At 39.5% G+C, this 57,671-nt stretch carries 53 protein-coding genes, 1 tRNA gene and 1 pseudogene (1 of these 55 running past the window's edge); 31 read left to right on the top strand and 24 right to left on the bottom strand.

Annotated features, from left to right (window positions below; translation table 11 throughout):
* Positions 1-531: pseudogene (locus PR725_RS01420) on the bottom strand (signal recognition particle-docking protein FtsY); the annotation flags it as partial.
* 276 nt (positions 532-807) lie between these two features.
* On the opposite strand from PR725_RS01420, the gene rsmD reads away from it, so the two are divergent.
* Both rsmD and PR725_RS01430 read left to right on the top strand, forming a co-directional pair.
* Positions 808-1,389 carry a 16S rRNA (guanine(966)-N(2))-methyltransferase gene (gene rsmD / locus PR725_RS01425; protein WP_164529175.1) on the top strand — a complete coding sequence of 194 codons (582 nt, stop codon included), beginning with the start codon at positions 808-810 and terminating at the stop codon, positions 1,387-1,389.
* A gap of 10 nt (positions 1,390-1,399) precedes the next feature.
* Positions 1,400-1,696 carry a DUF1145 family protein gene (locus PR725_RS01430; RefSeq protein WP_004908141.1) on the top strand — a complete coding sequence of 99 codons (297 nt, stop codon included), beginning with the start codon at positions 1,400-1,402 and terminating at the stop codon, positions 1,694-1,696.
* 5 nt (positions 1,697-1,701) lie between these two features.
* Here PR725_RS01430 and PR725_RS01435 read toward each other — a convergent pair whose 3' ends face one another.
* A complete protein-coding gene (locus PR725_RS01435; RefSeq protein ID WP_109911656.1) occupies positions 1,702-2,055 on the bottom strand; it encodes a DUF2500 domain-containing protein in 354 nt (117 codons plus the stop codon).
* Positions 2,056-2,176: 121 nt separating this feature from the next.
* Here PR725_RS01435 and PR725_RS01440 point away from each other — a divergent pair, with 121 nt between their 5' ends.
* The 3 genes from PR725_RS01440 to PR725_RS01450 all read left to right on the top strand — a co-directional run bounded on the left by PR725_RS01440 (position 2,177) and on the right by PR725_RS01450 (position 6,489).
* On the top strand, positions 2,177-2,806 hold the full coding sequence (locus PR725_RS01440) for a lysoplasmalogenase (RefSeq protein WP_004908138.1): 630 nt from the start codon (positions 2,177-2,179) through the stop codon (positions 2,804-2,806).
* A 158-nt stretch (positions 2,807-2,964) separates the two neighbouring features.
* On the top strand, positions 2,965-5,364 hold the full coding sequence (locus tag PR725_RS01445; protein ID WP_196723500.1) for a zinc/cadmium/mercury/lead-transporting ATPase: 2,400 nt from the start codon (positions 2,965-2,967) through the stop codon (positions 5,362-5,364).
* A gap of 198 nt (positions 5,365-5,562) precedes the next feature.
* Positions 5,563-6,489 (top strand): Rpn family recombination-promoting nuclease/putative transposase, encoded by a 927-nt coding sequence (locus tag PR725_RS01450; protein WP_210845092.1) that lies wholly within the window; start codon positions 5,563-5,565, stop codon positions 6,487-6,489.
* 51 nt (positions 6,490-6,540) lie between these two features.
* Here PR725_RS01450 and tusA read toward each other — a convergent pair whose 3' ends face one another.
* Positions 6,541-6,789, bottom strand: coding sequence for a sulfurtransferase TusA (gene tusA / locus PR725_RS01455; protein ID WP_004908132.1), 249 nt, complete (start codon positions 6,787-6,789; stop codon positions 6,541-6,543).
* A gap of 168 nt (positions 6,790-6,957) precedes the next feature.
* Between tusA and PR725_RS01460 the strand changes: the two genes are divergently transcribed.
* On the top strand, positions 6,958-7,626 hold the full coding sequence (locus tag PR725_RS01460; RefSeq protein WP_004908130.1) for a 7-cyano-7-deazaguanine/7-aminomethyl-7-deazaguanine transporter: 669 nt from the start codon (positions 6,958-6,960) through the stop codon (positions 7,624-7,626).
* A gap of 91 nt (positions 7,627-7,717) precedes the next feature.
* Here PR725_RS01460 and glpC read toward each other — a convergent pair whose 3' ends face one another.
* The 3 genes from glpC to glpA are packed head-to-tail and all read right to left on the bottom strand — an operon-like array spanning position 7,718 to position 11,848.
* On the bottom strand, positions 7,718-8,911 hold the full coding sequence (gene glpC / locus PR725_RS01465; protein WP_109911654.1) for an anaerobic glycerol-3-phosphate dehydrogenase subunit GlpC: 1,194 nt from the start codon (positions 8,909-8,911) through the stop codon (positions 7,718-7,720).
* Positions 8,908-10,203, bottom strand: a complete 1,296-nt coding sequence (gene glpB / locus PR725_RS01470; RefSeq protein ID WP_272567265.1) for a glycerol-3-phosphate dehydrogenase subunit GlpB — start codon at positions 10,201-10,203, stop codon at positions 8,908-8,910. The genes glpC and glpB overlap by 4 nt, the downstream gene beginning before the upstream one ends.
* Positions 10,193-11,848: an anaerobic glycerol-3-phosphate dehydrogenase subunit A gene (gene glpA, locus PR725_RS01475; RefSeq protein WP_004908124.1), complete on the bottom strand. Its 1,656-nt coding sequence runs from the start codon at positions 11,846-11,848 to the stop codon at positions 10,193-10,195. Before glpA ends, glpB begins: the two co-directional genes overlap by 11 nt.
* A gap of 435 nt (positions 11,849-12,283) precedes the next feature.
* Here glpA and glpT point away from each other — a divergent pair, with 435 nt between their 5' ends.
* Both glpT and glpQ read left to right on the top strand, forming a co-directional pair.
* The gene (gene glpT, locus PR725_RS01480; RefSeq protein WP_109911651.1) at positions 12,284-13,633 is read left to right on the top strand and encodes a glycerol-3-phosphate transporter; all 1,350 of its coding nucleotides are present in this window, start codon (positions 12,284-12,286) and stop codon (positions 13,631-13,633) included.
* Between the two features lie 103 nt (positions 13,634-13,736).
* Positions 13,737-14,810, top strand: coding sequence for a glycerophosphodiester phosphodiesterase (glpQ, locus tag PR725_RS01485; protein ID WP_272567270.1), 1,074 nt, complete (start codon positions 13,737-13,739; stop codon positions 14,808-14,810).
* A 70-nt stretch (positions 14,811-14,880) separates the two neighbouring features.
* Here glpQ and epmA read toward each other — a convergent pair whose 3' ends face one another.
* A complete protein-coding gene (gene epmA / locus PR725_RS01490) occupies positions 14,881-15,858 on the bottom strand; it encodes an elongation factor P--(R)-beta-lysine ligase (RefSeq protein WP_004908119.1) in 978 nt (325 codons plus the stop codon).
* A gap of 803 nt (positions 15,859-16,661) precedes the next feature.
* On the opposite strand from epmA, the gene frdA reads away from it, so the two are divergent.
* From frdA to frdD, 4 genes are read left to right on the top strand one after another with little or no spacing between them, the layout of a single operon-like run.
* Complete coding sequence (frdA, locus tag PR725_RS01495; RefSeq protein ID WP_004258614.1) at positions 16,662-18,458, top strand: fumarate reductase (quinol) flavoprotein subunit; 1,797 nt, start codon at positions 16,662-16,664, stop codon at positions 18,456-18,458.
* Positions 18,451-19,185 (top strand): succinate dehydrogenase/fumarate reductase iron-sulfur subunit, encoded by a 735-nt coding sequence (locus tag PR725_RS01500; RefSeq protein WP_004258616.1) that lies wholly within the window; start codon positions 18,451-18,453, stop codon positions 19,183-19,185. The genes frdA and PR725_RS01500 overlap by 8 nt, the downstream gene beginning before the upstream one ends.
* Positions 19,186-19,199: 14 nt before the next feature.
* Positions 19,200-19,595 carry a fumarate reductase subunit FrdC gene (gene frdC / locus PR725_RS01505; protein WP_109911650.1) on the top strand — a complete coding sequence of 132 codons (396 nt, stop codon included), beginning with the start codon at positions 19,200-19,202 and terminating at the stop codon, positions 19,593-19,595.
* A gap of 15 nt (positions 19,596-19,610) precedes the next feature.
* A complete protein-coding gene (gene frdD, locus PR725_RS01510) occupies positions 19,611-19,964 on the top strand; it encodes a fumarate reductase subunit FrdD (RefSeq protein WP_004258620.1) in 354 nt (117 codons plus the stop codon).
* A 63-nt stretch (positions 19,965-20,027) separates the two neighbouring features.
* On the opposite strand, the gene tetR is transcribed toward frdD, so the two are convergent.
* On the bottom strand, positions 20,028-20,627 hold the full coding sequence (gene tetR, locus PR725_RS01515; protein WP_117162571.1) for a tetracycline resistance transcriptional repressor TetR: 600 nt from the start codon (positions 20,625-20,627) through the stop codon (positions 20,028-20,030).
* Positions 20,628-20,708: 81 nt separating this feature from the next.
* Here tetR and tet point away from each other — a divergent pair, with 81 nt between their 5' ends.
* Together tet and PR725_RS01525 are read left to right on the top strand one after the other, a co-directional pair.
* Positions 20,709-21,905, top strand: coding sequence for a Tet(A)/Tet(B)/Tet(C) family tetracycline efflux MFS transporter (tet, locus tag PR725_RS01520; RefSeq protein WP_272567278.1), 1,197 nt, complete (start codon positions 20,709-20,711; stop codon positions 21,903-21,905).
* 77 nt (positions 21,906-21,982) lie between these two features.
* The gene (locus tag PR725_RS01525; RefSeq protein WP_272567281.1) at positions 21,983-22,564 is read left to right on the top strand and encodes a TetR/AcrR family transcriptional regulator; all 582 of its coding nucleotides are present in this window, start codon (positions 21,983-21,985) and stop codon (positions 22,562-22,564) included.
* Between the two features lie 139 nt (positions 22,565-22,703).
* Here the strand turns inward: PR725_RS01525 and PR725_RS01530 are convergent, their stop codons facing one another.
* The 5 genes from PR725_RS01530 to PR725_RS01550 form a co-directional block, all read right to left on the bottom strand.
* Positions 22,704-23,888 carry an MFS transporter gene (locus tag PR725_RS01530; RefSeq protein ID WP_117162574.1) on the bottom strand — a complete coding sequence of 395 codons (1,185 nt, stop codon included), beginning with the start codon at positions 23,886-23,888 and terminating at the stop codon, positions 22,704-22,706.
* Between the two features lie 51 nt (positions 23,889-23,939).
* The gene (locus tag PR725_RS01535) at positions 23,940-24,722 is read right to left on the bottom strand and encodes a helix-turn-helix transcriptional regulator (RefSeq protein WP_117162575.1); all 783 of its coding nucleotides are present in this window, start codon (positions 24,720-24,722) and stop codon (positions 23,940-23,942) included.
* A gap of 162 nt (positions 24,723-24,884) precedes the next feature.
* The gene (locus PR725_RS01540) at positions 24,885-25,649 is read right to left on the bottom strand and encodes a helix-turn-helix transcriptional regulator (RefSeq protein WP_123382253.1); all 765 of its coding nucleotides are present in this window, start codon (positions 25,647-25,649) and stop codon (positions 24,885-24,887) included.
* A 15-nt stretch (positions 25,650-25,664) separates the two neighbouring features.
* Positions 25,665-26,858: an MFS transporter gene (locus PR725_RS01545; protein WP_123382252.1), complete on the bottom strand. Its 1,194-nt coding sequence runs from the start codon at positions 26,856-26,858 to the stop codon at positions 25,665-25,667.
* A 39-nt stretch (positions 26,859-26,897) separates the two neighbouring features.
* A complete protein-coding gene (locus PR725_RS01550; protein WP_109911642.1) occupies positions 26,898-27,659 on the bottom strand; it encodes a hypothetical protein in 762 nt (253 codons plus the stop codon).
* 205 nt (positions 27,660-27,864) lie between these two features.
* Between PR725_RS01550 and PR725_RS01555 the strand changes: the two genes are divergently transcribed.
* Complete coding sequence (locus PR725_RS01555; protein ID WP_004908101.1) at positions 27,865-28,074, top strand: helix-turn-helix domain-containing protein; 210 nt, start codon at positions 27,865-27,867, stop codon at positions 28,072-28,074.
* 111 nt (positions 28,075-28,185) lie between these two features.
* Here PR725_RS01555 and sugE read toward each other — a convergent pair whose 3' ends face one another.
* Entirely contained in the window at positions 28,186-28,500 is a 315-nt protein-coding gene (sugE, locus tag PR725_RS01560) for a quaternary ammonium compound efflux SMR transporter SugE (RefSeq protein ID WP_110731655.1), read from the bottom strand.
* Between the two features lie 269 nt (positions 28,501-28,769).
* Between sugE and PR725_RS01565 the strand changes: the two genes are divergently transcribed.
* The 3 genes from PR725_RS01565 to PR725_RS01575 all read left to right on the top strand — a co-directional run bounded on the left by PR725_RS01565 (position 28,770) and on the right by PR725_RS01575 (position 32,557).
* Positions 28,770-29,678: an EamA family transporter gene (locus tag PR725_RS01565; protein WP_272567287.1), complete on the top strand. Its 909-nt coding sequence runs from the start codon at positions 28,770-28,772 to the stop codon at positions 29,676-29,678.
* A 339-nt stretch (positions 29,679-30,017) separates the two neighbouring features.
* A complete protein-coding gene (gene cstA, locus PR725_RS01570; RefSeq protein WP_004908095.1) occupies positions 30,018-32,111 on the top strand; it encodes a pyruvate/proton symporter CstA in 2,094 nt (697 codons plus the stop codon).
* 248 nt (positions 32,112-32,359) lie between these two features.
* On the top strand, positions 32,360-32,557 hold the full coding sequence (locus tag PR725_RS01575) for a YbdD/YjiX family protein (RefSeq protein WP_004908094.1): 198 nt from the start codon (positions 32,360-32,362) through the stop codon (positions 32,555-32,557).
* A 78-nt stretch (positions 32,558-32,635) separates the two neighbouring features.
* Here PR725_RS01575 and efp read toward each other — a convergent pair whose 3' ends face one another.
* Positions 32,636-33,202, bottom strand: a complete 567-nt coding sequence (efp, locus tag PR725_RS01580; RefSeq protein WP_004258667.1) for an elongation factor P — start codon at positions 33,200-33,202, stop codon at positions 32,636-32,638.
* Positions 33,203-33,245: 43 nt separating this feature from the next.
* Between efp and epmB the strand changes: the two genes are divergently transcribed.
* Positions 33,246-34,274 carry an EF-P beta-lysylation protein EpmB gene (epmB, locus tag PR725_RS01585; RefSeq protein WP_004908091.1) on the top strand — a complete coding sequence of 343 codons (1,029 nt, stop codon included), beginning with the start codon at positions 33,246-33,248 and terminating at the stop codon, positions 34,272-34,274.
* Positions 34,275-34,318: 44 nt separating this feature from the next.
* On the opposite strand, the gene PR725_RS01590 is transcribed toward epmB, so the two are convergent.
* The 4 genes from PR725_RS01590 to PR725_RS01605 form a co-directional block, all read right to left on the bottom strand.
* Positions 34,319-34,663 carry a DUF4156 domain-containing protein gene (locus PR725_RS01590; protein ID WP_004908089.1) on the bottom strand — a complete coding sequence of 115 codons (345 nt, stop codon included), beginning with the start codon at positions 34,661-34,663 and terminating at the stop codon, positions 34,319-34,321.
* Positions 34,664-35,081: 418 nt separating this feature from the next.
* The gene (gene groL / locus PR725_RS01595; RefSeq protein WP_109911639.1) at positions 35,082-36,725 is read right to left on the bottom strand and encodes a chaperonin GroEL; all 1,644 of its coding nucleotides are present in this window, start codon (positions 36,723-36,725) and stop codon (positions 35,082-35,084) included.
* Between the two features lie 51 nt (positions 36,726-36,776).
* Positions 36,777-37,070: a co-chaperone GroES gene (locus PR725_RS01600; protein WP_004908085.1), complete on the bottom strand. Its 294-nt coding sequence runs from the start codon at positions 37,068-37,070 to the stop codon at positions 36,777-36,779.
* 163 nt (positions 37,071-37,233) lie between these two features.
* Positions 37,234-37,749 (bottom strand): FxsA family protein, encoded by a 516-nt coding sequence (locus tag PR725_RS01605; RefSeq protein ID WP_004908083.1) that lies wholly within the window; start codon positions 37,747-37,749, stop codon positions 37,234-37,236.
* Between the two features lie 436 nt (positions 37,750-38,185).
* On the opposite strand from PR725_RS01605, the gene aspA reads away from it, so the two are divergent.
* The 12 genes from aspA to PR725_RS01665 all read left to right on the top strand — a co-directional run bounded on the left by aspA (position 38,186) and on the right by PR725_RS01665 (position 52,621).
* Positions 38,186-39,610, top strand: coding sequence for an aspartate ammonia-lyase (gene aspA, locus PR725_RS01610; RefSeq protein WP_004908081.1), 1,425 nt, complete (start codon positions 38,186-38,188; stop codon positions 39,608-39,610).
* Between the two features lie 144 nt (positions 39,611-39,754).
* Positions 39,755-41,077, top strand: a complete 1,323-nt coding sequence (locus tag PR725_RS01615) for an anaerobic C4-dicarboxylate transporter (protein ID WP_004258703.1) — start codon at positions 39,755-39,757, stop codon at positions 41,075-41,077.
* 634 nt (positions 41,078-41,711) lie between these two features.
* Positions 41,712-42,005: a helix-turn-helix domain-containing protein gene (locus PR725_RS01620; RefSeq protein WP_004908080.1), complete on the top strand. Its 294-nt coding sequence runs from the start codon at positions 41,712-41,714 to the stop codon at positions 42,003-42,005.
* Positions 42,006-42,225: 220 nt separating this feature from the next.
* Positions 42,226-42,798 carry a division control transcriptional repressor DicD gene (dicD, locus tag PR725_RS01625; protein ID WP_411268619.1) on the top strand — a complete coding sequence of 191 codons (573 nt, stop codon included), beginning with the start codon at positions 42,226-42,228 and terminating at the stop codon, positions 42,796-42,798.
* A gap of 126 nt (positions 42,799-42,924) precedes the next feature.
* A tRNA-Phe gene (locus PR725_RS01630) sits at positions 42,925-43,000 on the top strand.
* 130 nt (positions 43,001-43,130) lie between these two features.
* Positions 43,131-44,807 (top strand): site-specific integrase, encoded by a 1,677-nt coding sequence (locus PR725_RS01635; RefSeq protein WP_272567293.1) that lies wholly within the window; start codon positions 43,131-43,133, stop codon positions 44,805-44,807.
* Positions 44,807-45,712 (top strand): hypothetical protein, encoded by a 906-nt coding sequence (locus PR725_RS01640; RefSeq protein ID WP_272516744.1) that lies wholly within the window; start codon positions 44,807-44,809, stop codon positions 45,710-45,712. The genes PR725_RS01635 and PR725_RS01640 overlap by 1 nt, the downstream gene beginning before the upstream one ends.
* A gap of 602 nt (positions 45,713-46,314) precedes the next feature.
* Positions 46,315-46,884, top strand: a complete 570-nt coding sequence (locus PR725_RS01645; protein ID WP_272567295.1) for a recombinase family protein — start codon at positions 46,315-46,317, stop codon at positions 46,882-46,884.
* Positions 46,881-47,222: a hypothetical protein gene (locus PR725_RS01650; protein WP_272567297.1), complete on the top strand. Its 342-nt coding sequence runs from the start codon at positions 46,881-46,883 to the stop codon at positions 47,220-47,222. Before PR725_RS01645 ends, PR725_RS01650 begins: the two co-directional genes overlap by 4 nt.
* A gap of 20 nt (positions 47,223-47,242) precedes the next feature.
* Positions 47,243-48,040, top strand: a complete 798-nt coding sequence (locus PR725_RS01655; RefSeq protein WP_272567299.1) for a hypothetical protein — start codon at positions 47,243-47,245, stop codon at positions 48,038-48,040.
* 945 nt (positions 48,041-48,985) lie between these two features.
* A complete protein-coding gene (locus PR725_RS01660; RefSeq protein ID WP_109912631.1) occupies positions 48,986-49,327 on the top strand; it encodes a helix-turn-helix domain-containing protein in 342 nt (113 codons plus the stop codon).
* Between the two features lie 90 nt (positions 49,328-49,417).
* Positions 49,418-52,621, top strand: coding sequence for an ATP-binding protein (locus PR725_RS01665; RefSeq protein WP_226538027.1), 3,204 nt, complete (start codon positions 49,418-49,420; stop codon positions 52,619-52,621).
* Here the strand turns inward: PR725_RS01665 and PR725_RS01670 are convergent.
* The 5 genes from PR725_RS01670 to PR725_RS01690 form a co-directional block, all read right to left on the bottom strand.
* A complete protein-coding gene (locus PR725_RS01670) occupies positions 52,599-53,252 on the bottom strand; it encodes a response regulator transcription factor (RefSeq protein WP_110731653.1) in 654 nt (217 codons plus the stop codon). The two genes, PR725_RS01665 and PR725_RS01670, sit on opposite strands and share 23 nt — an antisense overlap.
* Positions 53,253-53,321: 69 nt before the next feature.
* Entirely contained in the window at positions 53,322-54,305 is a 984-nt protein-coding gene (locus PR725_RS01675; RefSeq protein ID WP_109912633.1) for a fimbrial protein, read from the bottom strand.
* Between the two features lie 3 nt (positions 54,306-54,308).
* Positions 54,309-55,034: a fimbrial biogenesis chaperone gene (locus tag PR725_RS01680; protein WP_123382248.1), complete on the bottom strand. Its 726-nt coding sequence runs from the start codon at positions 55,032-55,034 to the stop codon at positions 54,309-54,311.
* A gap of 6 nt (positions 55,035-55,040) precedes the next feature.
* Positions 55,041-57,521 carry a fimbria/pilus outer membrane usher protein gene (locus PR725_RS01685; protein WP_109912635.1) on the bottom strand — a complete coding sequence of 827 codons (2,481 nt, stop codon included), beginning with the start codon at positions 57,519-57,521 and terminating at the stop codon, positions 55,041-55,043.
* 131 nt (positions 57,522-57,652) lie between these two features.
* Positions 57,653-57,671, bottom strand: the final stretch of a protein-coding gene (locus PR725_RS01690) for a fimbrial protein (protein WP_004907996.1). It continues 515 nt past the right edge of the window; only the last 19 of its 534 coding nucleotides appear in the window; its start codon lies off the right edge, out of view; its stop codon occupies positions 57,653-57,655.

The raw sequence follows: 57,671 nt of genomic DNA on the forward strand, positions 1-57,671 counted from the left end.
GGCAGCTTGAATTGCAGCTAACTCTGCTTGGCGACGCTGCTCTTCCGCTTCCTCTGCCGCTTGAATCGCAGTTAACTCAACTTGACGCTGACGTGCCATTTCTTCTTCAGCAAGACGCATTGCTTCCGCTTCTTGGCGTTCACGCTCGGCTTTTTCTTCCGCCAGTTTTTTCTCTTCGGCTTCTTGGCGTGCTTGTTCCGCTTGCTCTTCGGCAGCTTGAAGCTCTGCTAGTTTAGCTTCCCGCTCACGTTCTGCTTGCTCGGTTGCCGCATCAATCGCAGCTTGTTGTGCTTCATACTGACGCTGAGCTTCATCTTCTGCCGCTTTAATAGCAGCTTGCTCAGCTTGATGTTGACGTTCCGCTTCGGCTGTTGCGGCATCAACCGCAGCTTCATGGGTTGATTGGTTTTCGACGTCATTAACCACATCATTTTGTTGAGTTTGTTGTTGCTCTTGTTGCTGGGTTTCTTCTTCATTTTTACGCCCAAACCCCAACCATGAAAAAAAACCTTTTTTCTTGTCTTTAGCCATTTGCCACTACACTCCTCGCGGTAAAAATATGGCACTCGATAATCAAATCGCAATAAAATTATATGCAGTCTACCATTTCATCGCTCAGCAACACATATCTGAAAGAAAAATCCTGCCAATTTAATCTGAATTTTCGTGTTAAAACTGTGAAAATGAAGCACTATAATTGAAATACGGCCAATCAGAGATAACAACACTGCAACTTATCGCCTGACAGGTATACAATAGTAACAATCAAATTTAAGTACATAAACCCGTTAAGCAGCAATAAACATTATGGCAAAAAAACCACAATCCCCCTCTTTAGGGCAAATTCGTATTATCGGTGGAAAATGGCGCGGAAGAAAGCTGCCAGTTCGTGATAGTGAGGGCTTACGCCCAACTACAGACAGAATTAAAGAAACGTTATTTAACTGGTTGATGCCAATCATTCGAGATGCGCGTTGCTTAGATTGCTTCGCAGGCAGTGGCTCACTGGGCTTTGAAGCACTTTCTCGTTTTGCAGAAACAGTCACCTTTATTGAGCTCGATAAACACAACGCCCAATTATTGACTGAAAATAAAACTCGCTTACAAGCTGATAACGCAACCGTAGTGAATCACAACAGCCTAAATTTTTTAAGCCAAGCAGGTACACCTTTTGATGTCGTTTTCATTGACCCACCATTTCGCAAAGGACTGCTCAATGAAACCATTCAATTGTTAGAAAAAAATCAATGGTTAGCTGAAGAAAGCTGGATATACGTTGAGTCAGAAGCGGAGTCACCACTTACTGACATTCCAGCTAACTGGCAACTTCATCGCGAAAAAATAGCTGGGCAAGTCGCATATCGCCTTTTTATTCGAACTTCACTTTAGGGACAAAAACATGTTTATCAATATTGGACGCCTGCTCATGATTTGCGTTTGGGGTTTTATGGTCTTTAACCTCGTCCATCCATTCCCTAAGCCATTGAAATATTTCATGGATATTGCAATGGTGTTCATGGTATTTATGCATGCACTGCAAACTATTTTCCTAAAAGCAACGCTTCCTAAAGGGGAAAAAATCTCTGGTTTAGTTCAACTACGCATTTTCTTTTTTGGCGTATTCGAAATGTTAGCCATGCAGAAAAAAACCAAAGCCGCTTTAGAAGAAGCAAAGAAAAGGCAATCAGACCAGTAAAAACTTTATGATGCAGGCTCGAAACGAATAAACCGAGTTCCTTGCATCGTGAGTTTTCCTTCACTGCCTAACGCTACGCTTTGGTATTGTTCTTCTGTCACAATCGTTTTGATAATTTCGCCGCTTGAGCGCGTTTTGAAATAAATTTCATAGCGGAAGGTTTCAGGGGAAACAACATCTCGTTCACGAGAACGCATATTAGGATAAGGGTAATCCTTTTTGTTATCCACCTTGACCAAATAGCTCACCAGCAAAGAGTTATCATTAATTTCATTTTGCTTGCGTTGGTCAAAAAAACGCTTAGTAGCAAGAACCGCAATAACCGCTAAAACAATGATCAATAGTATGGGCTTGTTCATAATGTATGCTTTTCACTTAAAAAATCCGTCATGATAGTTTATCTTATTTAACTAAACAGGGCACGTTTCTAAGTTGCCAGACCACTGCCGTGTCATTCATTGAACATATAAGGATGTGTATATGATTAGTTGGCCATTCCTCGCAGTACTCTTTTCTGGTTGGTTATATGTCGATGCCGCCTACCGAGGACCTGGGTGGCAACGTTGGTTATTTCGCCCGATCACACTGCTGCTTTTATTACTTTGGGGGTGGAGTTCCGATGATCTTAACCTGCAAAACTACCTCATTCTTGCTGGATTGCTAGTTTCTCTTGTTGCAGATCTTTCTCGTATGCTTTCAAGTGAGCACTTACTAGCTTCTGTCGCATTGATGTTCTTAAGTTATTTGATTTACACCATCAGCTTTGGAATGCAGCTAAATTTCGGGCTCTATCTACCTTGGCTAGCCGCCCCTCTGATTGTCGCTGCCATTACTTTAGTGTTTATTTGGGGCAAACTTGAAAATCTTCAAGCCATTGTTTTTGCATCACTAATAATGTGTATGATTATGGCATGGGTTGCTGGTGACCAATATTTTGGTCTCGGCCGTGAATATAATTTTTCAATCATGGTTGGTGCATCTCTGCTATTTCTTTCTAACTGTGTTTGGCTAATTGCTCGATTCCGTCTTCCATTTAAAGCTTCAAAAGCTGTTGTTGCAGCGCTCTATTTCCTTGGGCAGTTCTTTATTGTGCGGGCAATTTACTTGTAATTACTATCCGCAAAGACTAAGCCAATTGACTAAAAGTGCTATTTGAGAATTTTATCAATTGGCTCCCCCTTTTTGGTTTGACTCTGGAGTAGACTCCAGAGTGTAGACTTATCAACAATGAATGATAAAACGAATCATTGTTTGATAAGGGGGCGCTTATGCACTCACACTCTCATAAAGAAAATCATGTACATAGCAGTTCTTGTTGCTCTAGTAACAGTACTTGCTCATCTGCTATCGCTGAAAATGACAAAAAAGTGAGTAACGACTCACATACTTCCGAGCACAGTGCAGTGAAGAAAAACCCTGATGACGATGAAGAAGCTCATCATCATATCGGGGACCATTCTGCACATGAGCATGCAGTAAATGACAATCATCATAAGGGACATAACCACCAGCATGGTAATAGCTGTGGTTTAACTCCGGATGTCGCGAATGAAGTTGAGCCTACCCAAGCGGCTAGCCAGCGCTTTAGCTGGATAATCCGTGGTATGGATTGCCCAAGTTGCGCAAATAAAATTGAAACTGCAGTTAAGCAAATCAGTGAAGTAAAACAAGCCAAAGTATTATTTGCCACAGAAAAACTTGTGGTTGATGCCAACACAGATATTAGTGTGGCAGTTCGCTCTACCGTTGAAACTGCGGGTTATGAATTACTTGAAGTCGGTAGCAATAGTGCGGCAGCAGCTCCACCAAGCTTAATTAGTGAAGCTAAGCCCGTCATTATTTTAGCGATTTTAATGGCTATTAGTTGGGGGATTGAATTTATCAATCCACAGTTGGGTAATATTGCCTTTATTTTAACCACCCTGTTTGGGTTATACCCAATTGCCCGTAAATCATTACGCTTAATGCGAACGGGTTCACCTTTTGCCATCGAAACATTGATGACGGTTGCCGCAATAGGCGCAATCTTTATTCAAGCAACAGAAGAAGCCGCAATGGTTATCTTACTGTTTATGTTAGGCGAAATGTTGGAATCTTATTCTGCCGGAAGGGCCAGACGAGGTGTTAGCGCCTTAATGGCACTGGTTCCAGAAGATGCCGTTTTAATCAAAAATGGGCAAAAAACAACTATTCCTGTTGCGCAGTTACGTCCCGGGGACATTATCGAAATCGCACCAGGTGGGCGTTTACCTACCGATGCCGTGTTAGTATCTGGTTTTGCCAGCTTTGATGAAAGTGCATTAACGGGTGAATCTGTACCTGTCGAACGTAATATTGGAGATAAAGTGGCTGCAGGTTGCTTATCTGTTGATAGAGCCGTTCAAATGCAGGTGGTATCAGAGCAGGGTCAAAATGCGATTGACCGCATTTTACAGCTGATTGAAGAAGCAGAAGAACGTCGCGCACCAATAGAACGTTTTATTGATCGCTTTAGCCGTGTATACACACCAATCATCATGCTGATTTCCGCATTAGTGATTGTTATTCCACCTATTTTCTTCAGCGCACCATGGGAAACATGGATTTATCGCGGGTTAACACTGTTATTGATTGGTTGCCCTTGTGCATTAGTGATTTCAACCCCTGCAGCAATTACCTCCGCATTAGCAACTGCTACACGGCGCGGTGCTTTAATTAAAGGGGGAGCCGCATTGGAGCAACTGGGAACTATCACGACCATTGCTTTAGACAAAACGGGCACACTGACAGAAGGTAAACCCCATGTCACTAACTTAGTCCCTGTTGAAGGCTTGTCAGAAAGTGAATTAGTACAAATCACCGCATCTGTTGAAGTTGGCTCTCACCACCCACTTGCTAAAGCAGTAGTTAATAAAGCGGAAGAACTTTCTTTGACTGTCACTGAAGCGCAAGAGCGTAAGGCACTGGCAGGAAAAGGAATTGAAGGATACCTTAATAACAAACATATCCTTGTTAGCGCACCAAACCGCCTTGATACGCCATTAAACAGTGAGTGGCAAAGTAAAGTAGAAACCTTAGAAGCAGAAGGGAAAACCGTTGTTGTCACACTCGAAAATAACCGCGTGATTGGTTTAACCGCACTGCAAGATACATTGCGCAAAGATGCTGCGGATACGATGAGCATGCTAAAAGCGCTCAACGTGAATGCCGTGATGCTGACAGGTGATAACCCTCGAGCAGCAAGTGCTATTGCAGGCCAATTAGGCATGGAATACCGCGCAGGGTTATTACCGGAAGATAAAGTCACTGCGGTTATGGAGCTTAACCGAAACCACAGCACGATGATGGTCGGTGATGGCATTAATGATGCTCCAGCAATGAAAGCGTCTAGTATCGGTGTTGCCATGGGCAGTGGTACGGATGTGGCATTAGAGACTGCCGATGCCGCGTTAACTCATAACCGTTTAACTGGGCTTGCAGAGATTATTGCGCTATCTCGCGCAACACGAAAAATCATTCGTGAAAATATTGCGATTGCCTTAGGGTTAAAAGCCGTATTCCTCGTCACCAGTTTGTTGGGAATTACCGGGCTTTGGGTCGCCGTTCTTGCTGACTCCGGTGCAACAGCACTCGTAACAGCAAACGCAGTGCGCCTATTACGCGTTAAATTACCTCAAGTGAAAAAGTAATTTATATCAACTGATTTAAACGCCACAATAAGTGGCGTTTTTTCTTTTACAACCTTTCCAATAAATACTGTTATTACAATATGTTAAATACAATTTTAACTTAAGAATTAGGACTAACTTTTTCTCCATCAACCCCAGATTCCGCTAAAATGCATTTTGAAAATCACTCTTTTGGCAAGGTATTAGCGGGTATTGGGTATGGTAAAAAATCACAGTTCAACGCCACATGACGCTGCATTTAAAGGGTTTATGTCTAAACTTGATAATGCACGTGACTTTTTTGATATTCACTTACCCAGCCATATTAAGCAATTATGTGATTTCAAAACATTAGCGATAACAAATTCTTCTTTCATTGATAACCAGCTACGAACTCGTCTTTCGGATATGCTCTACACTGTCGAGACACAGCAAGGTGAAGGCTATATTTATATGTTAGTTGAACACCAATCAACACCCGATAAGCTAATGGGTTGGCGGATGATGCATTATTCGTTCCTTGCCATGAATCAACATTTACAACAAGGCCATCATGATTTGCCCCTGGTTGTGCCAGTTTTATTTTATCATGGAAAGGTAACGCCTTATCCATATGCTAAGCCGTGGACACACTGTTTTCCGTGGCCAGAAATTGCATCAAACTTATATAGTCAACCATTTCCGCTCGTCGATATTACTGTCATTGATGATAATGAACTCGTAAACCATCGCAAAGTTGCGGTTATGGAACTCGCGATGAAGCATAGGGACTTAAGAGATAACATAGAAAAAGTCACGCAGTTGCTAGCTGAAGCGATGAATCAAAATTATCATCATAGCGATGACATCATCACTATTTTCAATTACTTATTTATTACTATGGATTCACCTCACTTTGAAATAGTGGTTAACCAACTTATTGATCAAATTGAAAATAACCAAGAGGCGATTATGAACATTGCGCAACGATTAAAAAATCAAGGAATACAAGAAGGCATTGATATTGGTGTAAATAAAGGCATAGATATTGGAGCAAACAAAAAACAACATGAAGTTGCTCTGAAAGGTTTACAACTCGGTACAAGTATTGAGCTTATCTGTCAGCTCACTGGGTTAACTCATCAGGAAGTATTAAATCTACAATAATCCCCCCTGCCTTTTGGCAGGGATTGATACAATGCAATTAGCTAATGGCGGTTAACTCGATTTTTTACGTAACAAATAACGATACGGAGCATTCTCAGCCTCTACCGCTAATAAATCATGCTCCATAAAGCGGCAGAAACCTGGGATATCGCGTGTGGTTGCTGGGTCATCAGCAATAATTAACAACGTTTCCCCATCAGCCATATTACGAACTGTTTTGCGCACTAACATCACAGGCTCTGGGCATCGTAACCCTAGCGTATCAAGGGTTTTCGTTGGATTAGCAAATAAATCAGACATTAAAAAACACTTCTAAAAGGAATCAATAGACTGATTATATAATAAAACGCTCATTGATAAATGAACAGTTTTGCTTTTGTTGCGCAACGAGCGTATGATGCGCTGTTCCCAAATGTTGGGATGTATTTCATGGGTTCCCTCACCCCATTGTGACTAAAAAGGTACAATATGTTTAATTTTACTGCGCAGCAAAAAGCCACTGCGTTAATTTGGCTTTCGTTATTTCATATTTTAATCATTACCTCTAGTAACTACCTCGTGCAGTTGCCAATTAATATTTTTGGCTTCCATACCACTTGGGGTGCTTTTACTTTTCCATTTATTTTCCTTGCTACTGACTTAACCGTACGTATCTATGGTGCACCGCTGGCTCGCCGAATTATAACTGCGGTCATGTTGCCTGCATTACTGATTTCCTACGTTATTTCAGCGTTGTTTTTCCAAGGTGAATGGCAAGGTTTTACCGCTTTATCTGAGTTCAACCTATTCGTTGCTCGTATCGCCGCGGCAAGCTTTATGGCTTACGTACTTGGGCAAATATTAGATGTCAGCGTATTCAATAAGTTGCGCCAAAATGCACGTTGGTATGTGGCACCTGCCTGCGCTATGTTCTTTGGTAACTTAATTGATACTATCGCATTCTTCTTTATTGCATTTTTCCGCAGTAGCGACCCCTTTATGGCCGCAAACTGGGTCGAAATCGCGTTAGTTGACTATGTTTTCAAGTTACTTATTTGCATGCTATTTTTCTTACCTGCTTATGGTGTGCTTTTGAATTTTATCTTGAAATATTTCTTTGCAAACTCAGATAAAAAACAGTTAGTCAATCAGCACTAAACAAAAAAGGAGATAGCTAAATGCTATCTCCAAATAAGTTTAACTGAGCTAAAACAAAGAATAACAACCCTACAATTCAATTAATTACATGCTATAACGCTCTTGCTAGGAGTGAAATCGGGTGCTCACACTTCTTACTTGTCGACATCTCAATTTGCCACTTACAGGTTTCACAGTCAGTAATCACCATATCAGCGCCACTTTCTTCGATTTGGCGGAATAATCCTGCGCCAATCCCTTGAGAAACTTCATAGTTTTCTTTTTTGAAACCATATGTTCCAGCAATACCACAACATTGTGAATCCAGCACAATCAGCTCAACACCTGGTACACGTTTAATTAACTCTAACGTGTAGGAAGTCCAACCCATTTTTTCCATGTGGCATGGTGTGTGATAGGCCACTTTTAACGGTGTGTGTTTGAGCTTCAATTCACGCCCTTCTTCAAGTAGGCGATAGATATAACGTGTTGCCAGCTCAATGTTGTCACGCATCGCTGAAGTGTCGACGTCTAAAACATGGGTATATTCATCACGGATAGTAAAGGTACAGGTTGATGATGTCGCCACCACAGGTACATGTTTCTCAAGAATCGTTTCTTGTAATGATTCAAGATTAACATTCGCTTGGCGTTTCGCTTGTTTCATGAACCCATTGGCAATTAACGCAACACCGCAACATTTTTCGCGTTTAAGTAATTGAACGCCAATATTCATCCCATTGAAGACTTTGATCAGGTCTTTCCCAAGTTGAGGATGGTTATAGTTCACATAGCAACCATGGAAGAATGCAACTTGTTCTTCATATTTGGCTTGTTCAGCAGCTTGTTTTGCATACCAACGACGGAAAGTCCCAAACGAATATTTAGGTAATTCACGGCGATGGTCGATTTTCAATGCTTTATCAAGAATTTGACGAACCGGTTTTAACCCTGTAATGGTATTCACCACGGGTGCAAATGGTGTCGATAACGAGCCCATTAAATCCGTGTGGCTTAATATTGCATCACGAATTTTAGGTTTTTGCTGGCTATAAGTATTACGTGCGCGTGCGATAATATCACCGATTTTTACATCAGATGGGCAAGCCACTTCACAACGCTTACAGTTAGTACAATATTTAAGTGCCTCGTCATATAACATTGGGTCTTTTAAACGTAAACGCTCACCGTCAGGCCCCGCTTGTTTAGGACCAGGGTACAGAGGGTTAACCTTTGCAACAGGGCAATAAGTGGTACACACAGTGCATTTAATACAGCTTTCAAAGCTTGCATCTTGAATACTCATTGCGCCACCCCCACCTGCATCGCTTTATTTTTACTCATTTCATTGATTATTTGATTCGCTACATATAATGCGCTAATCATTGATACGCCCGCACCACAACCTTGAGTAAGAGGATCAAAACCGCCTAATACGGCACCTGCTACATAAAGATTAGAAATGGCTTTTCCCTCTTTTTGTGCGCGTAGTTTTTCATCGGTTTTCACGCCAAAAGCCATATAAGGCTGGGAAGCGAAAAACTCTTTATTGGTCCATTTTGCACGTTCTGAAATTTCACACAGATCCAATTGCATCAAAGGCTCATAGACACGGTCAAATTCGGCTACCAATCCATTATTGAAAAAACTCCCTGTCGCTAGAACGAAATGCTTAGCTTTTAAAGAGATATCACCATGATTGCGAGTTTGTACCGAATCAATTACCCCATCGATACAATTCACTGAAGTGACTTTATCACCAGGCATCACAATACCGCCTTGGCGACGAAATTGACGCAATAGCAACTCATGTAAACGAATACCTAATAATGATGGCGGTAAAGTCGGCAGTAAGAATAAGGGTTTACCTAACCGTTTTTGTAACTCAATTAATGGCTCATCACTATCAAGTCCTACACAAGCAGGCATGAATATGGTGTCGGCATCAGCCACTAACGGGAGAATTTCTTCAACCATTTGCGCCATATTCTCCGGCCTATCCAACCAACGAGCGACATTAATTGCCCTAAATTCACTCGGATTTTCTCTCAAACGGTCAAGTAAAGGTAAATGAACATAATGAGAACTGGCTTCTATCCCATCACGCTGTAGTTCATCCGCCACCATTTGTGGTTGGAAATCTAAAAACCCTTCGATACCAACAACTGCAATTTTCCCCATTGCCATTTTTTGGTGTAAACCCACCGTTGGGACAGACTCAGGGCTAAGCCACGTCATGCGTTTATGGCCTAAAGGTGTAATGCGATAATGATTTTCTTTACTGCTGCCTTTTAAACGAACGCCACTTTGTTGTAATAAGGATTGAGCCAGATTCGCCAATTCGCTAACCTGATCCTGACCAATAATACTATAAGGGTGAGTCGGAGCCTGCGCTTGTAAAGCATTTAACATTTCTAATGGCTTTTCAACAACTTGCCCATCCGGTAAGTGTGTAAGTAAATCTAATGAACCTGAAGAAAAATGCAGCGCATTTTGCCCGGCGCTAACAATTGCACAAGACAGGCCTGATTGTGTTAAACGAATACCACAAAGTAACCCGGCTAGGCCGCCGCCCATTACCACAGCATCATATTTCATTATCAGCCTCCTTCTGTGCACCCTTACCTAGTGTCGCTTCGTTCATGCCACATAATCCATGATATACCCAACTGGTAAATTCACTTTCACGCAGTGCATCCCCCCAAGCAATTGGACGTACACCTTTCCATCGCTCATTCAGGAAGTGGCCCAGTTGTTGCTCTGTTTCATGAGGTGTTGTGACATTAAAACGATTAAGTAAGCCTGCAGCCCGGCAAGCACATAATTCACCTTGGCAAGTTCCCATCCCCACTCGGGTACGACGCCTTAAATCAAGCAAGTTATTGACCGTCAATGAATTAACAGCATAACGTACTTCACCAGCAGTAACGGCTTCACACTCACAAACTAAACTTTTATCGAGCCTATCCGTACTGAGAATGGCAGAAGCTCTATCGCCATGACGGTAAACCGCTGAGCCACGAATAGGAGCAGGAATAGAAACAACGTTACGTAAGGCTTCTTCTGCGCTGTGCTGCGAGCCCGGTAACGGCGCTTCTGCGGTTGTACATTTGGCGCTATGACCCAGTTTTTCGCAAACTTTATCTGTAGCCCATTCCGCCATCAGGCGATAAGTCATCAACTTGCCACCCGTAATGGTGATGAAACCTTCTAAGCCATCACGTTTAGCGTGGTCTAACAACACAATACCACGGCTCACATTACGCCCTGATGGGTCATCATCACTGGCAACTAATGGTCGAACGCCTGCATACGCACGTAAAATGCGCGTTGTCGCAAGTGCAGGAGACAGCATTGAACCTTCGCGAATAAGAATATCCACCTCTTCAGGGGTGACATACATATTATCAATTTGATCATATTCAATATGAGTCGATGTGGTGCCAATCAGGGAAATCGTATCGCCGGGAACCAAAATATCGGCATCTGCAGGTTTACGGCAGCGGTTTATCACCATGTTATTCAAGCGGTGGCCTAAAATTAATAATGCCCCTTTTGCAGGGAACATTTTAATTTTTAATTCGCCATACTCTGCGATTTTTTGTCCCCAAATCCCGCCTGCATTAACGACAATTTCTGCATAAATATCATACTGTTTTTTGGCATGGTGATCATAAACCGTCACGCCACGTACAGTATCACCATCACGAATCAAACCAATGACTTCGTGATAAGTTAACACTTTCGCGCCATGCTCTCTGGCATCTAACATATTTGCTGCAGTCAAACGAAATGGGTCAACCGTGCCATCAGGAACACGAACCGCACCGATTAGATGTGGGTTAACGGAAGGTTCAAGACGAATCGCCTCTTTAGGGTCAATCGCCGTCGCATCAATGCCTGCAGTTTGGCAAGCCGTAATGAATTGTTGCTGATACTCTAAGCTGTCTTCAGGGAGGGTAATAAACAAACCATCTGTTCGCTCAATACAGTGATGCGCGATACGCTTTAAAATCTTGTTCTCTTCTATACATTCTCTGGCAGACTCACCATCAGTGACTGCATAGCGCGCGCCACTATGAAGTAATCCATGGTTACGCCCGGTCGCACCAGTCGCAATATCATGCCTTTCGAGTAAAACGGTTCTTAGACCTCGGCGAGCGCAGTCACGAGCGACCCCTGCACCTGTTGCGCCACCACCAATAATGATGACATCCGTTTCAGTCACAGATGAGCCATTCATGTCGCATTCCTCACATTAATAAACGTTTCTATAATAGATAAGTATAGGTTCTATTTTTATAATCTATTATTAAATATAGTCCAGAAACGCGATCAATGTTTGATAAGGAACAAAAACGAAAGCAATAGATCCATTTTCAGTGTTTTAAAGAGCAAAATCGTGATGAAAATCACAAAATAATTAACATTTCTAGTTCCATTCCATTCACAAATGTCATTTACTATGCAACCTCATAAACAAAATCAATAATTGTGCGTTGGATTACAGATAAATTGTTTTTTAACGACTACAATTTAGAGCAATTAAGAAAATAAAGACTCTTAAATTACTCGATTATTTTCGTTTTTGTTACTTCACCAATAATAAACACTCAATATTTCTCTGAAGTAGAGAATGGAAGTGTAAATAAAAATTAGCATGCCATCGGAGGCGTATATGTTAAGCATTTTTAAACCAGCACCTCATATACAGAGGCTGCCAGCTGATAAGGTAGATCCTGTCTATCGTAAGCTTCGCTGGCAGATCTTCATGGGTATTTTCTTTGGTTACGCAGCGTATTATCTAGTCCGAAAGAACTTTGCGTTAGCGATGCCATATCTTGTTGAACAAGGTTTCTCTAAAGGTGACCTTGGTTTTGCATTATCAGGGATCTCAATTGCTTACGGATTTTCTAAATTTATTATGGGGTCGTTTTCCGACCGTGCAAACCCGCGTTATTTCTTACCAGCAGGTTTGATTCTCGCCTCCGCGGTGATGTTAGTCATGGGCTTCGTGCCATGGGCAACATCGAGCATCATGGTAATGTTCGTATTACTGTTCCTTTGTGGTTGGTTCCAAGGTATGGGTTGGCCTCCTTGTGGACGTACCATGGTTCACTGGTGGTCACAAAAAGAACGTGGCGGTATCGTTTCGGTTTGGAACTGTGCGCACAACGTCGGTGGTGGTATCCCTCCATTACTGTTCATGTTAGGTATGGCATGGTTTAACGACTGGAAAGCTGCGCTGTATATGCCTGCATTGGCTGCTATCCTTGTTGCAATCATTGCATTTGCGTTAATGCGCGACACCCCGCAGTCTTGTGGTCTTCCTCCAATTGAAGAGTACAAAAACGACTATCCAACTGACTATAAAGCATCAGATGAGCAAGAGTTAACTGCAAAAGAAATCTTCATGAAGTATGTTTTCCCAAACAAACTGTTATGGATGATTGCGATTGCTAACGTGTTCGTTTACTTACTGCGTTATGGTGTTTTGGACTGGTCTCCAACTTACCTGCGTGAAGTTAAACACTTCGCAATGGACAAATCTTCATGGGCTTACTTCTTATATGAATACGCAGGTATCCCAGGTACGTTACTGTGTGGTTGGATGTCGGATAAAGTCTTCCGTGGTAACCGTGGAGCCACTGGTGTGTTCTTCATGGTTCTGGTAACCATTGCAACTATCGTGTTCTGGATGAACCCAGCTGGTAACCCAAATGTTGATATGGCATGTATGTTGATCATCGGTTTCCTAATCTATGGTCCTGTTATGTTGATTGGTTTGCACGCCCTTGAACTTGCACCGAAAAAAGCAGCAGGTACAGCCGCAGGATTCACAGGCTTGTTCGGCTACCTCGGTGGTTCTGTAGCAGCAAGTGCTATCGTTGGTTATACCGTAGACTACTTCGGTTGGGACGGTGGCTTCGCAGTCATGATCGGTGGTTCAGCACTGGCCGTTGTTCTACTGTTTATCGTGATGTTGAGCGAAAGCAAACATAAACGTGAATTAGCAAACTCACAATAAACATTCATCAAATGTTCATTGTTAATCGCTAGACTCGTGGGCTATATCAAAAAATGATGTAGCCCATTTTTTTACCCAAATAAAGTGCCAAGGAGATATAATCATGAGCTTTCCATTAAAAACATTGGTGGCTAGTATGGTTTTAGTGATGTCAGTGTCTGCTGTAGCTCAAGCTTCAAGTAAAGTTGTCATTGCACATCGTGGTGCAAGTGGTTACTTACCGGAACATACCCTACCTGCAAAAGCAATGGCTTACGCACAAGGTGCTGATTTTCTTGAGCAAGATTTAGTTATGACGAAAGATAACGAGCTCGTGGTCTTACATGACCATTATCTCGATCGCGTGACAGATGTTGCTGAACGTTTCCCTGATCGCGCCCGTAAAGATGGCCGTTACTATGCGATTGACTTTACCCTTGATGAAATCAAATCACTCAATTTTACAGAAGGATTTGATATTGTTGATGGTAAAAAAGTGCAAAGCTATCCGAACCGCTTCCCAATGGGCGAATCAGACTTCCGCGTTCATACCTTCCAAGAAGAGATTGAATTTGTTCAAGGACTAAACAAATCAACGGGTAAAAATATTGGTATCTACCCAGAAATTAAAGCCCCTTGGTTCCACTTACAAGAAGGCAAAGATATCACCAAAAAAACACTCGAAGTCCTTAAAGAGTATGGCTATACCACCAAGGATTCCAACGTTTATCTACAGTCATTTGACCCTAATGACCTAAAACGTATCAAAAATACCTTGATGCCAGAAATGGGGATAGATCTTAAATTAATTCAATTGATTGCTTACACCGATTGGAACGAAACTCAAGAGCAAAAACCTGACGGAACTTGGGTTAATTACAATTATGATTGGATGATGAAACCGGGTGCAATGAAAGAAATTGCAACCTATGCAGATGGCATTGGCCCTGATTATCATATGCTAATTAGTGAAGAATCCACGCCAACTAATATCAAAGTGAATGGCATGGTTAAAGAAGCTCATGATAACAAAATGGCAGTGCATCCGTTCACTATCCGGGTTGATAAGCTGCCAAAATACGCCAAAGATGGGCAACAGCTTTATGACATCATTTATAACCAAGCTGATGTCGATGGTGCCTTCACCGACTTCCCTGATTTAGGGGTTAAGTTCTTAGAGCAACAGAAACAAAAATAGTTTTCTGGGACAAAACAAGAATGCAGCCATTTGGCTGCATTCTCTTCAAGTTGACCATCTTAATTTAAATTTAAGCGATAGTGACAGGAAATGCGATCACATCACTGATTTTATCTGCATTTAAAGCAATCATAATCAGCCTATCAACCCCAACAGCGACACCAGAACAATCAGGTAAACCATGCTCTAAAGCCGCGAGCAAGTGCTCATCAATAGGTGCAGTAGGTAGCCCCATTGCCGCTCGCTTACGGTTGTCTTGTTCAAATCGCTGGCGTTGTTCGCTTGCATCAGTGAGTTCATGGAAACCATTTGCTAGTTCCATTCCCTTATAATACACCTCAAAACGCTCAGCAACACGATGATCTTCCGTGCTAATTACGGCAAGAGACGCTTGGGTTGCAGGGAAATGATACACGACTGCAGGCTTTTCTTTACCAATATGAGGCTCAACGCCCATGGTAAATAGCAGTTGAAGTAAGGTATCTTTATCTTCTTCCTGATCCGCGATATTGCTCAAATCTAAACGGGCTGCAACCTCACGTAATTCACTTTTTTCAGCAGATAACGGGTCAATATCCAAATAGCGTAAAAACGCTTGTTGGTATGAAAGTAGCTCTGCACTCTCACATTCTAAAACTTGTTGCAGTAGGTCATCCACTTCATTGATCAAGCGATACATATCAAAATGCGGGCGGTACCACTCTAACATGGTAAATTCAGGGTTATGATGTCGCCCTGCTTCTTCATTTCTAAAGCTACGACCTAACTGATAGATAGGACCACTACCGGCCGCTAATAAACGTTTCATGTGGTATTCAGGGCTGGTCATTAAATATAAATTAATACCTTGCGCTGCACCAGGGCCCACAAAACGCGTTTCAAATGGAACAAGATGAATGTCAGTGACTGTTGCCTGACTCATTGCGGGGGTTTCGACTTCAAGTACACAACGATCAGTAAAAAAACGTCTGATTTCCGCAATTATTTTTGCGCGCTGTAACAGGTTAGCGATGGGGGCGGTTGGCTGCCAATTCGCTATATCACTCATTAAGATGACTCCAAAATAAACTTAGTCGTGCAGTGTACCCACCTCACAGGCAACACACAATGCATTTACACTGATAATGCATATTTATCTGAACGTAAATACTTGCAACTGTCGGCATGATGATGAGTAAGTAGAGATAGCCTGATTATCTCTTGCTTTATACGATTAGGCAAAGCCTTTACTTTTAGCTTTATCCTACAGAGGTGGGAAGAGTAATGAAAGTAGCCAGAAACATGATTAATTCTTATATTATGTGACATATCTGTTACTAAAAAAGCGAAACGATTCGCTTTCTCAATCTATTTTAAAATTTTCTGTTCAAAATTAAATTTATTCTAAATAATAAATAGTGAGACTCCTCGCAAATTAGCATTCAATATGAATTAAACTCTTCAGCTATAATAATAGTATTAATCACTTATTATTGATAAAACCTGAGTAATTCACTTGGTTTTATACACTAAAAGTCTATGTAAATTTAATGATAATCATTTGAAATTCCTTTTTATTCGGTGTTAACAGCCTAGAAAATCCAGTAATGTAAAAACAATTTATAAAAAGAAGATCTATCTCACACTTTATCGCTAAATTTGGCCAAAACACCCCTCTATATCAAATTTATCTTGAGGACTATTCGCTATAATTCACAGCATGATAAGTCATTATTAGCTATTATATTATTTACTATTAAAAAACAGATATTTCGTAGTTTAGCTTTAAGTTGAACTGAAAATGACGTAGCTAATTATCAAAAGTATTTAAAAGAATTTATCAATTTTACACTTGAACAATGGAGAAGCGCAGTGCAAACCTTCAATGCCGATTTAGCGATTATCGGGGCCGGGGGCGCAGGCTTACGTGCAGCAATTGCTGCCGCTGAAGCAAATCCCAATATCAAGATTGCTCTGGTCTCAAAAGTATACCCAATGCGTAGTCACACTGTGGCCGCAGAGGGGGGATCAGCAGCAGTTACTCAGGCTCATGACTCCTATGACTATCATTTTAATGATACTGTAGCTGGTGGGGACTGGCTGTGTGAGCAAGATGTTGTCGACTATTTTGTCGAACACTGCCCAACAGAAATGACCCAACTAGAGCTATGGGGCTGCCCGTGGAGCCGTAAACCAGATGGTTCAGTTAACGTTCGCCGTTTTGGTGGAATGAAAATTGAGCGTACGTGGTTTGCTGCTGATAAAACTGGCTTCCACATGCTCCATACCCTGTTCCAAACTTCATTAAAATATCCACAAATTCAACGTTTTGACGAACATTTTGTTCTCGATATCATTGTTGATGAAGGCCAAGTCCGTGGTCTTGTCGCGTTAAATATGATGGAAGGAACAAAAGTCCAGATCCGTGCTAATGCCATCGTGATGGCAACTGGCGGTGCTGGACGCGTTTATCGCTACAATACCAATGGCGGTATTGTAACCGGTGATGGTATGGGTATCGCATTCCGCCATGGCGTGCCGCTGCGTGATATGGAATTTGTTCAATATCACCCAACTGGGTTACCGGGTTCAGGTATCTTAATGACCGAAGGTTGTCGTGGTGAGGGCGGGATCCTTGTCAATAAAGACGGCTATCGCTACCTGCAAGACTACGGAATGGGGCCTGAAACTCCACTGGGTAAACCTGAAAATAAATATATGGAACTGGGTCCACGTGACAAAGTTTCCCAAGCGTTCTGGCACGAATGGCGTGCAGGCCGTACGATCAGCACTCACCGTGGTGATGTCGTCTATCTGGATCTACGTCACCTTGGCGCAGAAAAACTGCATGAGCGTTTACCATTTATTTGTGAATTGGCGAAAGCCTACGTAGGTGTTGACCCAGTAACAGACCCAATTCCTGTTCGCCCAACCGCTCACTACACCATGGGTGGTATCGAAACGGATCAACGCACAGAAACACGCATCAAAGGCCTATTTGCTGTCGGTGAGTGTTCTTCTGTTGGCTTGCACGGTGCAAACCGTTTAGGTTCTAACTCATTAGCTGAATTAGTTGTATTTGGTCGTCTGGCAGGTGAAGAAGCCGCTCGCCATGCTGCTGAAGCAACACCAGCCAATGCAAATGCTATCGAAGCCCGTACTCGTGATATCGAAGCTGACCTCAGCAAACTCATGAACCAAAAAGGGAAAGAGAGCTGGTCGAAGATCCGCGACGAAATGGGTATTTCAATGGAAGAAGGCTGCGGTATCTACCGTACCCCCGAATTAATGCAAAAAACCGTTGATAAAATTGCTGAGCTGAAAGAACGCTTCAAACACGTCGAAATTACCGACCATAGCAGCGTATTTAATACTGACCTACTGTACACCATTGAATTAGGCTTTGGCCTTGATGTGGCGGAATGTATGGCTCACTCTGCAATCAACCGTAAAGAATCACGTGGTGCACACCAACGTCTCGATGAAGGCTGTACTGAGCGTGATGATGTTAATTTCCTTAAACATACTTTGGCATTCTATAACCCAGAGGGCTCCCCTCGTTTAGAGTACAGTGACGTGAAAATCACGAAATCTCAGCCAGCTAAACGTGTTTACGGTGCCGAAGCTGAAGCTCAAGATAAGGCGAAGAAGGAGCAAGCTAATGGATGATATGAAACACCTAAAAATGGAGATCATGCGTTACAATCCGGAAACGGATAGTGAGCCCCATTTGGTGACGTATGATGTCCCTTACGACGAGCAAACTTCTTTGTTAGATGCGTTAGGCTATATCAAAGATAACCTCGCTCCAGACCTGTCTTACCGTTGGTCTTGTCGTATGGCGATTTGTGGTTCTTGCGGCATGATGGTGGATAAAGTACCTAAACTGGCGTGTAAAACATTCCTGCGTGAATACCCGCAAGGTATGAAAGTTGAGCCATTAGGTAACTTCCCAATCGAGCGCGACCTTGTTGTTGATATGACTCACTTTATTGAGCGTTTAGAAGCGATCAAACCGTATATTATCGGTAATGACCGTAAACCTTCTGAAGGCCCAAATAAGCAAACGCCTGCACAGATGGCCAAATACCATCAATTTTCAGGCTGTATCAACTGTGGTCTGTGCTATGCAGCTTGCCCACAATTTGGACTGAACCCAGAGTTCATCGGCCCAGCCGCGATCACATTGGCAGAGCGCTACAATTTAGATAACCGAGACCATGGTGCGAAAGAACGCATGACCTTATTAAACGGTGACAATGGTGTCTGGAGCTGTACGTTTGTAGGCTACTGTTCTGAAGTCTGTCCTAAGCATGTTGACCCTGCGGGTGCGATCCAACAAGGGAAAGTTGCCAGCGCGCAAGACTTTGTTATCGCCATGCTGAAGCCACGATAAGGAGAATTGAAGTCATGACTACGAAACGTAAACCCTATGTCAGAGAAATGAAGGGTGATTGGTGGCAAAAGCTGGGTTTTTACCGCTTTTACATCATGCGTGAAAGTACCTCCGTCCTTCAGGTCTGGTTCAGTATTTTAGTCCTGTATGGGGTATTTGCGCTGAAAAGCGGTCCAGAATCATGGGCTGGCTTTGTTGGGTTCTTAAGCAACCCAATCATTCTTATCATTAACATTATTACTTTGGCGGCAACATTATTGCACACCACAACGTGGTTCAAACTTGCACCAAAAGCCGTCAGTATTATTGTAAAAGATAAGAAAATGTCTGAGGAGCCTATCGTTAAAGGCTTCTGGGCTCTTACGATTGTTGTTACGGCAGCAATCTTAGCAATCGCATTGTTATTTTAATCTAAGGAGAATCTGATGAATCTAACGCCTAAACGTTCCGATGAGCCGATTTTCTGGGGGTTATTTGGTGCAGGTGGTATGTGGAGTGCTGTAATTGGCCCTGCAATCATCATTCTGTTAGGAATTTTAATTCCTCTCGGTGTGGCACCAGAAATGCTGAGCTATGAGCGCATTATGGCATTTAGCCAAAGCTTTATCGGCCGCGTTTTCTTATTACTGATGATTATTTTGCCAGTTTGGTGTGGTATGCACCGTATCCACCATACGCTGCACGACTTTAAAATCCATGTCCCTGCGACAAAATGGGTTTTCTACGGTGGCTCAGCAATCATTAGTGTAATTGCAATTATTGGTGTATTTACTCTGTAAATAATGCAATCACACATTATTTTAATAAAAGGTATGACAGCACATTGTCATACCTTTTCTTTTTTAGGGCTTAAAGCCTCGAATAAGTGATTCTAAACCAAACAAAAATGCTTCTGTTCCATCATCATTATCCATGATTTGAATAGCTTCTTTTAATAACAATGGCATCGCTCCGTCTTGTTCAACATCTCTCTCACCCATTGCTGCCAAATGTTCTTGCTGCTCAAGTACTGAACCTAATGTAAAGTGCCCCACTGCACTCACTGCGTAAAGGCCACTTTTTAATGAAAAACCGCTATCAATCATAAACTGCAATTGTTTTTCCACCGTGGCGTATTGCTCTGCACTAGGCCGCGTGCCTAAATGTACCTTTGCCCCATCACGGTAACTAAGTAAGGCTCGACGAAAACTTAGTGCATTATGGCGCAAGAACTCCTGCCACGTTTCACCTTCAACAGGTAATGGATGGTCATGATGTCGTTTTAACATTTCAACCGATAATGCATCCAACAATGTGCGCTTGTTCTTTACATGCCAATACAGTGTGGGTTGCTCAACCCCGAGCTTTTGAGCCAATTTTCGCGTTGTCAGTCCTTCCATTCCCACTTCATTCAGCAAATCTAGTGCAGCCGTAATAATGGTTTCTTTATCCAATCTTGCCATCGCTTTCCCCTTAATTTTCTATTGACACTCTATCACTGATAGGGATACATTCCAAATCTATCAATGATAGAGAAATGAATAATGAATAAATTTGCGATCACTGCATTAACGATCACCGCCCTTGATGCTATGGGGATCGGTTTGATCATGCCTGTTTTACCTGCCTTACTCCGCGAGTATGTGACGCTAGAAAACTTGGCAAATCATTACGGTATCTTGCTGGCTTTGTACGCCATCATGCAGGTATTTTTTGCCCCAATACTGGGCAGATGGTCTGATAAATTCGGTCGCAAGCCTATTTTGTTGATCTCCCTTGCAGGAGCCGTACTGGACTACAGTTTATTGGCTTTATCGAGCTCACTTTGGATGCTGTATTTAGGCCGTTTAATTTCAGGGATCACTGGCGCAACAGGCGCCGTAGCGGCTTCTGTTATTGCCGACAACACTGCCCCACAAGAACGCACTAAGTGGTTTGGGCGATTAGGCGCAGCATTTGGCGTGGGGTTAATCGCCGGCCCTGCGATTGGGGGCTTTGCAGGGCAATTTTCCCCACATTTACCTTTTGTTATTGCGGCTATTTTGAATGCGTGCTCTTTTGTCGTGATCTGGCTTATTTTTAAAAATAAAAATGCCATACAGAATGATCAAAATGAAACTGTAGAGCTGTCAGTTCCCTTCATACAGCTGATAAAACCCATTATTTTGCTACTTTTTGTCTTTTTTATGGCACAGTTAATTGGTCAGATCCCTGCAACAACCTGGGTGCTATTTACCGAAAATCGCTTCCAATGGAATAGTGTGCAAGTTGGGTTATCTTTGGCGGGCTTAGGCGTTATGCATGCCCTATTCCAAGCTTTTATTGCTGGAGCCATTGCCAAAAAATTCAATGAAAAGGTAATAATCATTGTCGGCTTTGTCGCAGACGGAAGCGCATTTATTATTTTGTCATTACTCACCGAAGGTTGGATGATTTACCCTACATTAATCTTACTCGCCGGTGGTAGTATTGCATTACCAGCACTACAAGGGTTGATGTCAGCTCACGTCAATCACGCTAATCAAGGTAAATTACAAGGAGTATTAGTGAGTTTAACCAATGCCACAGGGGTAATTGGCCCATTACTATTTAGCGTTATTTTTGGCCAAACATTGCTGATATGGGACGGTTGGGTGTGGATGATTGGGGCTATGCTTTATGCGTTACTTATCGTCATTTATTTACTTTTTTGTGCTAAAAAAGCTTTAGAAACAAAAGAAATAAAACTATCGGCAGGCTAAATGTTAGGGTAACTCATTTAAATGCTATGATGCCTGAATAACCTTTGTTGTGAAAAGAACATTAAGAGAAAAACTCAATGACAACACTACCTAAAAAGCCAAGAACGAAACCTGCGGAAGAAAGGTTAGATGACCTGATGAATGCAGCGGAAAAACTCTTTCTTTCCAAAGGGTTTGTCAATACAACTGTCAGTGAAATTGTCATCGTTGCCGATGTCGCAAAAGGTACTTTTTATCACTACTTCCAATCCAAAAATGACATTATGGAAGCCTTACGCACACGCTACATGGACTGGTATTTAGGCTACATTCAATCTGCTTTAGATTCACAAAAAAGTGCCACTGCCAAGCTGAAATCGTGGTGTGAAAATAGCGTCAAATACTATGTTGAAAAACAAAATATTCACGACATGCTATTTCATGACGAATACCACGGCCGCAGTAATGATCATGAAACCCGTGCAGTTGAACAGATTAAAGCTATTTTAGCTTTTGGTGAGCAAAACAAAGCATGGCCAGAATTGCCACATGAATTGATGGCGACAATGATTTATCACTCCATGCATGCTGCTGTTGATAATTTAGCCAATAGTACTGAGTATGATCAACATACTCTGGGCGAGATCCTATACCAACGTTTCAGCCAACTCATCAAATAACACATTTAATACTGGGTTTTATTTTTCATCCGCAAAATTTTTGTATACCCAATAGGGTGGCAATCTTATTTTCTATTACTACAGCTCTATAATTTATGATGATTTCCCCCCTAACGGGGGGATTAAATCATGGTTAACACTAAGCAGGGTTTGGTTTTGGCAAACAAGCAGATACAAAGTAAAAAAGCCCACAAACCGCAATAAATAGCCCAACATAACCTAGGTTAAAGTGACCTAAATAACTGACAATCAGAGGGGTGATCCCACCGATAGAGGCAGCTGCGCTATTATAACCAACACCTAATATTGTTGCCTGCCCATTAGATTTGCCCATCAGTACCGCTGATAAATTACACAATATCATCGCTGAGTATGCGGACATAACAACTTGAGTAAAAAAGACTAGAAGCAAACTATCTATTTGTAATAAAAAATAAAGTGGCGCTGAAAACAACACCATCCCTTTAACGCCCATATCAAAAACAGATTTAGCCGAACTATACTTGTCTGTTAGCCAACCGCATATCATCATAAAAACTAGCAATAAACCGGATGAAAATATTTCATAATAATTTTTTATCTCATCTATCTTTAATTGTTGAATAATTAGTGAGGTTGACAAACTTTGAGAGTAAAAAGTGACAGTACCTGGAATGGTAAATAAGAACACCCAAAATACATGATACCAACTAAATATCGCTTTTTTATCTAACTCATTTTTATAATTAGGTAATTTAGCTCTAAACCAAAAGCTAATAAAAATATTAACCAAACCAATTAACAATGGAATTCTCCATCCAATTGACTGCATAGTATCTTCAGATAACGTATTCTTTAGTATGAAAACGATAGCTAATGATGCAATGACTCCACACAAAGAACTACCAACAATAATTGACGAAACTCTAGATCGAATATTTCCATCTAAATCCTTAAATAAATATGTAATTAGAGAAGGAAATTCACCTGCGAAGCTAAAAGAAAGAGCCAATTGTAAAATTAATATCACTAATGGCGTATAGTTCCCTAATAATTCAATGGGTAACAGTGCCATCATTAATGTTGCCGTACCGGTTATCAAGCTTGTTAATACTAGGGCTGACTTTTTTCCTACCGTATCAGCATAGCGACCGATAACATATCCGCCTAAAGGGCGGATTAAAAAACGTAATGCAAAGATACCCCATACTATTTCTGTCGCTTGAAAATAACCTAATTTAGTTAATTCAATACTTAAATAAGTAGATATAGCTGCAAAAACTGCAATATCATAGTATTCCAAAGCATTACCAGCAACTGCACCAAATCTAAATTTCCATTTCATTTTTGTCCCTTTTCTATTAATGACTTTCCTTGTAGCAAAATATTCTGGCCTTCAGGGATAACTAGCCAAAGACTCCAAACAAGCAAGGGTAATGCCATTTTCTTTTAATGCCTGAAATAAGCCGCTAGGTGAAGTATAAGAGCAACCTAATTTTTCCTTAATACGTTGAATACGTTTGTTTTCTGTCGCTTCTGAACAACCTTGGATATAACTGATTTCTTTTACACGACAATGTGATAATAACAATCGAATACTAATTATTTCTTTACGAGTAAAACGAATATTACCAAAACGCATATAAGGATGAATATCTAAAGGTTCAAGCTCTTGTTCACTAAGCTTATAAACTCTATTCTGTGGAAACTTAATTTCCTCGCGCAAGGGTAAAATAGCATAATTATCTTTGCCTTTTTTCCATGATTCATACGCAAAATCTATAATCGTTGGCCTACACTTATAAAGTGATATCATATCGTTGAGTGAAATTATCCTCCTAGAATTAATGGAGACAATGTCATACATGTTTCCATACTTCGCACAAAAATCAATTTTCAATTTTCTTTTTTTAGTTTTTGCTAATGTGTTTATAAAGCTTTCTGAGTAATTACTCCAGTATTGAATCCCTGGAGATAACCGTTCACTTAAACGTAAATCTAAATCAGCATTCCAATATATGAGCAGCCATTCGTAATTATTTGACATAATACTCACTTGCTTATTACTAAGATCAACTCTGGTTATGGACAAATCTATATCATTCCAATCAAAATACTTTGAAAAAAGGCTTGTTAAATTAGAACAGGATTTTTCTAATAAATTATTTTCTATATCCATACACTATCCTTAATTTGATTATTTTTTTAAATTATTAGATTAAAATTAATACTTTTAAAAAACAGTATACTTATTAGTATCTGGAAGTTAATGAATTAAAGGCTCCACATCCCTACTCTCAATTTGGTTAATAATTCAATACGTTAAAATAGATATTTTAAATTAAGGGTAACTTACCAGAGACTCCAGACAAGCAAGGGTAATGCCATTTTCTTTTAATGCCTGAAATAAACCGCTAGGTGAAGTATAAGAGCAACCTAATTTTTCCTTAATACGTTGAATACGTTTATTTTCAGTCGCTTCCGAACAACCTTGGATATAACTAATTTCCTTTACCCGGCAATGTGATAATAGTAATCGGATAGTCATCATTTCTTTACGGGTAAAACGAATATTACCAAAACGCATGTAGTGGTGAGCATCTAAAATATCTCGGTTATTATCTTCAATATTTTGAGATAAGCTTATGTCAGCCCTAAGTGGTAAAATAATATTTTCATTATCTTTCCAGGCATGTTGGGAGTAATCAGAAATAACTGCTCTTAATTTATAGAGTTCTAATAATTCATTACTTGTAAATTTTTTCCTTGAATTTATTGAGGTAATTTCATATATACCACCATATTGGGTACAAAAATCCACCTTCATTTCTTTCTTATCTGTTTTAGATAATGTTTTTTGGAATGCGGCAGAGTAATTATTCCAATATTGAATACCGGGGGTTAATCGTTCCTTTACTTTTTTATCTAGGTCATCATCCCAAAACATTAAAACCCACTCATAGTGATTTGAAATAACTTTTACCACGTTATTTGTTACATCCACTCTACTGTAAGTCACATCCATATCATTCCAATCGAAATATTTTAAAAACTTATCACCAAAACCAGAACAAGACAGTTCTAAGTGTTTATTTTCAATATTCATACATCCCCCTTAAATTTAAGCAGTTAATAACCTTTGTTTTTTATTCAATAAAAATGACGCAAATAGCGTTAACGAGCTCAATGAAACAAAAACACCCACCAAGGAAACATCAATGAGGACTAAGTAATTGATAATTAATGGCGTTAACCCACCTATAATCGTCGATGCAAGGTTATACCCCATACTTAACGTCGTAACTTGCCCATTGGCTGGTTTTGCCATCGCATAATTCCAATTGCATAACACCATCGCTGAAATAATAATAATTGACGATTGGGAGATAAGTACTAATGATAAAACCTTAGTAGACATTAGGTAATAAATAGGAATTGATAATATCGCAGCGAGCTTTACCCCTAAGTTAAACACCCGCTCAGAGTAATTGTATTTATCGGTTAGCCAACCAACTATTGCCATTAAAACCAATAATAACGTTGATGATATCATTGAATATATACTTTTAAATTCTTCGAGTTCTAACTCCTTAAGTAAAAATGAAGATGAAAAATTTAAGGTATAAAAAATAACCGAACCAGGAATAACAACCAGTAAGATATTAAATGCCTTAAGCCAATCTATTTTCTGGCGCCCATCATATTCAATTGGTTGGTCTGGTAAGCGATAGCGAAACCAGAAACAGATCAGTATATTACCTAAACCTAATAGCAGTGGTATTCTCCATCCCACTCTTTGCATGGTTTCAGGGGTTAATATATTTTCAAGAATTAACACAATTCCTAACGAGCCAATAACGCCAACAACCGCACTTCCAGTTAACAACGCTGAAATTCGACCTCGTTCTTGGGGTTTAGAATCTTTATATAAATAGGTAGACAGTGATGGGCTTTCACCCGCAAAACTAAAAGATAGCAACATTTGAAGAAATAGGATGGCTAAAGGTGTATATATCCCTAATAATTCAATAGGCAGAAATGCCATACACAATGTGGCACTACCGGTAAGAATGCTGACCAAAATCATTGCCGGTTTTTTACCGACTTTATCCGCATAACGGCCAATTACATACCCCCCTAATGGCCGAATAAGAAAACGTAAAGCAAAAATCCCCCACACCAGCTCCGTTGCTTGCTGATAACCTAGGCGGGTTAATTCTGCACTTAAATATGATGAAATTGCAGCAAAAATTGCAACATCATAAAATTCTAAGGTATGCCCTGCGACAGCACCAAAACGTAATTTCCATTTCATAAAATGATCCCATGTCCCTATAGAAAACCAATAGTTAAATTAATTAATAGGCATTAATTTTTCTAAACTTGTTAATGTAATGCCGTGACCTTCCATTACCGAAAAGCATTCCTTTTGAGAGACCATTTCACAGTTTAATTTTTTCTTGATGTTTTTAACTCTTATATATTCCACCTCTTCCGAACAGCCTTGAATACGGCTAATTTCCTTGATATTTCGGTGGGAAAGCAACAAGCGGATGGTTAATGCTTCTTTGTTTGAAAATGATAACTGACCAAAACGTATAAAATTAGGGGTTTCCTTACTTCTACAAATAATAGGTACAGGTTCATCTAATTCAATTTTTTGGCGTAACGGTAATGCCACCGTTTTATTTTCAGACCATTTTTCATATGCATAATCAGAAACTATTGAACGCCATTGATATAATGAAAGTAAGTACTCATATGAGACTTTATGGTTTCCATTGAGTGAAAATATCTCAAATAAATTATTGTACCTATTACAAATATCAATTTTTTTATTTCCTTTATCGAGTTTTGTTAATATTTTCTGGTATGCATCTGAATAATTACTCCAATATTGCACCCCAGAGAATAACCGTTCTTTTAATGATAAATCCATATCATGATGCCAATAAATTAACTGCCACTCATAATTACTAGATAATGTGTATATCTTTTCCTCATCAACATTAATAATCGTATAATGGATATCAATATCATTCCAATTAAAATAATTGCAAAGATCTAACTTTACTCTAGTGCTTATTTTTTCCATCTTATTGTTTTCTATATCCATAAAAATCACCTTATAGTTATTTAAATAAAAATAAAGATAATAAAAGCGTTTAACCCATATCTTTAGCACATAAAAATAAATATTCAAAGACCAAAATTTAAAGGGATTTAAAATTAAGAATTATTTTTTATCTTGATATCTAAATTTAGTTCCAGCTAACTTAAATAATTTCAATTATATTTATATATTCACTATTGGAGATCGTATGAAACAAGATTGGCACTCGGCTGATATTATTGCAGCGATAAAGAAAAAAGGTTCTTCTCTTTCACAAATATCACGTTCAGCAGGGTTAAACTCATCAACATTAAATAACGCCTTGTCAAGACGTTGGCCTAAAGGAGAGCGTATTATTGCCGAGTTTTTGGGTGTTGCACCATCTGAAATTTGGCCATCGCGTTATAACGAAAAATAACATAAGAATAGTTTTCTTTATGCCAATAAAATATCAAGAAGATAAAGCGGGTAACTTTCTCTGTCGCCCGCTTATTATTCATTTTTAATTAAATAATAATTAATTTGAAAATTAACTTGATACTTTTAAACCAATTAACCCGGTAATAATCAAAGCAAGGCTTAACAAGCGGAACATATTTGCTGACTCACCAAGGAAAATAATCCCAACAATTGCTGTGCCCACAGCCCCAATCCCCGTCCAAATGGCATAAGCCGTGCCGACCGGTAAATCACGCATGGCGTAGGCTAACAACCCCATACTGGTAATAATAGCGACAACAGTAATAATACTCGGTGTTAAACGGGTAAAACCATGAGTATATTTTAAACCTACAGCCCATACCACTTCGCATAAACCTGCAAAAAAAAGAACGATCCAAGCCATGATTGCTTGCTCCCGTTAATTACTCGGGGTCGTCCCCATATTTAAATGACGTTGATTCAGGCCGTCCTGAATACGTATGATGTATAAATACATTATAAATATTCACAGACCCAGACTCAAGCAACGAAAAATAACAAATAAGCGCAAATCAACCATAAAATTTAACCTTTTTATACCGTTTTTTATTATTAAGCATCATAACCATCGCACTCAAAATTATACACATGTAAAGTAGATGTCTAATCTGGCAAGTTCATCGAGAAAATAGCATGAGTCTCAGAGACATCTTACTCGCCCTTTGTGTAGTCGTAATTTGGGGGGTTAACTTCGTTATCATTAAACTCGGCGTTACCGCACTTCCGCCGTTATTATTAGGCGCATTACGTTTCATGTTTGTAGCCTTTCCTGCTATTTTTATTTTCAAGCGCCCCAAAATTCCGTTCAAATTATTGCTTCTCTATGGGCTCACCATCAGCTTTGGTCAATTTGCCTTCTTATTTTGCGCGATTAGAGTGGGGATGCCAGCGGGGATTACCTCTGTTATCTTGCAATCTCAGGCCTTTTTTACCTTATTGCTCGGCGCAATGATTTTAAAAGAATCATTACAACCAACCCATTTTATTGGCATGTTTATCGCGATTGCAGGGCTAACGGTTTTAGCCAATGGCGCCACCGTCGGTGGGCTAGATGATATTCCATTACTCGGGTTAGTATTTACTTTAATTGCTGGTTTATCATGGGCTTGCGGCAACATTACCAATAGAATCATAATGAAACAGGAAGGTGCTGAGAAATGCAGTGCCCTATCATTGGTCAGTTGGAGCGCGCTGATCCCAATCATTCCCTTTTTGATTAGTTCATGGGTTTTAGAAGGTGAAGAAGCCATTGTTGAAGGGCTATCAGGCTTTAATTGGTCAGTCTTTGGTGTCATTATCTATTTAGCTTATTTATCAACATTTGTCGGCTATGGGCTTTGGGGAGTCCTGCTCGGCCGTTATGAAGCTTGGCGTGTTGCTCCTTTTTCATTGTTGGTTCCAGTCTTTGGTTTAAGCAGCAGTGCTTTATTCCTTGGAGAGCATATAAATGGCGTACAACTTGCTGGCCTCGTTTTGATCATGTTTGGCCTAATTACCACGCTTTTTGGTAAAAAAATAATCCAACAATTAAGACGAGCCTAGTTAACTAATTAATAGTCGGGAGTTTTTTAGCTTCCGATTATTTTCTTTTCTTTAACCATTCTCGTATCAACAAAAACATCGTAACAGACATTATCACTAAAAAACATCAAAAACCCAGATAAAAAGCCAATCCATCAAATAATCGCTAGCTCAAAACCAGATAAAATCCAATAAATAATCCTAAATTAGTGATACTGACAACAATTATTAAATTTATCTCAAATTTCAATTAGGTGTCTCGTTTTAGCTACTTTTTCTTTAACTTAACTATGGCTATATCTTCCTCAGTTTCACTTAAATAAATAACAAATATCATTCATTGAACAGATGGGGATGGCTATGGGTAAACAATTTATTTGGATTGTGCTCGCTCTGCTCGGTGCTTTTTCACTTGGCTACATCGCTTTATATCGTGGCGAACAAATCAATGCCTTGTGGATCGTTGTCGCTGCCGTATGTATTTATCTGATTGCATACCGCTATTACGGGCTTTTTATTGCTAAAAAAGTACTCCAAGTCGATGCAACTCGAATGACGCCTGCAATTCGTCATAATGATGGCTTAGATTACGTACCAACAGATAAAAAAGTATTATTTGGTCACCATTTTGCCGCTATCGCAGGCGCCGGCCCACTGGTTGGCCCTGTTCTTGCCGCGCAAATGGGCTATTTACCCGGTATGCTGTGGCTACTCGCTGGGGTTGTGCTAGCTGGTGCCGTACAAGATTTTATGGTGCTGTTTGTCTCAACACGTCGAGATGGCCGCTCACTGGGTGAATTAGTCAAAGAAGAAATGGGCAATACCGCAGGGGTGCTGGCTTTAATCGCTTGTTTTATGATTATGGTAATCATCTTAGCCGTACTTGCCATGATTGTCGTAAAAGCCCTCACTCATAGCCCATGGGGAACTTATACGGTTGCCTTTACTATTCCTTTAGCGATTTTTATGGGTATTTATACCCGTTATATCCGCCCAGGACGCATTGGTGAAGTTTCTATTATTGGGCTAGTTTTTCTTGTATTTGCAATTATCTCAGGGGGTTGGGTTGCTGAAAGCGAAACTTGGGCACCTTACTTTGACTATACAGGTGTTCAACTCACTTGGATGTTAGTCGGTTATGGCTTTGTTGCTGCCGTTTTGCCAGTTTGGCTATTACTCGCTCCCCGCGACTATCTATCAACCTTCTTAAAAATCGGGACTATCATTGGATTGGCAATTGGTATTTTAATTCTCAATCCAAACTTACAGATGCCATCGTTAACGAAATATATTGATGGTACAGGCCCAGTTTGGGCAGGTGATTTGTTTCCATTCTTATTTATTACGATTGCTTGTGGCGCCGTTTCTGGCTTCCATGCACTGATTTCATCAGGCACCACACCAAAAATGTTGGCTAATGAAAACCAAGCTTGCTTTATTGGCTATGGTGGCATGTTAATGGAATCTTTCGTAGCAATTATGGCATTGGTTGCCGCTTGTGTGATTGACCCGGGTGTTTATTTTGCCATGAATAGTCCCATGGCGATGTTAGCTCCCGCAGGTACGCAAGATGTGGTCGCCTCTGCGGCCCAAGTTGTCAGTAGTTGGGGCTTCCAAATCACTCCTGAGCAGCTCAACAGCATTGCGAATGACGTGGGTGAAACCAGTATTATTTCACGGGCAGGCGGTGCGCCAACACTGGCAGTTGGGATGGCGTATATTCTTCACGGTGCGCTTGGCGGCTTGATGAATGTGGCATTCTGGTACCACTTTGCCATATTATTTGAAGCATTATTTATTTTAACCGCGGTGGATGCAGGAACCCGAGCAGCACGTTTTATGCTACAAGATTTACTGGGAGTGGTGTCTCCATCTTTGAAACGTACGGATTCGCTACCCGCCAACTTGATAGCAACTGCACTGTGTGTGCTAGCTTGGGGTTATTTCCTCCACCAAGGCGTTGTCGACCCACTTGGTGGTATTAACACCTTGTGGCCATTGTTTGGTATCGCGAACCAAATGTTAGCAGGTATGGCATTAATGCTGTGTGCTGTGGTACTGTTCAAAATGAAGCGCCAAAGATATGCATGGGTCGCTTTAGTACCAACAGCATGGCTGTTAATCTGCACGATGACTGCAGGCTGGGAAAAAACCTTCAGTGAAGATGCCCGCGTCGGTTTCTTAGCTGTAGCAAATAAATTCCAAGCGATGATTGATAGCGGCAATATTCCTGTTCAATATACAGAGTCTCAATTAACTCAGTTAATTTTCAATAACCGCTTAGATGCAGGGTTAACTATTTTCTTTATGATTGTCGTGGTATTACTGGCTCTATTCTCCATCCGCACCGCGTTGAAGGCATTAAAATCTGACCAACCAACTGCGAATGAAGTACCATATGAACCCATGCCAGCCAACTATGAAGAAATCGTGGCAAATACCCGCCATCATTGATTTTCGCGGAAAAGCTTGTCACTGTTTAGGACATATACTCTTTCTCCAAAATAATTCACGTTGGAGCAAGGCGGCAAAGAAGATAATCCCTAGGAGCATACTCCAGTATGTGACTAGGGTTAGCGAATGAAGCCAACGCAGCAACAGCGTGAAGTATGAAGGAGAAAATAGGAGCATACATAACAGTATGTGACTAGGGTTAACAAGTGAAGCCAACACCGCTACAACACAAAATATGACGAGGATTTATGTTTGGAGAACTGGGAAAAGCGGCCCGCTACCTAGGCCAAGCGGCAAAAATGATGGTTGGCGTTCCCGATTACGACAACTATGTCGCTCATATGCAAAGAACACACCCTGACCAAACGCCTATGACCTATGAAGAATTTTTCAAAGAGCGTCAAGACGCACGTTACGGTGGCAAAGGTGGGTTTAAGTGCTGTTAATCACTTAAAATAGACAAAAAAAGCCGTGGTCGAGTACCACGGCTTTTTATTTTTAACGATTCAGTATAGGATCAACCGTTATTTTACGCGTGAAACATACTCACCTGAACGAGTATCAACACGGATAACTTCACCGATCTGAACAAACAGAGGAACCTTAACCACTGCGCCAGTGCTCAGTGTTGCAGGTTTACCACCTGTACCTGCGGTATCCCCTTTCAGGCCTGGGTCAGTATCAGTAATTTCTAACTCAACAAAGTTAGGTGGAGTTACCGCGATAGGACGGCCGTCCCACAGTGTTAAAATACATTCTGCTTGGTCAACTAACCATTTCGCGTTATCGCCAACGGTTTTTTCGTCCGCTGCTAACTGTTCAAAAGTTTCGTTGTTCATGAAATGCCAGAACTCACCGTCGTTGTATAGGTAAGTTAAGTTCATATCCATGACATCTGCACCTTCAACAGAGTCAGTAGACTTAAATGTTTTTTCCAACAGTTTGTTAGAAATCAGTTTACGGATACGCACACGTGCGAATGCTTGACCTTTACCCGGTTTGACGAATTCACTTTCTAAAACGACACAAGGCTCGCCATCTAACATGATTTTAAGACCTGAGCGGAATTCATTGGTACTATAAGTAGCCATGGTGATCCTCTAATTTATAAACTAAAAATGGCATAGCCAAAAAATGGTCGATATTGTAACTCAAAATACCTCATCCAGAGAAGTCTGGATACAACAACTTGCTGAAGCAATCACTAATCCAGATGAATTGCTGCAAATACTTAACCTAGAAAATCATCTTTTATCGAAAGAAGGCAGTGAGGCACGTAAATTATTTCCTTTACGCGTTCCAGTGCCCTTTATTTCCCGCATGAAAAAAGGTGATCCACTAGACCCTCTGCTATTGCAGGTATTAACTGCAAAAGCAGAGTTTGATATACATCCAGGTTTTTCTACTGACCCACTAGAAGAGCAGGATAATGAAATTCCAAGTTTACTGCATAAATACCACAACCGCGCATTACTGCTGGTAAAAGGTGGCTGCGCAGTCAACTGTCGCTACTGTTTTCGCCGGCATTTTCCTTACGAAGACAACAAAGGAAATAAAAATAACTGGTTGATGGCTGTGGATTATATAAAAAACCACACCGAACTCAATGAAATCATCTTCTCAGGTGGTGATCCGTTGATGGCAAAAGACCATGAACTTGATTGGCTCATCAGCCAATTAGAGGCGATTCCTCATATAAAACGCCTTAGAATTCATACTCGTTTGCCTGTGGTGATACCAGAACGCATTACAGATACGCTCTGTAAACGTCTTGCTAGCTCTAGGTTACAGGTCATTATGGTTACACACGTTAATCATGCTAACGAAATTGACGAGCCATTCACCAAGGCAATACAAAAACTAAAACTATCAGGTGTGACATTATTAAACCAAAGCGTATTACTGCGCCAAGTTAATGACAACGTGACGGCTCTGATGAATTTAAGTAATGCCTTATTTGATGCAGGTATTTTACCTTATTACTTACATGTATTAGATAAAGTTCAAGGCGCTGCGCACTTTTTAGTGAGTGATACCGAAGCTAGACAATTGATACAGCAATTACTGAGTAAGGTCTCTGGGTACCTTGTACCTAAGCTCGCTCGGGAAATAGGGGGAGAGCCAAGTAAAACACTGCTTGACCTTAACTTAAGACAGAACTAGAAAGCAAAACGCCCAAACAATTATTTGGGCGCTATGAATTCATTTTAGGGGCACTTATAAACTTGGCCAACCATTTTGCTATCTAATGGAATGAAGCTAGATAACACGGTTTCACTTGGACTTGATGCACCAAAAATCACGTTACCGCCCATCGCCGCTGCTTTATTACGTAAATCATTTGCTGCGCTGCGCATTGAGCTAGATTCATTGTTGACACCACTCAACCAGTTGCTTTGAGTCCCTGCAACCTGACCGAGAAGTTGGCAATCACTTCCAGGTTGATTCTCAACAAAACGAACTTGTGAGCCTGCCGCAGTCAAATTAGTTGTTGTTGAACAACCTGCTAAAAGCAATAATGCAGCAGCACCAAGCAAGACTTTAATTCGCATGTTTTCCCTCATTTTTCATTGTGTTTTTGCAGCTGGTTTGAAAATCTCTTTAGTTCCAATAGCCTACTAATTGAAATATCTAGGAGGTGATTAACATACAGCGTCATAATTGCCGCACATCACCAGCCGAATAGAGTCTACCACAAATTAATCAAGAACCTGCTCTATTCTTTGCTAATTCAAACCACTTACCTTACGTTAAATATAACCTGCGAAGCAACATTGACGCAAAAATAAATCATATAACGCATTAATTGTATCTTGTTTTGATATATTACCTTCATCAATAATTAATGGTTATTTATTAATTAAAAATCAATAAAAAAACCGGCACCGCTAGAAATATAACGATGCCGGTCTTATGGTGGGTAGCCCTAACCTAGTTAGTAACTACTTGAGCTTGATGTCGCCAACTGGCTTACATCATACCGCCCATTCCACCCATGCCGCCCATACCAGCAGCACCTAAGTCAGGTGCATCTGATTTTGGCAGATCAGTGATCATCGCTTCAGTTGTGATCATCAGACCTGCGATAGACGCTGCGAATTGCAGAGCAGAACGCGTTACTTTAGTTGGGTCTAAGATACCCATGTCGATCATATCGCCATAAGTGTCAGTCGCCGCGTTGTAACCTTCGTTACCTTTTGCTGCTTTCACGTTGTTAACAACAACAGAGGCTTCTTCACCTGCGTTAGTAACGATTTGACGCATTGGCGCTTCCATCGCACGCAGAGCAACACGAATACCTACGTTTTGTTCTTCGTTTTCACCAGTCAGTGCTTCCAGTTTCGCTGCAACGCGAACCAGTGCAGTACCACCACCAGCAACAACACCTTCTTCGACAGCGGCACGAGTTGCATGCAGAGCATCGTCAACACGAGCACGTTTTTCTTTCATTTCAACTTCAGTTGCTGCGCCCACTTTAATTACTGCGACACCGCCTGCTAATTTAGCAACGCGCTCTTGCAGTTTTTCACGGTCGTAATCTGAAGAAGATTCTTCGATTTGTTGACGAATTTGAGTAACACGGTTTGCAATCGCAGACTCTTCACCCACACCATCAATGATAGTGGTTGTGTCTTTGTTGATAACGATACGCTTTGCTTGACCTAAATCTTCTAATGTCGCTTTTTCTAACTCCATACCGATCTCTTCAGAGATAACAGTACCATTGGTCAGAATTGCGATATCTTGTAGCATTGCTTTACGACGGTCACCGAAGCCGGGTGCTTTAACCGCTGCAACTTTAACAATACCACGCATGGTGTTAACAACCAGAGTTGCCAGTGCTTCACCTTCAACATCTTCAGCGATGATTAACAGTGGTTTGCTTGCCTTAGCAACGCCTTCTAATACTGGCAGTAATTCACGGATGTTAGAAACTTTTTTGTCAACTAACAGGATGAATGGGTTTTCTAACTCAACAGCACCAGTTTCTGGTTTGTTGATAAAGTAAGGAGACAGGTAACCGCGGTCAAATTGCATACCTTCAACCACATCCAGCTCGTCTTCCAGACCAGTACCTTCTTCAACTGTGATAACGCCTTCTTTACCGACTTTATCCATCGCTTCTGCAATTAATTTACCCACGGTTTCGTCGGAGTTTGCAGAAATTGTACCAACCTGTGCGATTGATTTAGTGTCTGAACAAGGAACTGACAGTGCTTTCAGTTCTTCAACAGCAGCAACAACTGCTTTGTCGATACCGCGTTTCAGGTCCATTGGATTCATACCCGCAGCAACCGCTTTTAAGCCTTCAGTAATGATAGCTTGAGCTAGTACAGTTGCCGTTGTAGTACCGTCACCTGCAGCGTCGTTAGCTTTAGAAGCAACTTCTTTCACCATTTGTGCGCCCATGTTTTCGAATTTGTCTTCTAATTCGATTTCACGAGCAACTGAAACACCATCTTTGGTGATAACTGGTGAGCCAAAAGATTTATCTAAAACTACGTTACGGCCTTTAGGACCTAAAGTCACTTTTACTGCGTCTGCCAGAACATTCACACCACGAAGCATTTTCGTACGTGCATCACTACCAAATTTAACGTCTTTAGCTGCCATTATCTCTTTCCTTCAAATTCTTTTCGTTCGTTGAGAAGTTTTAAGTGAAAATTACGCTTCAACAATTGCCAGAATGTCACTTTCGGACATAATCAGGACTTCTTCATTGTCGATTTTTTCAGCTTTCACGCCATAACCATCGTTAAAGATTACGATATCGCCAACTTTCACATCCAGTGCTTTGATTTCACCATTTTCGAGGATGCGGCCGTTGCCAACTGCAAGAACTTCACCACGAGTTGATTTGCTTGCAGCAGTACCCGTCAGAACGATCCCGCCTGCAGATTTTGATTCAACTTCTTTACGTTTAACGATAACACGGTCATGCAATGGACGAATTTTCATTAATAGTTCTCCTATAAATAAAGTCCATACTAGGTAAAAGGACGATACCAGCATGTCTTAAATAAACTAGTACCATGTTTGAGCAGATTGGGGCGAAGAAGAGGGACTTCAAGGGGGGAGATAAAAAATTTTTCATTTTTATCTCCCCATAAATAGGATGGTTTTATGGTTTAGGGCGATCGTCTTTATCTGACGAATCTGTTTTATCTGAATTATCGATTGTAAAAGAAGGATCGTCTTGCTTACGTTGGAATTCCCCCTCAAAAGTATCGCCACGTTGAAAGCCGCCATTTCCCGTTTGGTTAAAACCAGCACCTGGTTGGTAGAAACGAATATGAGGAATTAAGCGCATTACAATAAGCTTTTGAATTGGCGGTAGTAATAACAGTAAACCAATAAAATCCGTAAAGAACCCAGGCACAATCAACAAGAAACCCGCTAAGACCAATGCAACGCTCTTGATCATTTCAGCTGCAGGGCTTTCACCTGATGCTAACTTTTGTTGGATTTGCAGTACATTTTTCATACCTTGATTTTTCACAAGTGACACACCTAAGCAGGATGTCAAAACGACTAAAATTAACGTCATTAAAACACCAACTTCAGATGCAACCCGCACAAAAATGACGGATTCAATGTAAACGAGAATACATATCAGAATGAGTGGTAACCAGCGCACAAGTTCTCCTTTATTTCAATAAGCTATCGATTATTTTACGCCCCTAGGGAAACCTTTGTGAACTGCATCTAAGAGACAACTATCAATATTCGCTTTTTTCTTTAGTATAGCCATAATAATTGGGGCAGATATAACGCTTTTCAACTCACGGATTTTTTTCATTAATGGTACTTATCTGTGATGAATATCACACAACGTGAAATCTGTTGCATAAATCAAACTATATAGTGATCTAGGTTCAAGGCAATAGATGATTAAAAGCATATCATCTACCCATAAATCAGTAGATCATAATGCTGACAACGTAGTAGACGGTGTTAATTGCTTGTAAAGTTTTACTTTGCAATATTAATCACCTGTGAATTTTGTTTTACGAAGTATCGATTTTTAAAGCGCATAAACGGACAGTAACTGTAATCTAATTAAGAAGGTTCTCATGTCAAACAATACTCGTATCGAAGAAGACCTGTTAGGTAAAAAAGAAGTTCCAGCTGATGCCTATTATGGTGTTCATACTCTGCGTGCGATTGAAAACTTTTATATCAGCGACCGCACCATTAACGATGTCCCAGAATTTATTCGTGGCATGGTTATGGTTAAAAAAGCGGCGGCTTTAGCCAACAAAGAACAGCACACTATTCCACGTAATATCGCGGATACCATCATCAAAGCGTGTGACGTTGTTCTAAATGAAGGCAAATGCATGGACCAATTCCCGGTTGACGTATTCCAAGGTGGTGCGGGCACATCACTGAACATGAATACCAACGAGGTTCTAGCAAACATCGGTCTTGAACTGATGGGTCATAAAAAAGGTGAGTATGAATTCTTAAATCCAAATGACCACCTGAACAAAAGTCAATCCACTAACGATGCATACCCTACAGGGTTCCGTATCGCAGTGTATAATTCTATATTGAAGTTAATTGAGTCTGTTGAATACCTGAAAAAAGGCTTTGAAGCTAAAGCTGAAGAATACAAAGACATTCTGAAAATGGGTCGTACCCAGCTGCAGGATGCCGTTCCAATGACTGTCGGCCAAGAATTCCATGCTTTCGCTACTCTCTTAAAAGAAGAAGAGAAAAACTTAAAACGCAGCATTGAATTACTGCTCGAAGTTAACTTGGGCGCAACTGCTATTGGTACAGGCCTGAATACTGCTCCTGGTTACTCAGAACTTGCAGTTAAAAAATTAGCAGAAGTAACTGGTTTACCATGCGTTCCAGCAGAAGACTTAATCGAAGCAACCTCTGACTGTGGTGCTTACATCACTGTTCATGCAGGCTTAAAACGTCTAGCGATGAAACTGTCTAAAATTTGTAACGACTTACGTCTGCTATCTTCAGGTCCTCGTGCTGGCCTTAAAGAAATCAACTTACCTGAGTTACAAGCTGGTTCGTCTATCATGCCAGCAAAAGTTAACCCTGTTATTCCTGAAGTCGTCAACCAAGCATGTTTCAAAGTTATTGGTAATGATATCTGTGTAACGATGGCTGCTGAAGCAGGTCAATTACAATTAAATGTAATGGAACCAGCGATTGGCCAAGCGATGTTCGAGTCTATCTCTCTGATGAGCAACGCATGTCGTAACCTGCAAGAAAAATGTATTAGCGGCATTACTGTGAACAAAGAAATCTGTGAAGCATTTGTATTTAACTCCATCGGTATCGTCACTTATCTGAACCCATTCATTGGTCACCATAATGGTGATATCGTGGGTAAAATCTGTGCTGAAACGGGTAAGAGCGTACGCGAAGTTGTTTTAGAACGCGGTTTACTGACTGAAGCAGAACTGGATGATATTTTCTCTGTTGAGAACTTAAAACACCCAGCTTATAAAGCAAAACGCTTTGATGACTAAAAATTTATGTTTATCATAAATAATACTTAAAAATAAAGGCACGCCTCTCAACAGAAAGCGTGCCTTTTTTGATTAATACACACACAAATAATTAACATAACAGTTTCATAATTTTAATTTTCATTTTGTCGAGGAGTAAACACTATGTTAGCCGTAGAATTTATTATTGTTCTGCTGGCCATCTTTTTGGGGGCCCGTTTAGGTGGGATAGGTATCGGCTTTGCCGGTGGCCTTGGTGTACTGGTACTCGCAGCTATTGGCGTAAAACCAGGAACCATTCCATTTGACGTTATCTCAATTATCATGGCTGTTATTGCCGCTATCTCTGCAATGCAAATTGCTGGAGGTCTGGACTATTTAGTTGCCCAAACCGAAAAATTACTGCGTCGTAATCCTAAGTACATCACCATCCTTGCACCTATTGTTACCTACTTTCTGACACTTTTCGCAGGGACAGGTAATATCTCGTTAGCAACACTGCCTGTTATTGCAGAAGTCGCTAAAGAACAGGGAGTGAAACCTTGTCGTCCATTATCGACTGCGGTCGTTGCAGCACAGATAGGTATTACAGCATCACCAATTTCTGCGGCAGTGGTTTACATGGCATCCGTCATGGAAAACCCAGCAATGGTGGGTGCAGGTAACACAGTCAGCTATATTTCGCTTCTAAGTGTTCTATTACCTGCGACATTCCTTGCTATCATTTTGATGTCATTCATCATCTCTTGGACGTTTAACTCTAAATTATCTGATGACCCTATCTACCAAAAACGTTTAGCTGAAGGTTTAGTTGAACTGCGTGGTAGCCAAGTTAAAGAAATCAAAGCGGGCGCTAAGTCTTCTGTACTGCTGTTCTTGCTTGGGGTTGTTGGCGTTGTCTGCTATGCCATCATTAACAGCCCAAGCTTAGGGATTGTTGAAACACCATTAATGAACACCACAAATGCAATTTTGATTATCATGCTGACTGTGGCGACATTAATCACTATTTTCTGCCGTGTAAATACTGATGCTATCTTGAACTCAAGTACCTTTAAAGCAGGTATGAGCGCATGTATTTGTATTTTAGGTGTGGCTTGGTTAGGTGATACTTTCGTACAGCACAACATTGACTGGATCAAAGAAACTGCGGGTGATTTAATTCATGAACATTCTTGGATGTTAGCAGTTATATTCTTCTTCTGCTCCGCTTTACTATACTCACAAGCCGCAACAGCGAAAGCTCTGATGCCAATGGCATTAGCGCTGAATGTTAGCCCATTAACTGCTATCGCATCATTCTCTGCGGTTTCTGGCCTATTTATTCTGCCTACCTACCCAACACTGGTTGCAGCAGTACAGATGGATGACACAGGGACAACGCGTATTGGCCGATTCGTCTTTAACCACCCATTCTTTATTCCAGGCACTATCGCTGTCGCATTAGCTGTTTCATTCGGCTTCTTATTTGGCGGTATGATCCTATAGTTTATATTAATTAAAATTAATCTTATACAGGCCCGTGCAAATAGCACGGGTTCTTTATACCTACCTATAACATATTATTTTTGTTATCCCATATAAAGTCACGTAGGCAATTATAAAAATACAATAACCATTTAGATAAAAAACTCAAACTATTTTTTAATAATATGTATTTAAATATATTACTTTAGATTATAAACAAATCAAAATAAGAATTTTTCTAATAATATATATTAAGGCTATACATATAATTGTAACAAATAATGACTACAATTACGCAATAATAAGTTATCTCATTTTTTCCTTACAATTACCAGGTGGAATATAGATTCAAGAATAAAATAAAAATAAATAAAAATCAGAATAAAGCTCTGATATTTACTCCTGAATAGGTAGTAATGCTAAGCCATCTTTCTTGACACATGAATTGAAGGCACCAAAGATAGAAATAATCTATCAAAAATTTAAAATCAATCCGCCATAAATATTGGTAATCATTAACTCATCCTTGTTTAATAACACCCGAAAAATCTGATAATGATAATTTAATTACTCGGAGTAATACGAATTAAATATCAAGAACTTTTCAATAGCAAAAATAATTTATTTTAACAAAATTTATATATTTGGAGGAGGTATGCTAAATACTCAACGAAATAAAAACACAAATGTAACCGTTTATATTGGAACCTTTTTAAAGCACCGCAGAAAAGTGGTTGGTTTAACTGGTGCACAATTAGCTTCTCGCCTAAGAATCAGCCAGCAGCAAGTTTCCCGTTATGAAAGAGGTAAAAATGCCATTACTATCCAAGGTCTTTTGGACATTTTACAAGCTCTCGAATTGCGAAAACATGACATCGATGACTTTATGAAAAAAGTCTTTCAGTATTACTATATCGATGCAGCGTTAGAAGCTAAATTGATCAATTAAAGCCCGATATAAACCCATGAAGTTCGTTCCAGGGGGGTTCTTCCCCCTCCTGTGTGCTTAAAACTCCCCACTTTAAAATACCCATTCAATTTCTTATTTGATTTTATTTCACCTCAGAAACGGCGCCTCATGATAGCACTGCAAACCGCTATAATTCACAATTGAACATTGTTATGATGGAGAAAAATCAGACATTATTGTGATGGAGTTAACAATGCCTATCCAACGTGAAATTATTTTAAGTCATGCGTTAAATCAATTGGAAATCCAAGGGTTATCCGCATCTACAGAAAATTTACTCAGCGAAATTGAATCTGATTTCTCTACTATTCGGCAGTTTTGGCCAGACGATGAAGCTCTTGTTTATGATTGCTTGCGCTATCATAGCCAGCAAATTGAAGTATGGCAGCGCCAAACCTTGCTAGATGAATCCCTAAACCCGCAACAAAAATTAATGGCTCGTTACCAACAATTGTCTGAAAAAGTCAGTGAAGGGCGTTTTCCGGGCTGTTTATTCATTTCTGCATGTAATTATTATCCAGATGCAGAACACCCTATCCACCAATTAAGCCGCCTACAAAAAGATAATTCGTTTCATTTCACAAAAAGCCTATTAGATGAGCTAGATATTGAAGACTCGGAATTAGTTGCTAACCAAATGGAGTTAGTGCTCGAAGGCTGTTTAAACCGCTTATTAGTACAAAGGGACATTCAAGATGTCGAGATTGCACAACACCTTTCTGAGGATATCCTGACAATCGCACTGTGCCGTAAAAAAGGAGCGTTAAGCTAAAAAACCAATTAACGCATACTAAACACACACCTTTTGTTGAAAAAGAAAACACTCAGTAAAAAAAAGTGTTTTTTTATTAAAAATGCATTGACGCAAACGGCTGAATACGGTTTAATGCGCCCCGTTGCCCGGATAGCTCAGTCGGTAGAGCAGGGGATTGAAAATCCCCGTGTCCTTGGTTCGATTCCGAGTCCGGGCACCACGCATTTATAACCCTCGCTTCGGCGGGGGTTTTTGCTTTCTATATCATTAACTTATTGGTTCATCAGTGAATTTCATCTTTCACCCATCACCGTAATCGCTTCACGGTGGTACAGAATGGTGGTACATTCATGAGTACGATGATACAGCCAACTAAGAACCGACACGGGGTTTACACCCTCAGAATGGCAGTCCCTGCCGAACTTCAAGACACGCTTGGAAAAGGTGAGATTAAGCGTTCACTAAAAACTAAAGATCTTGCAGAAGCAAAACTTAGAGCTCCAGCCGTTACTGCCTTAATGCAAGCTGAAATAGAGCACGCTAGAAAAACCCTCAAAGCTGAACAGTCCGTCACAGATGATGATATCGAACGTATTGCATCCGTCTGGTCGACTTTTATCCTTTCCAAGCCGGAGCTCATCAAAGAACGCTATCTATTCGATTACCCTCATGGTTTAGACCTTACGATTGAAAGTAGAACAATTGTTGAGTACTTAAGACAAAAAAATAACATAAGTACTAGCTACACCCCTCCAGATATCAGCGTAATGCTGGGATTATCAGATCCATACCCATCGATTAAATCAGAACAACTCGATATTGAAATCCTACAGCTAGTTAAAAACGAACTGGCAGAGGCAATAGAGTTTTTCCCCGTAGAACTGACACCAAGATGGAGAATCAAGTTAGCATGGCGATTAGCTGACTATAGAAACCAAGCAGTAGAAATGCTGGTGGTGGGCATCTTTCCTGAGTATAAAGCGACTGAAATACAGGAAGAAAGCACAACCTCAATATCATTTAGTGAGCTATTTGAAGAATATAAAAAGCAAATTTTCAGAGATGAGCCAAACAGAGCTGAAAAACGAATCAAGGAATACTCCACTGCGGCTAATCGCTTTAGTGAATTCATTGGGTTAAAACCCATCGAAGCAATTTCTAAAGAAGACATCATGAAGTTTCGCTCTTTAATGGAGATGCAACCTCTTCGCCCAACAAAGGCAACTAAAAAGCTAACGCTACAACAACAAGCTGAACTCACAGGTGATAAGCTTAGTCCTCAACGCGTGAGAAATTTATTAATGGCATTATCAGCCATATTCCGTGTTGCCGTTGAAAATGGTTTACTACAAGCAAATCCAATATCTGAGATCCCCAAGAAAAAACGTCAGCGTTCTAATAATAACCATTACGCCTTTAGTGAAAGTGAAGTAACTTCCATTTTCAATCTCCCTCTATTTGCAGGGGAGGAATCACCTCATGGCGCAATGGCATATTGGGTTCCTATCATCCTGTATTACACTGGTGCCCGAGTTGAGGAAATCTGCCAGCTATATAAACAGAATATCATTGAAGATAATGGCATCCCTTGTATTCAGGTTGAAATGGGGGAAAACCAGTCAGTTAAAACCGGTAATACTCGCATAATCCCCTTGCATGACCATCTAATCGAACTCGGCTTTATGGATTACGTTAACAGTCGGGAGAATTACCTATTTTCGGGTCAACGCAATTCTGCGGGTAAGTACTCTTACAACTTTATTCGTTGGTTCGGTCAATACATCCGTAAACATGGGATAGATAATCCTGATATCAAGCCAACGCATAGCTTTAGGCATACATTCATTACATACTGCCGTAATCGTGGAGAGAGGGAAGATGTCCAGAATAGCATTACAGGGCATGCTCAAGGCTCAGTAGGACGAGGATACGGTGCTTATACTACACCAATTAAGAAAGAACTTATTGATAGAACGCCAAAGCTTAACCTTTCTCCCCTTAACATCTGGAATGGGAGAAATAACTAATGCGACAAGGCTATTTAAGATACCCTCCTATCTTCTGTGATGGTGAAATAAAGATTAGAAATCTCTATCAGTATGTTGAACTCAATAGACAACGCCCACAACAGTGGATTAATAGACTTCGAAAGCAGGCAGCTAAGGCTCCAGACGAGATTAAACAGCTATGTCGCCCTGAAATTTTCGACCATTTAACGTCAGATGATACCGTGACTGCTATAGAAGCGTTAGTCTTACTCACATATAGCACTCAAAATGGTCGATATCAGAAGGCGATAGAAAAGATAGAAGAGCGTACGCAAACATACCTTCCAATCAAAGCGTATCGCTCTAAATTCGAAGATGCGTTTTGTGCTCAGCTAACTGAAGTTCTTCATGAAATTTATCCTAATGAAGGCACATGTACGATTACACCTCAAAAAGTCATAGGGCGATACCGTACCGATATCCATATCAAGCTAGTAACTGATGATTTTTATGAGTTTGTCATTGAGTTTGATGAAGATGCTCACGACAAAAAAGCATACTATCTACTCAATGACCCCAGAAGAGACCGCTGGTTTAAACAAAATCACCCTGAAATGACTTATTTTCGGGTCAAACATAGCGAATCTGACATCTGGCTAAATGCGGTAAGGCAAACAAAAGAAATTTGCAGCCTATCAACCTTCTATGCAAAATGTATCTGCTACGCTGTAGAATCACGTTCGACATCAAGGTTAAAAATCACTAGTGAATCCTCAAAAAAAGCCTATGATATCAATCATAACCCATACGCTTTCTTACTCCACTCCCCAAAACAACGAATGAAGGAAATCAAAGATATCCTTCATCGGTTGCAAATTGAATACTCAGGGGGAAGAAGTGTCAGTCTAAGCCAGTCAACACTAAACCGTAGATGTCGTAGTTAAATATAACAAGAGATCGCCGCCATTATGCGGCTTTCTTCAAAATTCTACGTTTCAACACATCTACAACTGAAACATATAGGCTATATAGTCAACTACCCCCCTATCTATATTATATACTCATTTTCCCATTCTTAAGTATATGCTTTCCTTAGATTCGGTTGATGGCATCAAGCTATTCACTAAGATTCTCTCTCCTCCAAAATTGCACAGCCACAAGCGTTCCCAACGAAAAAAACAATGAAGCTTTCAACAAAATTAACCAATAAAGGTACAAGAAAAGTACATTCACACAACCAAGGTTAAATTATGTACGATTCAACTAATTATAGGTCATGGGGACTACAAATGGTTTGGACTATACTACTTCAAGCAGTAAAACAAGCAGTGATAACCTTTCTTACAGCAACCTTTCAAGCGTTTACTGATTACTGTTCAACTAACGCAAATATCTAATACTTTTCCCCTACCACTGCTCATGCATCAAGGGCACGCATCTAAACAAACAGCAAAATGCAGCTTGAAAGCCTACCACAGAGCCAATACGGCATATTTGGTCTGTCGTACAGCTTAGCATGGTCTATTGGGTCGAATGGAGAACAACAATGGCAATTATCGGATACGCCAGAGTATCAACCCGTGGTCAAAGCCTTGACGCTCAGCTCAACGCTTTACAGGACTGCGAGAAGGTTTTTAAAGAAATCATCAGCGGTGCGAAAGATGACCGCCCTGAGCTTACAGCAATGCTGGAATACGTGCGTGACGGTGACACAGTCAAAGTTACTAAGTTAGACCGCCTAGCACGCAACACAAAGCACCTGCTGGAGATCTCCGAGTACTTGGATGCCAAACACGTCCGGTTACAGATAATGAACCTAGGGATCGATACAGGAACGCCTACGGGCAAACTCATGCTAACCATGATTGGAGCAATTGCAACCTTCGAACGTGAAATCATGCTTGAACGCCAAGCCGAAGGTATAGCACTGGCGAAACTAAAAGGGAGGTACAAAGGACGGAAGCCCACAGCCAGAGAGAAAACCGATGAAATTATTGAGTTGCTTGAACAAGGGTTAACCAAACCCGCCATATCCCGTCAATTAGGCGTTGGAATAACAAGCATTTACCGCATCATCAGGACAAACCGTCCTGATTTACTGGAAAATAAACAATGAGATACCTAATAACCATGCTAATACTCGTGGGGCTGTATGCCCCCAACAGCTTAGCTGTTAATGCAACAATTGAGTTGCTATGCACAGACAATGCACGAATGACACTAGTAACAAATGATAACCCTAAACTGTCTACGCTATCATATGAAGGCACTCCTCCGCTTCCATTCAGCCATTACACTGGAGTTGAAAACGCAGCCATAGCTGTATTCTCTGACGGTAGACACTATTTGAAACTTCTAATTAAAAACTATATGCAAGAAGGTAGGTCAGAATTCATGCTAGCTTCAGATGGTCGTTGGATTCCATGTGTATCAACAAAAGCCACTAAACAGTGAAATCACCAAGGAATTAGGACATGATAAAATCTTCAATACTATGGGTTATTGTAGGATGTATACTTTCTATTGGCTCGGTTTTCTTTGTTCGAGATGTTATTGGGCTGTATGTCGTTGATTTACGATACTCCAATTCAGGACTACAAGAAATAGTCATTGCTAGACTGGTTCTACTGGTCGGTATAGCTATACTAGCTTATGGAAGCTTCTTTGCTCTAATGGAAAAAGCTCAAAAAATACCATCAGCGGCTCCGCTCGTAGCTCTAGGGTTATTTTCTCCGATAATTTACATGTGGAATCAACACCTGCCTTGGCTATACATTCTAACAGTCATGACACCTGCATGTCTGGGATCTGGATTATCATTACTCTTAAGTAAAAACAAGATAATGAGTAATCCCTATGCTGTTGTTATCTCAATTATCATTCTTCTGGTAGTAAGTTATCCCTTTGTAATTCCTATACCAGCCATTATTTCCCCATATAATCAAGGCACTAGCTTTATTGCTATCATCGCTTCGGTTATAGGTTCTACTGTCGCGTCTCATCAATATATGAAAAAACAAGTCATACATAACCAAATGAATACAGAGGAATTCATATCAACACTAACAAAGCTGACCTCGCTAAGGAATGCTGACATGTTGAGTGAAGAAGAATTTAACCACCAGAAAGGCGAATTAATCAAAAGCATTACTGGCAAGAGCATAGATGGCGATCACCTGACATTTCTTGCTGAAATTGCTAAGCTAAAACAGCAAAATGTGTTAACTAATGAAGACATAGCCAATATCAAAGCCATGGTGATGAATTCATAGCCAACATAGAGACCAGTTTGGTTCCTAAACTGGTCGAAAAAACCTTGAAAAATGGTACATAATAATGGTACATTGACCTCGAAGCGAAAAAATAACTGATTGAAAACCAATAAAAAATCAGTATAGAAAGCGTATCCTTGGTTCGATTCCGAGTCCGGGCACCACTATTTAAAGAACCCGCCCAAAAGGCGGGTTTTTGCTTTTGTATTTTCAAACACTCATACTTAGCTAACTAGGCTAAAGACACGGAATGGCCTTTACTCTCCTCTAAACACCTATTTCTCTATGCTCTCTGTTTGCAAGCTATGAGTAATAAGCCTATAAACAGAATATAGATATAAAAATAACCACAAGCCAAAGTTAATTAACTTAACTTATGCCAAATAATTAGGGAGGAACAGGAAAAAACCAAACGCTAGGGCTTATAACTAGATTATTATTCTCACCCTTTTCTCATTTCATCCATTAAACGGCCATTAATCACTCTTATTACGTGTATTTGCTGGCCTATTGTCTCATTTAGGAACCTAAAAATAAGTTTTTATATTAATAGTTATTCAAATAAACCATTAAAAAACCATAATATCATTTTTTATTCCCATCTATTGAGCTAAAAAAATAATCAAATACAATATTAAACAATAAATAATAATAATTTGTAATGAGAATGTAACCAAGCCTTAATGCAATAAAGTCAACTAAACCTTACCGAGCAATTCACAGCCAATGCTTAACATACTGTTAAATAATAAAAATAGCTCTCAAAAATAAAAAGAAAAAACTATATGTTTAAAATAAGACTCTGCATATGAATCTGAAATAAGTGACTTAATATTATTTTTAATTAAGGAATACCTTATATTCTAAAATTTTATTTTTGCCATAATTTACTCTTAAAGATAAACATAGTTTTATGAATCAATGATACTAGGGTCAAGTTTCCACATGAAAAAGAAAAAAAATACAACTTATTATATCAGCCAGCTAGTTGGTAAATGCCTACAAGAATACCGACAAGAGTTAGGTGTTAGCGGTGAGAGCATTGCAAAAGAGCTAGGTATTAGCCAACAGCAATTATCCCGTTATGAACGAGGTGAGAATGCATTAACCGTAGATGTATTGTTTAAATTTATTCTTATACTCGGTATTAACTTCCCAGATTTTTACCATAGGCTATTCTATATCGTTAGCCATCATCCGAAACTTTCACACCATATCACTAATTTAAATGGTTTTGGTTGGGAATTAGATGATTTGAAAGACTATTATAATTCAGCAATTGTCTAACCTTTGACATAAAGAAATATTGTTTAATTTGTTTATTTTATATTATTATGAAAATTATGGAGTTTGCCTATAATCGATGAGAACAGCACTATGCCTACCCCTTCTCCGACTGCATTTTCAAGGATAACTCGCACATCAGGACGCACAAACAGCATACTCACTGTCGCCTTCCCTCTGTTGTTTATCCTAATAGCAACATTATTTTGGAGCGCAGAACGCATTGTCCAACAAGAAACTAAGCGGTTAGAAGTCGATTTTAGGTCACTAATAGGCTATATCAATGAGCAAGAGAAATTTTTAAGATCGTTAAATAAGCAAAACCAAGACCTATCAGAGCTAGTTGAAAGCCGAACTTATGCAATACAAGAGCAATCACTACCAACCAAACTATCATTACACCTACTCGAAGGTAAAGAATCTTTAGTCGCAATGCCATTCACGCTAGCTTGTGATAAAAGTTTAGAATGCACCAAAGTGCCCAGCATATTATTTTCTCTGGGGGCTTATTTAGCTGATTATTATTCCACGTTTTGGGGGGGATCCTATTTCCCAGCAGCCGCTGTATTTTTTGTCAATGAGCACGACCAAATTAGTATTAGTGTGCCTTCTGTTGGCACTGTGTTAGGAAATGAATCGATATCTCCAAATTTATATTATTCCGTTATTGATAACGTCAGGAAAAATTTACCTGCTATCCATGCCCAGTTTTCAGAATCGCAACCGACTGACTTAAAACAAATTATTTGGCTACGCCCAGTGCCTTTTGATAATATTCTCATCGGGATTATTCCAGCCGGTTTTGATGAACATTTATGGCAAAATGCTCATATTTCCCCTAAAAATATTTATGCGGTCAGTATGTTAAGCCAAGCTAGGTTAAGTGTGCTGGAACGAATGTTAAACCCCACACTCACACATCAATTTTGGCTAATTCATACAAAATATGGTCAGTTACTTGGCACAACCCAAGCGCCTGAGGAAGAAGCATTAGAAGGTATTTTTTATACCAAAGATGGCCTAGTTCTTAAGCTTTCATCTAAAACTGACGAATGGACTGGATATTATAGAATTAGTTATGCTGCTTTTTTTGAAGACAACCTGTGGTTTCCTATCAGCTTAGTTATTGCACTTTTCTTTAGTTTATTTTGTGGATGGGGATACCACCGCTGGTACCAGCGAAAAATCTTACAACCTGCAATAGACTCCCAACAAGCCATTTTAGAAAATGAAGCATTCAACCAAGCGCTTATCGCAACAACACCTATCGGCTTATGTGTAATAGATAAAGAAACCCAGCAGTTACGCTTCGCGAATGAGTTAGCTCGTTACTGGCTAAAAATAACCAATACAGCACCCCCCCACGACTCAAATGAATATAATGAATTACTCATCAAGGTTCTTTCTGACACAGAACACGTTAAAACAACTTTAAAATCAGGGGAGCATGTCCTCTATGTTGTGAGTACAGCAACTTATTACCAACAGCGTCCTGTTATTTTATGTGCATTTACTGATATTACCATCCAAGCAGAAACTGAAAAACAACTTGATGATGCTAAGCGGCTTGCAGAAGAAGCCAACCGAGCTAAATCAACATTTTTAGCAACAATGAGCCATGAAATACGAACCCCACTTTATGGCCTAATCGGCACGTTAGAATTACTCGCAAATACTTCTCTTTCATCTCAACAAGCTCATTTTATTGAGAGAATATCAACAACGTCCCAATTACTTATGCAATTAATTGGCGATATTTTAGATATTAGTAAAATAGAAGCTAATCAAATTCAAATCCATAATCAGCCATTTGATTTATTAGAGTTAGTACAACAAACTGTTCAACTATATCAAGGTATTGCTCAGCAAAAAGGGTTACTCCTATTTGCTACTATTGACCCAAGTGTACAAGCAAATAGAATTGGTGACTCTGCTAGACTGCAACAAATCTTAGGTAATTTACTCAGTAATGCAATTAAATTTACCCACAAGGGTACGGTTACTATTGAACTTAAAAGAAGTAATAATAATATATTAATACGTGTCAGTGATACCGGTGTTGGAATTAGCCCTGAACAACAAATAAAATTATTTGAGCCATTTTATCAAGCTCATTCAGAAATTCATGCCTATGGCGGTACTGGCTTAGGCCTATTTATTTGCTCTAAACTTATCAAATTGATGGATGGGCAAATAAGCTTACAAAGTGAAACTGGGGTTGGTAGCTCGTTTCTCGTAACACTACCTTTAGCTCTCGATATACAGCAACCACATTGGCTGCCGCTAAAAAACACCAATATATGGTTACAAACCCCAAACCCATTATTGACTGAAAATATAACGCAATGGCTAAAACGGTGGGGGGCTAATGTTTATTTCACAGAAAATAGCCTCCCCATAGATACCTCATCCGTTATTGCTGTCGGCATATTAATTCCATCGTTTCCTCTGCCGACTCATTGGGATGGACAACAATGGGTAAGCCCTGAGATGAATTTTCGACTATCCGAATTAAATCAGCAGTTATTCTTACTACAAAATAATAAAGAACAGTTACCCCTTATTTGTCCAACATCTCGTATACAAACTCATATGCATAAATATCCGCTTCGCGTTTTAATTGCTGAAGATAACCCCATTAACCAAGTTGTTCTACAAGAGCAGCTTGAATTACTCGGTTGTAAGGTATTTATTGCCAATGATGGTGAAGAAGCATTGGTAATTTGGGATAACGAAATTGTCGATATCATCCTTACAGACGTTAATATGCCTTATCGTAATGGTTATGAGCTTGCACAACAGCTACGCAGTGAAGGCGAAACATGTCCAATTATTGGTGTTACTGCGAATGGATTAAAAGAAGAAGAAGAGCGATGTCTAGAATCTGGAATGGATTCATGGCTTGTAAAACCTATAGAGCTAGAAACCTTAATTCAATTATTCAACCGTTTATTCCCGATTTACTCCTCCTCAACTTTAGAAACGGCAACCCTAAAAATGATTAACCCACTAAATGGAGAGGATAGAGAAAAAATTATTCATCATTTTATTACCGATATTGCTCAATTTTGCCGAGCTGTCGAAGATAATAATACTGATGAAATAAAGCAGTTATCCCACCGTATCCGTGGCGCATTAATTAGTGTTGAACAACGTGAATTAGCTAATGAGCTTCGTGAGTTTGAGGCAACATTAGATTCACAGGCATCAACACACATTGATACTCAGGTTAACCAGAATATTTGCAATCAATTAGCTAATTGGATAAAAAAAATCAGTCAAATAAATGGTGTGTAAGGCAATAACTGATTAACGCTTGATTATTATCAACACCCAATTTACGCATTGCGGCATTTTTCTGTAAGCTGATAGTTTTATCACTGCGGTTTAATTGCTTAGCAATATCAACAATAGGCTTACCTTGAACAAAAAGTCGCAATACCTCAAGTTCACGAGGTGATAATGTCTTTACCCTATCATTTAATGTTATCGCATTACGGCTTTTTAATGTCGTTGTCATATCTGCAACAGGAATACGATATTGGCGGCCTTGCCCCGCTAATGTGATAGCCTTCATCAGGTCGCTTAATGGTGCCTCTTTTGACACCACCGCGCTCACCCCTGAATCATATAACATTTGTATAATCATTGGGTTAGAAACCATCGTTAATACAATCACAGCAATATTTGGGTATTGACGACGTAAAAATTGAATATAATTCTGGCCATCGCTAGATTGGGTATTATTAGGCATCATATAATCAGTTACGATCACATCAACCTCATTTTTTTTCAAAAAAGAAAATAGTTCAGCATCCTGAGTGTAGGCACCTAAAATTTCTAAATTCATTGATTGAGAAAGTGTATCTTTCAAACCTGAAAGCACAATGGGATGATCATCAACTAATACTAATTTGAGTTTTTTCATTTAATAATACTCAGCATCAGAATATGTATATTCAATATAACACCATAGAAAAAATGTCAATTAACACTCTTAATATGAAACAACAACTCGAACTGTTTTAGAAAACGGACCTGAAGCGATGGTGCTACCTGCTATCTTGCTTAATGTCGCAGTAAAAGGGACACTAATCGGTGATTGTGGCATGATTTCGCCAATACTGTAACTTTCATTATAGTTAATATCAGTTGAATTACGGGTTAATAGTGTTTGTAATCCATTACCCATATCGAGATATTTTCCGCCTAGCACCGTATTATTATTTGGTTCAAAACGAACTGATATATTCAGCCCTGTTTCGCAGTCCTGTGGCACTGACATACCTAAATTAAAAGTTCGGCTAACCACATCTCCCGCATTCATTTGTTTAGGTGAAATCGTGTCAAAGTTTACACTCCCCCCATTAGAAGCCGTAATATTCACCGCCGGCGCAGGGCAGAGTAAGGTTAAGTTACCTTTAATTCGCACATAAGTTGGTCCGCCTAAATCCTTGCCTAAATAATCCACATGAGTTCCTAATAAAAATAACCCAGTATCAAAAGGTTTAAGAGCATTAGCCCCCTTATAAACATAGAAGTTATACATGAAAGCAATATTACGTGTAATTCCTGTCTCTGGTTGACTCCAATACCCTAAATAAATATTTGGAACAGTTGGATTAGTTATCGTTACTGGATTAGGCGATGAAATTGCATTTTGTTGTGTCACACTGACACCACTATTAATCAACAATGTTTTAATTGCATTCGGCATTGTATTTTTAAAGTAAACAGCATTAGTTGTACTTGATGAACCAGTAAACTCACATCTCATTGATATATATGAGCTCATTGCTGATGTCAATAAGGTACCATTTGGAATTGAAGCACTACTATTTGCAATATCAAAGGTTAATTCTTGTTCTATAGATGTAGCTCCTGAACTCGGTACACAATTATTAACTGCAGCTACTGATTGAAAACTTAGCAAAAATAAAGATAATATAGCGAATGCATTTATTTTTTTCAAAATTAACATAACTTACCTCTTATCCTTTTCATTTGACAAGGAACAAGTTGTATTACATGTATATTTCAATAAGTTTGGTGTTCCATAATCATCAATATAAGTCACAATCATTTTTGGTGATTTCACTTGTTTATCTGATAGTAAATATGTTGCATTGCTATTTGGCTTCACAACAATTTCTTTAAAATCAGTAACTTTAGATTCATTATCATTAACATTAATCACAACAATGTGATAGGGAGTCGGGTTAGTTAATTTTAATGATTTTCCCACTTTCTCCGCTTTCAACTCTTTTTGCCAATCATTATTAGGGTATTTTTTCAATTCACTCGGGCGATAAAATAATTTAAAACGTGATTGAATAACAATTTCAACTGCATTTTCTAGCTTAGTTTTCGGTGGAATACCCAAGACATTAAAATAAAATAATGACTCTTGGTTGTTCGGTATTTTCACATCATTTTTTGATAAACTAATTCTAACCTGCTTCTTTTGATTTGCTTCAACACGTTGTAATAAAGGCAAAGCAATCAGTGGTTCTGAAATTTTTTCGCCATTTTCATTTTCGATCCATGACTGGACTAAATAAGGATCTTTTTTATCAATATTTTCAATCACAACGCTAACACCTTTACTTGCTTCATCATAAATAACGCGAGTACGGTCAACAGAAATTGATGCATGTGTGTATGTGCTAATTAAAATTAAAGCACTCATTATTAATTTAAGTTTTTTCATAATTTTCTATTCTTTATTACAGGTTATATTTTTACTGGTTAAATGACTTTGTTTACCTAGCATAATTCGACATGACTGGTCACCACTCCATTTAACTATTAATTGTTGGTCTGGCTGGAAGCCCGTTAAATAAACTTGCCCTTCCTCTGCAATCATTCCCAATACATTTTTATTATCAGAGCCGTAAACTAAAGCACCAAATGGAGGCGTATTGCCGTCAGGGAATTTAATTGTGACTAACGCTTTTTCACCCACTAATGTATTGAGTTTTGAATAACCAACCGCACCATCAGTTAAATTTGATTCAATCACGCTGTCATCAATGCTGACATTGTCTGGTACATTATTAAGATCCACATACTGGGTCGACCTATAATAGGTTGGAACATTACTAATTGCGGCTAAACCAAACCCATTCGTGACTGATTCATTTTTATTAATTGATACCCCTTTAGCCTTATCTGTATCAATAACCATACGAGCTTGGTTATCATAAACTCGTCGGTGTAAGACTGGGCCTTGACTGGTAATGGTCAAAGAGCCGTCTAGAGAACCACTTAATGTATGGTAGTCTTCGCCATAGGAACCCGTTAGTTGTGCAGTACCATATTGCGTGTCACGATAAACGGATGCATTCATTGTTGCATTTTCAAAAAAGTCTTTACTTGATAAACCTAAACTAACGTTATTATCATTAATTTTAGAATTGTAATTAATATTACTATTATATTTCTTATCAATATCATTATAAGAACTAAAGTATTGAATCCGAGAATTTCTTTCACCACCAAATGGGACGCTTAACGAAAGGTATGCTTGCTTAGAGCGCTTACCTTTTACGTAACTACTTTCACCGACCGATAATGATAAAATCGCATTATTTATAAAACTTGTGTTAATTGTTTTATTAAACGATAAATTAAGAGTATTGTTATTTTTTGATTCTTTCCAATAACTTTCCCGCGAGTAACTTAAACTTATATCAGCCTGTATATCAGGGAGTTGTTGTGTAAAAGAAGTCGTAAATACATTTTTCTGCCGATAATGTGGTGTTAACGGAGTTTCTTTTAAACTAATATAGTCATTCACTGACATAAAGCCTTCGTTAGAAAACTGATACCCTGTTAAATCCAGTCGACTCGAATTTGAAAAACGTTTTGCATAATTAATACGGTAACTTTCACCAGTATGTAAAAAGATATCCTGTAGTTGGTTTCTCGACTGTGTAATATCAAAAGATATTGCACCAAAGCGTTCCATATTTACCCCAACACCCGCATTATAGGCATGGTATTCATCATTAGAGGTTGCGAAAACACCACCAAAAATAGACAAATTGTTGAGGATCCCCCAAGAGGCTTCAGTTGATATAAAATCATCATTAATGTTTTTATATCCCATTGGGTCTAACCGACCTGCATTTAGTTTATATTGCACCATGCCTGGGCGTGTTAAAAATGGAATATTAGTCGAGGAAACTTGGTACTCACGTATAGAGCCGTCTTCCTCTGTAATTTTAACATCAAGAGCCCCCGATAAAGAGGAACTTAAATTATCAATTGAAAAAGGCCCTGGTGCCACTTTCATTTGATTCAAGATACGTCCATTTTGCGAGATAGTAACCGTCGCATTACTTGTCGCGGTTCCTGTGACACTCGGTGCATACCCTCTTAGAGAAGCCGGTAACATGTTCTCATCAGTAAAGACACTAACACCGTTAAAACGTACAGAATCAAATACATTGCTTACTGTATAATATTTACCCGCAAAAAATTTTGCAGATAAGCTAGGTAAATCTGTAAATAAATAAGTTTGTACCCATTTAAAATTATCATTTTTATTATCATTAAAATCTTTTTGGTATTGATAATTACTGCGGACACGCCAACGCCCTACATTCGCACCAACAGAACCGAATGAGCTAAAATTATTAATATCTCGAGTATTCTTATATTTAATATAGTTTTCAACAAGGTTGTAATCCAAGACGAGCGCATTAACCCCAACTTCCCGCTGCATAGGCGGAACCCAATTGTCATCAGAATACTGAAAGTAAGCTTGAGGTATTGAAAGCATTAACTCTTGCTTTTCATCATCGAATCTAGCCTGAATGTTTTGATCCTGTGATGTAAGATCATAACACTGACCATTTCCCCATGTAGGCACTTCTTTAATAAAATCTTCTTTTAACCCAATAACTTCTACTAAGCTTCTAGAAATACAAGGTTGTATCTTTTCATCTTTTTTTAAAAAATTTATTTGATCAAAATAATTAATTCTTCGACCATTTACCGATACATTAGAAAAATAAGAACCTTCACTAATTTTATTTTTCTCAAATGCACTTAGATCTATATTAGTATTACCCAAAATAGATAATGCGTCTTCATTAAATTGAACAGAATCCGCATTAACATAGTAAGTGTAAAACAATAAACTAGATACTAAACTAGTCACTATGTTTTTATTAAAATTGTTCTTTTTCATTAGCCGCAATATTCTATAATGGATTTATTGAATGAACTCATATAACTGAAAATGCTGTGAAGCAATTGCTATACACAGCATAATCAGCAAATATAAGATTTATTGTTTTTTTAATATTTTTATATTAATACTTATTGGTAATCTAAAACG

This window comes from Providencia sp. PROV255 (assembly GCF_028478065.1).
Lineage (GTDB): Bacteria > Pseudomonadota > Gammaproteobacteria > Enterobacterales > Enterobacteriaceae > Providencia > Providencia rettgeri.

Coding starts and splice junctions, on each gene's coding strand:
- rsmD (WP_164529175.1), top strand. CDS start 808: ATGGCAAAAAAACCACAATCCCCCTCTTTAGGGCAAATTCGTATTATC.
- PR725_RS01430 (WP_004908141.1), top strand. CDS start 1,400: ATGTTTATCAATATTGGACGCCTGCTCATGATTTGCGTTTGGGGTTTT.
- PR725_RS01435 (WP_109911656.1), bottom strand. CDS start 2,055: ATGAACAAGCCCATACTATTGATCATTGTTTTAGCGGTTATTGCGGTT.
- PR725_RS01440 (WP_004908138.1), top strand. CDS start 2,177: ATGATTAGTTGGCCATTCCTCGCAGTACTCTTTTCTGGTTGGTTATAT.
- PR725_RS01445 (WP_196723500.1), top strand. CDS start 2,965: ATGCACTCACACTCTCATAAAGAAAATCATGTACATAGCAGTTCTTGT.
- PR725_RS01450 (WP_210845092.1), top strand. CDS start 5,563: ATGGTAAAAAATCACAGTTCAACGCCACATGACGCTGCATTTAAAGGG.
- tusA (WP_004908132.1), bottom strand. CDS start 6,789: ATGTCTGATTTATTTGCTAATCCAACGAAAACCCTTGATACGCTAGGG.
- PR725_RS01460 (WP_004908130.1), top strand. CDS start 6,958: ATGTTTAATTTTACTGCGCAGCAAAAAGCCACTGCGTTAATTTGGCTT.
- glpC (WP_109911654.1), bottom strand. CDS start 8,911: ATGAGTATTCAAGATGCAAGCTTTGAAAGCTGTATTAAATGCACTGTG.
- glpB (WP_272567265.1), bottom strand. CDS start 10,203: ATGAAATATGATGCTGTGGTAATGGGCGGCGGCCTAGCCGGGTTACTT.
- glpA (WP_004908124.1), bottom strand. CDS start 11,848: ATGAATGGCTCATCTGTGACTGAAACGGATGTCATCATTATTGGTGGT.
- glpT (WP_109911651.1), top strand. CDS start 12,284: ATGTTAAGCATTTTTAAACCAGCACCTCATATACAGAGGCTGCCAGCT.
- glpQ (WP_272567270.1), top strand. CDS start 13,737: ATGAGCTTTCCATTAAAAACATTGGTGGCTAGTATGGTTTTAGTGATG.
- epmA (WP_004908119.1), bottom strand. CDS start 15,858: ATGAGTGATATAGCGAATTGGCAGCCAACCGCCCCCATCGCTAACCTG.
- PR725_RS01500 (WP_004258616.1), top strand. CDS start 18,451: ATGGATGATATGAAACACCTAAAAATGGAGATCATGCGTTACAATCCG.
- frdC (WP_109911650.1), top strand. CDS start 19,200: ATGACTACGAAACGTAAACCCTATGTCAGAGAAATGAAGGGTGATTGG.
- frdD (WP_004258620.1), top strand. CDS start 19,611: ATGAATCTAACGCCTAAACGTTCCGATGAGCCGATTTTCTGGGGGTTA.
- tetR (WP_117162571.1), bottom strand. CDS start 20,627: ATGGCAAGATTGGATAAAGAAACCATTATTACGGCTGCACTAGATTTG.
- tet (WP_272567278.1), top strand. CDS start 20,709: ATGAATAAATTTGCGATCACTGCATTAACGATCACCGCCCTTGATGCT.
- PR725_RS01525 (WP_272567281.1), top strand. CDS start 21,983: ATGACAACACTACCTAAAAAGCCAAGAACGAAACCTGCGGAAGAAAGG.
- PR725_RS01530 (WP_117162574.1), bottom strand. CDS start 23,888: ATGAAATGGAAATTTAGATTTGGTGCAGTTGCTGGTAATGCTTTGGAA.
- PR725_RS01535 (WP_117162575.1), bottom strand. CDS start 24,722: ATGGATATAGAAAATAATTTATTAGAAAAATCCTGTTCTAATTTAACA.
- PR725_RS01540 (WP_123382253.1), bottom strand. CDS start 25,649: ATGAATATTGAAAATAAACACTTAGAACTGTCTTGTTCTGGTTTTGGT.
- PR725_RS01545 (WP_123382252.1), bottom strand. CDS start 26,858: ATGAAATGGAAATTACGTTTTGGTGCTGTCGCAGGGCATACCTTAGAA.
- PR725_RS01550 (WP_109911642.1), bottom strand. CDS start 27,659: ATGGATATAGAAAACAATAAGATGGAAAAAATAAGCACTAGAGTAAAG.
- PR725_RS01555 (WP_004908101.1), top strand. CDS start 27,865: ATGAAACAAGATTGGCACTCGGCTGATATTATTGCAGCGATAAAGAAA.
- sugE (WP_110731655.1), bottom strand. CDS start 28,500: ATGGCTTGGATCGTTCTTTTTTTTGCAGGTTTATGCGAAGTGGTATGG.
- PR725_RS01565 (WP_272567287.1), top strand. CDS start 28,770: ATGAGTCTCAGAGACATCTTACTCGCCCTTTGTGTAGTCGTAATTTGG.
- cstA (WP_004908095.1), top strand. CDS start 30,018: ATGGGTAAACAATTTATTTGGATTGTGCTCGCTCTGCTCGGTGCTTTT.
- PR725_RS01575 (WP_004908094.1), top strand. CDS start 32,360: ATGTTTGGAGAACTGGGAAAAGCGGCCCGCTACCTAGGCCAAGCGGCA.
- efp (WP_004258667.1), bottom strand. CDS start 33,202: ATGGCTACTTATAGTACCAATGAATTCCGCTCAGGTCTTAAAATCATG.
- epmB (WP_004908091.1), top strand. CDS start 33,246: ATGGTCGATATTGTAACTCAAAATACCTCATCCAGAGAAGTCTGGATA.
- PR725_RS01590 (WP_004908089.1), bottom strand. CDS start 34,663: ATGCGAATTAAAGTCTTGCTTGGTGCTGCTGCATTATTGCTTTTAGCA.
- groL (WP_109911639.1), bottom strand. CDS start 36,725: ATGGCAGCTAAAGACGTTAAATTTGGTAGTGATGCACGTACGAAAATG.
- PR725_RS01600 (WP_004908085.1), bottom strand. CDS start 37,070: ATGAAAATTCGTCCATTGCATGACCGTGTTATCGTTAAACGTAAAGAA.
- aspA (WP_004908081.1), top strand. CDS start 38,186: ATGTCAAACAATACTCGTATCGAAGAAGACCTGTTAGGTAAAAAAGAA.
- PR725_RS01615 (WP_004258703.1), top strand. CDS start 39,755: ATGTTAGCCGTAGAATTTATTATTGTTCTGCTGGCCATCTTTTTGGGG.
- PR725_RS01620 (WP_004908080.1), top strand. CDS start 41,712: ATGCTAAATACTCAACGAAATAAAAACACAAATGTAACCGTTTATATT.
- PR725_RS01635 (WP_272567293.1), top strand. CDS start 43,131: ATGAGTACGATGATACAGCCAACTAAGAACCGACACGGGGTTTACACC.
- PR725_RS01640 (WP_272516744.1), top strand. CDS start 44,807: ATGCGACAAGGCTATTTAAGATACCCTCCTATCTTCTGTGATGGTGAA.
- PR725_RS01645 (WP_272567295.1), top strand. CDS start 46,315: ATGGCAATTATCGGATACGCCAGAGTATCAACCCGTGGTCAAAGCCTT.
- PR725_RS01650 (WP_272567297.1), top strand. CDS start 46,881: ATGAGATACCTAATAACCATGCTAATACTCGTGGGGCTGTATGCCCCC.
- PR725_RS01655 (WP_272567299.1), top strand. CDS start 47,243: ATGATAAAATCTTCAATACTATGGGTTATTGTAGGATGTATACTTTCT.
- PR725_RS01660 (WP_109912631.1), top strand. CDS start 48,986: ATGAAAAAGAAAAAAAATACAACTTATTATATCAGCCAGCTAGTTGGT.
- PR725_RS01665 (WP_226538027.1), top strand. CDS start 49,418: ATGCCTACCCCTTCTCCGACTGCATTTTCAAGGATAACTCGCACATCA.
- PR725_RS01670 (WP_110731653.1), bottom strand. CDS start 53,252: ATGAAAAAACTCAAATTAGTATTAGTTGATGATCATCCCATTGTGCTT.
- PR725_RS01675 (WP_109912633.1), bottom strand. CDS start 54,305: ATGTTAATTTTGAAAAAAATAAATGCATTCGCTATATTATCTTTATTT.
- PR725_RS01680 (WP_123382248.1), bottom strand. CDS start 55,034: ATGAAAAAACTTAAATTAATAATGAGTGCTTTAATTTTAATTAGCACA.
- PR725_RS01685 (WP_109912635.1), bottom strand. CDS start 57,521: ATGAAAAAGAACAATTTTAATAAAAACATAGTGACTAGTTTAGTATCT.